The organism is Thermatribacter velox (assembly GCF_038396615.1).
GTDB classification, from domain to species: Bacteria; Atribacterota; Atribacteria; order Atribacterales; family Thermatribacteraceae; genus Thermatribacter; species Thermatribacter velox.
The window spans coordinates 1,497,209-1,554,504 of sequence record NZ_CP121689.1 but is presented as its reverse complement, the minus strand read 5'-3'; the positions used below and the strand labels follow the sequence as shown (position 1 = coordinate 1,554,504).

At 44.0% G+C, this 57,296-nt stretch carries 57 protein-coding genes and 1 riboswitch (2 of these 58 running past the window's edge); of the genes, 41 read left to right on the top strand and 16 right to left on the bottom strand.

Annotated features, from left to right (window positions below; genetic code table 11):
• From QBE54_RS07785 to QBE54_RS07765, 5 genes are all read right to left on the bottom strand, one after another.
• Window positions 1–685: the 5' portion of a carbohydrate ABC transporter permease gene (locus tag QBE54_RS07785; protein WP_369017631.1), read on the bottom strand. Its footprint begins 188 nt before the window's first position; the window shows 685 of its 873 coding nt (coding positions 1–685); it begins with the start codon at window positions 683–685; the stop codon falls past the left edge of the window.
• Between the two features lie 74 nt (window positions 686–759).
• Window positions 760–2,022 (bottom strand): ABC transporter substrate-binding protein, encoded by a 1,263-nt coding sequence (locus QBE54_RS07780; RefSeq protein ID WP_369017630.1) that lies wholly within the window; start codon window positions 2,020–2,022, stop codon window positions 760–762.
• 279 nt (window positions 2,023–2,301) lie between these two features.
• Window positions 2,302–5,340, bottom strand: a complete 3,039-nt coding sequence (locus tag QBE54_RS07775) for an HD domain-containing phosphohydrolase (protein ID WP_369017629.1) — start codon at window positions 5,338–5,340, stop codon at window positions 2,302–2,304.
• 46 nt (window positions 5,341–5,386) lie between these two features.
• Window positions 5,387–6,550, bottom strand: a complete 1,164-nt coding sequence (locus tag QBE54_RS07770) for an MFS transporter (RefSeq protein WP_369017628.1) — start codon at window positions 6,548–6,550, stop codon at window positions 5,387–5,389.
• Entirely contained in the window at window positions 6,528–7,673 is a 1,146-nt protein-coding gene (locus tag QBE54_RS07765; RefSeq protein ID WP_369017627.1) for an MFS transporter, read from the bottom strand. The genes QBE54_RS07770 and QBE54_RS07765 overlap by 23 nt, the downstream gene beginning before the upstream one ends.
• A 122-nt stretch (window positions 7,674–7,795) precedes the next feature.
• Between QBE54_RS07765 and QBE54_RS07760 the strand changes: the two genes are divergently transcribed.
• A complete protein-coding gene (locus tag QBE54_RS07760; protein WP_369017626.1) occupies window positions 7,796–8,869 on the top strand; it encodes a mannose-1-phosphate guanylyltransferase in 1,074 nt (357 codons plus the stop codon).
• 70 nt (window positions 8,870–8,939) lie between these two features.
• On the opposite strand, the gene QBE54_RS07755 is transcribed toward QBE54_RS07760, so the two are convergent.
• Window positions 8,940–9,401, bottom strand: coding sequence for a flavodoxin family protein (locus tag QBE54_RS07755; protein ID WP_369017625.1), 462 nt, complete (start codon window positions 9,399–9,401; stop codon window positions 8,940–8,942).
• Window positions 9,402–9,616: 215 nt separating this feature from the next.
• On the opposite strand from QBE54_RS07755, the gene QBE54_RS07750 reads away from it, so the two are divergent.
• Together QBE54_RS07750 and QBE54_RS07745 are read left to right on the top strand one after the other, a co-directional pair.
• Window positions 9,617–10,930, top strand: a complete 1,314-nt coding sequence (locus tag QBE54_RS07750; RefSeq protein ID WP_369017624.1) for a class II D-tagatose-bisphosphate aldolase, non-catalytic subunit — start codon at window positions 9,617–9,619, stop codon at window positions 10,928–10,930.
• Between the two features lie 20 nt (window positions 10,931–10,950).
• Window positions 10,951–11,889 carry a sugar kinase gene (locus tag QBE54_RS07745; RefSeq protein ID WP_369017623.1) on the top strand — a complete coding sequence of 313 codons (939 nt, stop codon included), beginning with the start codon at window positions 10,951–10,953 and terminating at the stop codon, window positions 11,887–11,889.
• A 38-nt stretch (window positions 11,890–11,927) separates the two neighbouring features.
• On the opposite strand, the gene QBE54_RS07740 is transcribed toward QBE54_RS07745, so the two are convergent.
• Window positions 11,928–12,542, bottom strand: a complete 615-nt coding sequence (locus QBE54_RS07740) for an ATP-binding protein (RefSeq protein WP_369017622.1) — start codon at window positions 12,540–12,542, stop codon at window positions 11,928–11,930.
• Window positions 12,543–12,712: 170 nt separating this feature from the next.
• Here QBE54_RS07740 and QBE54_RS07735 point away from each other — a divergent pair, with 170 nt between their 5' ends.
• The 5 genes from QBE54_RS07735 to QBE54_RS07715 all read left to right on the top strand — a co-directional run bounded on the left by QBE54_RS07735 (window position 12,713) and on the right by QBE54_RS07715 (window position 14,923).
• Window positions 12,713–13,096, top strand: a complete 384-nt coding sequence (locus tag QBE54_RS07735) for a PadR family transcriptional regulator (RefSeq protein ID WP_369017621.1) — start codon at window positions 12,713–12,715, stop codon at window positions 13,094–13,096.
• Window positions 13,093–13,590 (top strand): permease, encoded by a 498-nt coding sequence (locus tag QBE54_RS07730; RefSeq protein WP_369017620.1) that lies wholly within the window; start codon window positions 13,093–13,095, stop codon window positions 13,588–13,590. Before QBE54_RS07735 ends, QBE54_RS07730 begins: the two co-directional genes overlap by 4 nt.
• Window positions 13,591–13,596: 6 nt before the next feature.
• On the top strand, window positions 13,597–14,145 hold the full coding sequence (locus tag QBE54_RS07725; protein ID WP_369017619.1) for a permease: 549 nt from the start codon (window positions 13,597–13,599) through the stop codon (window positions 14,143–14,145).
• 111 nt (window positions 14,146–14,256) lie between these two features.
• Window positions 14,257–14,694 carry a UPF0236 family transposase-like protein gene (locus QBE54_RS07720; protein ID WP_369017618.1) on the top strand — a complete coding sequence of 146 codons (438 nt, stop codon included), beginning with the start codon at window positions 14,257–14,259 and terminating at the stop codon, window positions 14,692–14,694.
• 22 nt (window positions 14,695–14,716) lie between these two features.
• Complete coding sequence (locus QBE54_RS07715) at window positions 14,717–14,923, top strand: hypothetical protein (protein WP_369017617.1); 207 nt, start codon at window positions 14,717–14,719, stop codon at window positions 14,921–14,923.
• Window positions 14,924–15,175: 252 nt separating this feature from the next.
• Here QBE54_RS07715 and QBE54_RS07710 read toward each other — a convergent pair whose 3' ends face one another.
• A complete protein-coding gene (locus QBE54_RS07710) occupies window positions 15,176–16,414 on the bottom strand; it encodes a transposase (protein WP_369017616.1) in 1,239 nt (412 codons plus the stop codon).
• A 182-nt stretch (window positions 16,415–16,596) separates the two neighbouring features.
• Here QBE54_RS07710 and QBE54_RS07705 point away from each other — a divergent pair, with 182 nt between their 5' ends.
• From QBE54_RS07705 to nagA, 8 genes are all read left to right on the top strand, one after another.
• Complete coding sequence (locus QBE54_RS07705; protein WP_369017615.1) at window positions 16,597–17,508, top strand: sugar phosphate isomerase/epimerase family protein; 912 nt, start codon at window positions 16,597–16,599, stop codon at window positions 17,506–17,508.
• A 31-nt stretch (window positions 17,509–17,539) separates the two neighbouring features.
• Window positions 17,540–18,841: an ABC transporter substrate-binding protein gene (locus QBE54_RS07700; protein ID WP_369017614.1), complete on the top strand. Its 1,302-nt coding sequence runs from the start codon at window positions 17,540–17,542 to the stop codon at window positions 18,839–18,841.
• Between the two features lie 98 nt (window positions 18,842–18,939).
• The gene (locus tag QBE54_RS07695; RefSeq protein ID WP_369017613.1) at window positions 18,940–19,845 is read left to right on the top strand and encodes a carbohydrate ABC transporter permease; all 906 of its coding nucleotides are present in this window, start codon (window positions 18,940–18,942) and stop codon (window positions 19,843–19,845) included.
• 33 nt (window positions 19,846–19,878) lie between these two features.
• Entirely contained in the window at window positions 19,879–20,724 is an 846-nt protein-coding gene (locus tag QBE54_RS07690) for a carbohydrate ABC transporter permease (RefSeq protein ID WP_369017612.1), read from the top strand.
• 43 nt (window positions 20,725–20,767) lie between these two features.
• On the top strand, window positions 20,768–21,508 hold the full coding sequence (locus tag QBE54_RS07685; protein ID WP_369017611.1) for a sugar isomerase domain-containing protein: 741 nt from the start codon (window positions 20,768–20,770) through the stop codon (window positions 21,506–21,508).
• A 13-nt stretch (window positions 21,509–21,521) separates the two neighbouring features.
• Complete coding sequence (locus QBE54_RS07680; RefSeq protein WP_369017610.1) at window positions 21,522–22,994, top strand: xylulokinase; 1,473 nt, start codon at window positions 21,522–21,524, stop codon at window positions 22,992–22,994.
• Window positions 22,995–23,059: 65 nt separating this feature from the next.
• Window positions 23,060–23,758 (top strand): GntR family transcriptional regulator, encoded by a 699-nt coding sequence (locus tag QBE54_RS07675; RefSeq protein ID WP_369019417.1) that lies wholly within the window; start codon window positions 23,060–23,062, stop codon window positions 23,756–23,758.
• 26 nt (window positions 23,759–23,784) lie between these two features.
• Complete coding sequence (gene nagA, locus QBE54_RS07670) at window positions 23,785–24,930, top strand: N-acetylglucosamine-6-phosphate deacetylase (protein ID WP_369017609.1); 1,146 nt, start codon at window positions 23,785–23,787, stop codon at window positions 24,928–24,930.
• Window positions 24,931–25,000: 70 nt separating this feature from the next.
• Here the strand turns inward: nagA and QBE54_RS07665 are convergent, their stop codons facing one another.
• The 6 genes from QBE54_RS07665 to QBE54_RS07640 form a co-directional block, all read right to left on the bottom strand.
• Window positions 25,001–26,035 (bottom strand): hypothetical protein, encoded by a 1,035-nt coding sequence (locus QBE54_RS07665; RefSeq protein ID WP_369017608.1) that lies wholly within the window; start codon window positions 26,033–26,035, stop codon window positions 25,001–25,003.
• Window positions 26,036–26,064: 29 nt separating this feature from the next.
• Window positions 26,065–26,904: a carbohydrate ABC transporter permease gene (locus QBE54_RS07660; protein ID WP_369017607.1), complete on the bottom strand. Its 840-nt coding sequence runs from the start codon at window positions 26,902–26,904 to the stop codon at window positions 26,065–26,067.
• A complete protein-coding gene (locus tag QBE54_RS07655) occupies window positions 26,905–28,029 on the bottom strand; it encodes a uroporphyrinogen decarboxylase family protein (protein WP_369017606.1) in 1,125 nt (374 codons plus the stop codon).
• A 17-nt stretch (window positions 28,030–28,046) separates the two neighbouring features.
• Window positions 28,047–28,634 carry a carbohydrate ABC transporter permease gene (locus tag QBE54_RS07650; protein ID WP_369017605.1) on the bottom strand — a complete coding sequence of 196 codons (588 nt, stop codon included), beginning with the start codon at window positions 28,632–28,634 and terminating at the stop codon, window positions 28,047–28,049.
• A gap of 380 nt (window positions 28,635–29,014) precedes the next feature.
• The gene (locus QBE54_RS07645) at window positions 29,015–30,346 is read right to left on the bottom strand and encodes an ABC transporter substrate-binding protein (protein ID WP_369017604.1); all 1,332 of its coding nucleotides are present in this window, start codon (window positions 30,344–30,346) and stop codon (window positions 29,015–29,017) included.
• Between the two features lie 48 nt (window positions 30,347–30,394).
• Complete coding sequence (locus QBE54_RS07640; protein ID WP_369017603.1) at window positions 30,395–31,150, bottom strand: sugar isomerase domain-containing protein; 756 nt, start codon at window positions 31,148–31,150, stop codon at window positions 30,395–30,397.
• A 103-nt stretch (window positions 31,151–31,253) separates the two neighbouring features.
• On the opposite strand from QBE54_RS07640, the gene QBE54_RS07635 reads away from it, so the two are divergent.
• The 14 genes from QBE54_RS07635 to QBE54_RS07570 all read left to right on the top strand — a co-directional run bounded on the left by QBE54_RS07635 (window position 31,254) and on the right by QBE54_RS07570 (window position 43,757).
• Window positions 31,254–32,105, top strand: coding sequence for a PIG-L deacetylase family protein (locus QBE54_RS07635; RefSeq protein WP_369017602.1), 852 nt, complete (start codon window positions 31,254–31,256; stop codon window positions 32,103–32,105).
• Window positions 32,106–32,158: 53 nt separating this feature from the next.
• Window positions 32,159–32,953, top strand: coding sequence for a GntR family transcriptional regulator (locus QBE54_RS07630; protein WP_369017601.1), 795 nt, complete (start codon window positions 32,159–32,161; stop codon window positions 32,951–32,953).
• A 35-nt stretch (window positions 32,954–32,988) separates the two neighbouring features.
• Window positions 32,989–33,909: a 6-phosphogluconolactonase gene (locus QBE54_RS07625; RefSeq protein WP_369017600.1), complete on the top strand. Its 921-nt coding sequence runs from the start codon at window positions 32,989–32,991 to the stop codon at window positions 33,907–33,909.
• Window positions 33,910–34,011: 102 nt separating this feature from the next.
• Window positions 34,012–35,265: an extracellular solute-binding protein gene (locus QBE54_RS07620; RefSeq protein ID WP_369017599.1), complete on the top strand. Its 1,254-nt coding sequence runs from the start codon at window positions 34,012–34,014 to the stop codon at window positions 35,263–35,265.
• A 49-nt stretch (window positions 35,266–35,314) separates the two neighbouring features.
• A complete protein-coding gene (locus tag QBE54_RS07615; RefSeq protein ID WP_369017598.1) occupies window positions 35,315–36,214 on the top strand; it encodes a carbohydrate ABC transporter permease in 900 nt (299 codons plus the stop codon).
• Window positions 36,215–36,224: 10 nt separating this feature from the next.
• A complete protein-coding gene (locus tag QBE54_RS07610) occupies window positions 36,225–37,076 on the top strand; it encodes a carbohydrate ABC transporter permease (RefSeq protein ID WP_369017597.1) in 852 nt (283 codons plus the stop codon).
• 93 nt (window positions 37,077–37,169) lie between these two features.
• Window positions 37,170–37,279, top strand: a riboswitch (TPP riboswitch).
• 68 nt (window positions 37,280–37,347) lie between these two features.
• A complete protein-coding gene (gene thiW / locus QBE54_RS07605) occupies window positions 37,348–37,860 on the top strand; it encodes an energy coupling factor transporter S component ThiW (RefSeq protein ID WP_369017596.1) in 513 nt (170 codons plus the stop codon).
• Window positions 37,854–39,086, top strand: a complete 1,233-nt coding sequence (gene cytX, locus QBE54_RS07600; RefSeq protein ID WP_369017595.1) for a putative hydroxymethylpyrimidine transporter CytX — start codon at window positions 37,854–37,856, stop codon at window positions 39,084–39,086. The genes thiW and cytX overlap by 7 nt, the downstream gene beginning before the upstream one ends.
• A gap of 3 nt (window positions 39,087–39,089) precedes the next feature.
• Window positions 39,090–39,893 carry a hydroxyethylthiazole kinase gene (thiM, locus tag QBE54_RS07595; RefSeq protein WP_369017594.1) on the top strand — a complete coding sequence of 268 codons (804 nt, stop codon included), beginning with the start codon at window positions 39,090–39,092 and terminating at the stop codon, window positions 39,891–39,893.
• On the top strand, window positions 39,890–40,519 hold the full coding sequence (thiE, locus tag QBE54_RS07590; RefSeq protein WP_369017593.1) for a thiamine phosphate synthase: 630 nt from the start codon (window positions 39,890–39,892) through the stop codon (window positions 40,517–40,519). Before thiM ends, thiE begins: the two co-directional genes overlap by 4 nt.
• Window positions 40,516–41,535 carry a thiamine-phosphate kinase gene (thiL, locus tag QBE54_RS07585; RefSeq protein ID WP_369017592.1) on the top strand — a complete coding sequence of 340 codons (1,020 nt, stop codon included), beginning with the start codon at window positions 40,516–40,518 and terminating at the stop codon, window positions 41,533–41,535. The genes thiE and thiL overlap by 4 nt, the downstream gene beginning before the upstream one ends.
• Before the next feature lie 4 nt (window positions 41,536–41,539).
• Window positions 41,540–42,370 (top strand): bifunctional hydroxymethylpyrimidine kinase/phosphomethylpyrimidine kinase, encoded by an 831-nt coding sequence (thiD, locus tag QBE54_RS07580; RefSeq protein WP_369017591.1) that lies wholly within the window; start codon window positions 41,540–41,542, stop codon window positions 42,368–42,370.
• On the top strand, window positions 42,367–43,104 hold the full coding sequence (locus QBE54_RS07575; RefSeq protein WP_369017590.1) for a DUF72 domain-containing protein: 738 nt from the start codon (window positions 42,367–42,369) through the stop codon (window positions 43,102–43,104). The genes thiD and QBE54_RS07575 overlap by 4 nt, the downstream gene beginning before the upstream one ends.
• Window positions 43,105–43,175: 71 nt before the next feature.
• Window positions 43,176–43,757 carry an RNA ligase partner protein gene (locus tag QBE54_RS07570; protein WP_369017589.1) on the top strand — a complete coding sequence of 194 codons (582 nt, stop codon included), beginning with the start codon at window positions 43,176–43,178 and terminating at the stop codon, window positions 43,755–43,757.
• Here the strand turns inward: QBE54_RS07570 and QBE54_RS07565 are convergent.
• Window positions 43,731–44,819 (bottom strand): RNA ligase, encoded by a 1,089-nt coding sequence (locus tag QBE54_RS07565; protein ID WP_369017588.1) that lies wholly within the window; start codon window positions 44,817–44,819, stop codon window positions 43,731–43,733. The genes QBE54_RS07570 and QBE54_RS07565 overlap by 27 nt on opposite strands.
• A 136-nt stretch (window positions 44,820–44,955) precedes the next feature.
• On the opposite strand from QBE54_RS07565, the gene QBE54_RS07560 reads away from it, so the two are divergent.
• The 10 genes from QBE54_RS07560 (at window position 44,956) to QBE54_RS07515 (ending at window position 56,727) form a co-directional block, all read left to right on the top strand.
• Window positions 44,956–45,981: a LacI family DNA-binding transcriptional regulator gene (locus QBE54_RS07560; protein ID WP_369017587.1), complete on the top strand. Its 1,026-nt coding sequence runs from the start codon at window positions 44,956–44,958 to the stop codon at window positions 45,979–45,981.
• Between the two features lie 113 nt (window positions 45,982–46,094).
• On the top strand, window positions 46,095–47,393 hold the full coding sequence (locus tag QBE54_RS07555; RefSeq protein ID WP_369017586.1) for an extracellular solute-binding protein: 1,299 nt from the start codon (window positions 46,095–46,097) through the stop codon (window positions 47,391–47,393).
• Window positions 47,394–47,472: 79 nt separating this feature from the next.
• Window positions 47,473–48,348, top strand: coding sequence for a carbohydrate ABC transporter permease (locus QBE54_RS07550; protein ID WP_369017585.1), 876 nt, complete (start codon window positions 47,473–47,475; stop codon window positions 48,346–48,348).
• Window positions 48,349–48,548: 200 nt separating this feature from the next.
• A complete protein-coding gene (locus QBE54_RS07545) occupies window positions 48,549–49,184 on the top strand; it encodes a carbohydrate ABC transporter permease (protein ID WP_369017584.1) in 636 nt (211 codons plus the stop codon).
• Between the two features lie 21 nt (window positions 49,185–49,205).
• Window positions 49,206–51,929: a glycosyl hydrolase-related protein gene (locus tag QBE54_RS07540; protein ID WP_369017583.1), complete on the top strand. Its 2,724-nt coding sequence runs from the start codon at window positions 49,206–49,208 to the stop codon at window positions 51,927–51,929.
• Window positions 51,926–52,828 (top strand): uroporphyrinogen decarboxylase family protein, encoded by a 903-nt coding sequence (locus tag QBE54_RS07535; RefSeq protein WP_369017582.1) that lies wholly within the window; start codon window positions 51,926–51,928, stop codon window positions 52,826–52,828. The genes QBE54_RS07540 and QBE54_RS07535 overlap by 4 nt, the downstream gene beginning before the upstream one ends.
• Window positions 52,800–53,033: a uroporphyrinogen decarboxylase family protein gene (locus QBE54_RS07530; RefSeq protein WP_369017581.1), complete on the top strand. Its 234-nt coding sequence runs from the start codon at window positions 52,800–52,802 to the stop codon at window positions 53,031–53,033. The genes QBE54_RS07535 and QBE54_RS07530 overlap by 29 nt, the downstream gene beginning before the upstream one ends.
• A 223-nt stretch (window positions 53,034–53,256) precedes the next feature.
• On the top strand, window positions 53,257–54,192 hold the full coding sequence (locus QBE54_RS07525; RefSeq protein WP_369017580.1) for a uroporphyrinogen decarboxylase family protein: 936 nt from the start codon (window positions 53,257–53,259) through the stop codon (window positions 54,190–54,192).
• A gap of 18 nt (window positions 54,193–54,210) precedes the next feature.
• Window positions 54,211–55,527, top strand: coding sequence for an alpha-galactosidase (melA, locus tag QBE54_RS07520; protein WP_369017579.1), 1,317 nt, complete (start codon window positions 54,211–54,213; stop codon window positions 55,525–55,527).
• A 57-nt stretch (window positions 55,528–55,584) separates the two neighbouring features.
• Window positions 55,585–56,727, top strand: coding sequence for an aldo/keto reductase (locus tag QBE54_RS07515; protein ID WP_369017578.1), 1,143 nt, complete (start codon window positions 55,585–55,587; stop codon window positions 56,725–56,727).
• A 29-nt stretch (window positions 56,728–56,756) separates the two neighbouring features.
• On the opposite strand, the gene QBE54_RS07510 is transcribed toward QBE54_RS07515, so the two are convergent.
• Window positions 56,757–57,149: an OsmC family protein gene (locus tag QBE54_RS07510; RefSeq protein ID WP_369017577.1), complete on the bottom strand. Its 393-nt coding sequence runs from the start codon at window positions 57,147–57,149 to the stop codon at window positions 56,757–56,759.
• A 69-nt stretch (window positions 57,150–57,218) separates the two neighbouring features.
• On the opposite strand from QBE54_RS07510, the gene QBE54_RS07505 reads away from it, so the two are divergent.
• Window positions 57,219–57,296: the 5' portion of a hypothetical protein gene (locus tag QBE54_RS07505; RefSeq protein ID WP_369017576.1), read on the top strand. Its footprint extends 525 nt past the window's final position; only the first 78 of its 603 coding nucleotides appear in the window; its start codon is at window positions 57,219–57,221; the stop codon falls past the right edge of the window.

Here is a 57,296-nt window from a genome sequence, read left to right as displayed (position 1 = left end):
TGCTGAAGTCTGAAATGGTCATGACTATCGAAAAAAGCGTTATCACGAGCAAGGGAGGTTTCAGGAGGGGAAGGGTTATTGCCCAAAACTTTTTGAGGGGGCTTGCTCCGTCCACCTCCGCTGCTTCGTAAATTTCTTTGGGAATGCCTACCAGCCCTCCCAGAAGGCCTATAGCGAAAAAGGGAACACCTCGCCAGGTGTTTACCAGGATCACTGAAAATCTTGCCCAGAAGGGCGAAGCCAGCCATGGTATCTTAGAGAGACCCAGATGGGTCAGTATCCAGTTAAGCGACCCGTAAAGAGGGTCCAATATCCATAGCCATCCCAGGATACCAAAAACCGAGGGTATAACCCAGGGCAAAAGAACGATGGCTCTTATCCATTTGTTCTTAAATTGGGGTTGAAAAAGGAGAAGAGCCACACCAAGGCCTATAAGCAACTTAAGGACCACCGATGCAAAGGTGAACAGGATGGAGTTGTAAACTGTGGTCCAGAAAACGTCGCTTTGCCAGAGAAAGCGAAAGTTTTCTATGCCGATAAACTTACCTGGCCTATCAATACGGGTGTCGGTGAAACAAAGGTAGAGAGACATCACAAGAGGCAAAGCCACCATGCTCAGAACAATTGCTAAAGCAGGGAGCAAAAAGGTGTAAGCAACTAACCCTTCTCTTTGTCGAATTTTCATGGCTTTACTTGAGTAAACCAGCAGATAGGGGTATCCCTATCTGCTGGTTTGTAAACACAAGGCTCATTTTCTTCTTATTTGAGCCATATTTCTTCAAGTTGTTTTTCCGCCCACTGAATTGCTTCCTCTACAGTCATCTGTTCAGTTACCGCATAGGCAAACATATCCGGGATTATGTAGGAATCGTAGGTGAGCTGGGCTTTTCCACCAGCTGGAGCAGGCCAGAGGGCCAGATGATAGAAGTCGCCAACTTTAAATACCACGTCAATGTCAGGATAATTTTTCCAAGAATTCAGATCTTCAAAGGGGGTCAGGTCCTTGAAAAGAGGCATGTTGTAGCCTCCGCTGGCTTCCACCCAGCCTTTGAAGTTTGCTTTTTCCAAGAGGAACAAAAGAAATTCTTTGGCTAGTTCTTGGTTTGGAGACCATTTGGTGACACCGTAGGCATACAGGCTGGTGGTTGAATAGCGCCCCTGAGTGCCCCGGGGTGGCAACACCAGACCTAGATTTTCAAAGATTTGTGGAAATTCATTCCTTGCAGCTACCACGACACTCAGAGAATTGATTATGTAGGAACCAACTTCGGAAAGAATCCATCGGTTGTTTCCTGCGCCGTCCCAGGACAGGACGTCTTGAGGCATGTATTTGAAAAGATTTTTCACGTAATTGATTGCTTCTTTTGTCTGGTCAGAGTTAATGGTTACCTTACCGTTTTGGTCTACGGCATGAGCACCAAAAGCAGCCAGGACCTGGAAAAGCCAGTCATTAGAGTCGCCGCAGTGACTTATTGGTAAGCCGACGGGGTGTCCGATCTGGTATAGTTTTTCTGCTGCGCTTAACAGGTCTTCCCAGGTATCTGGTGGCTGTACCCCGGCCTCTTTAAAGTAATCTTTCCGGTAAACACCGGGTGATGGCGTGTAATAGCAGGGTACAGAGTACCAGTCATTTCCAATTTTTGAAGCTTCTTCTGCGGCTGGCTGGTAAGGTCCGTATTTTTCCTCGATTTCGACCAGGACATCATTTAGGGGAATGAGATGATCTTTGTAGAGAGCCGTGGAATAGTTCATTAAAAGAACGATATCGTGGCCAGCCCCGGAGGTCGCTTCAGCTGCAAGCTTCGAGGAAACATCGTTTAAAGAAACGGTATCAACCCTTACGGTTATTCCTTTCTGTTGGCCAAATTCCTGGGCTAATTTTTCCAGGAATTCGTCTGAACTTGCTACAAAGTGTGCCCAGGTCAGAATCGTTAATTCTCTGGACTGAGCAAAGACCGAATTCACGGTAAAAGCCGTGACCAGCAAAACCAGTAGACCCAAAAGCAAAACCTTTTTGATCATGCTAAACCCCCCTCTTTTTATTTAATGAAGTCATCTCTTTTTGCAACTTTCTGAGATGACCGGAATACACCCTGGTTTGCTTCGGACGCGGTTTATTCATCACAATGTGATTATAAATTATCACTTAATAATGATATTGCTTTTTGGACTTTCTGTCAACAGAGCGGTTGCTTTTATCCATAAATGTGGCGAAAGCTAAATGGAATTGCTGACTAAGCGAGATTGGACGTAAAATAAAGTGCCTCGTTCAAAAAAGTCTTGAGGACCGGGTGAACGGCTTTACGATATTTCTTCTTGGCTTGCTTGGCCAGAATCCTCTTCAAGGATCTTCACCAAGACCTCAACCACCCGGGGATCAAATTGAGTGCCAGAACACCTTTTGAGTTCCTCGATAGCCTCTTCCTGTTGCATAGCTTTTTTGTAAGGACGTCCCTGAATCATCACATCATAGGCATCTACCACTGCCAGTATGCGAGCTATCAGGGGGATTTGTTCGCCCTTGAGCCCCTGGGGATAGCCCTTGCCGTCCCAGCGCTCGTGATGAGCCAGAATGGCTTCGGCAATAGGCAGAATGTCGGGTGAAGACTGGGCAATGCGGTAACCGACCTCGGGATGCTTTTTGACTATTTTCCACTCTTCAGCTGTAAGGGGTCCTGGTTTGTTAAGAATATGGAGTGGTATGGCGATTTTGCCCAGGTCGTGCAGGCGGGCAAGGAGTTCCAGACTGGTCAACTCGTCTTCTTTAAGCCCCAGTTTCCGGCCTATTCGGGATACCAGGCGAGCAATGCGGCTGGCGTGTTTCTGCGTTTCCTGGGTGGTTTCCTGGAGCGATTGTTCCAGAGAGGCAATGATTGCCGAGCGAGCGCTGCGGTTTTCGGTCAGTTTTCGGCGGTGCATCCGCTCCACGGCCTGGTTAATAACCCGATCCAGGGGTTGTTTAGAGCTGGTTTTTATCGACCAACCGTAACTTACACTCAGAGGCATTTTTTCCTGGCTTTCCTGGTTGCAACGCAGGCTGATTTCCTGGGCCAACTTCAAAATTTTTTCTTCCCGGGTACGAGGTAGAATGACCATGAATTCATCTCCGCTCCAGCGCCCAACCAGTGCTTCCTGAGGGCAGGTTTCACGGAGGGCTCGGGCGAGGTTCTGCAACATGCGGTTGCCCTCTTTTTGTCCCAGCGCGTCGTTGATGAGCTTCAATCCATTGATGTCAAAAAGCAGAATACCCAGAGGAAATTCCTGGTTTTCTTCCAGACGTTTTATCTCTTCTTCCAGGAAAGTGCGGTTATAAAGACCGGTCAGGGGGTCATGAGAAAAAAGGTAGTGAATTCTCTCTTCGTATTGTTTCCGTTCCGTAATGTCTTGAATGAATCCTTCAAGGTAAAGCAATTCTCCTTTTTCCCAGATTCCACCTCCGAATTCTTCCACGAAGCGGTATTCGCCCTGGCGGTTACGCAATCTGTATATGGCATGAAAAGACTTGCGCTCTTTCAGGGCTTCGTTGATGGTCTTTCGAAGCGGCTCCAGGTCTTCGGGGTGGCATAGCTCGGCGTAGGACAATCTTCCACTCAGAAATTCTTCTTTGGGATAACCAGTGATTTTTTCGATATGGTCGTTGAGGTACACCATGGTCCAGGCTTCGTCGTTGAGGCAAAGATACACAATGCCCGGCATGTTGTCAGCGAGAAGCTGATACCGCCTTTGCACTTCCTGCAAGGCTTTCTGGTTCTCTATTTTGTGCATGGCAAAGCCAAGGTCTGTTAGAAGTTCTTTCAGAAGGTCCAGCAGTTCTTCGTCTCGGGCATATGCTGTAGGCACTGCAGTCAGTAGAATCCCATATATCTGGTTTTTGAAAGCAATTTTGCCTGCGATAAGCGAATGGTTTTCTTTCACGCTAAGGAGTTTGGTTTCTCCCGCGTCCAGGGTAGGGGTTACAATTAAAGTGCTGTTTTGAGCAAGGAGGAAGTCTATATGCCCTGAAATCCACTCTTGCACGGTTCTTTTGTGCGGCTTTTCCTGCCTTCTTCGGGCATTGCAGAAGGCAAAATCAACAATTTCCTGGTTTTTGTCAAAGAGCGCTATCAGGGCACTTTGCATGCTCATGGTTTCCACCAGCCGGTAGCAGGCTTTTTCGATTAGTCGCTGCGGGTCTTCTTCCTGGGTAATGAGCTGGTTAACGTTGCGAATAGCCAGGAGCATTCTTTTGAGATACGCTTCACGTTGCTCAGCCAGTTTACGCTCGGTTATATCGTCAAAGACCACGCAGTAGCGTTCCCTGGTATTCCAAGGAGAATAGATGTGACAGCGGTAATATCTGCCGGTTGGGGAGTGATACAGTTCAAAAGATTGGGGAATACCGGTCAAAATGGCTTTTTCGTGTTTCTTGAACCATTCTTCTTCCATTCCCGGCCAGAGTTCGCGGGCGGTTTTTCCTCGTATTGCTTCAAGCTTCAACCCCAGCATTTTTTCGTATGCCTCGTTGACATAAACAATCCGGAAGTCCACCAGACGGCCTTCCTGGTTGAACACCGGCTCGTGGATGACAAAGGCGTTGATCATGCTTTTCAAGAGCCATTCCAATTCCCGGCTTTTCTGGAGCAGTTCTTCTTGCTCCTTTTTGTAACCAGTAATATCCCGGGCGATACCTTCGATGGCAATTCGGTTTCCCTCTGAGTCGTATACGGGAATGTTCAGTTGCTCGACCCAGAAAATTTCTCCGCTTTTACGTTGCCAGCGCAGAGTCAATGGTTTCCCAAAACCTTTTCCTTCCTGAAGCAACTTCGTGAGGACCTGGCGGTCTTCGGGGTGAATGAACGCGAAGAACAGTTCGGGGTTCCGGTAGCACTCTTCAGGTGTGTAACCGGTTACTGCGGTTACTGAGGGACTAACGTATTCAAAGCCAGGCTGGGGAAATAGGCGATAGCGGTAAAAAATGTAGAGGGTGTTCTTATCAATCAAGTTCTGAAAGAAAGTGATGTGTTCTGCTTCTCGGGGTAACTCGCTTAAAAGAAGGCATAGCTCATTGTGGTGTTGACTCACGAATGCCTGGAACAGGCGACCTGGAGGGTCGAAAAACCAGTCAAAGGCACCGCACGGGGTGTGTTGTTTCACCTTTTCCCAGAAAAGAGGATTGAAGAGCGGATTGGATTGCGACGTAACAAGTAAGTCGCTCAGTTTACAACCTTTCAACTGGTTGCCAGGTAGAGAAAATAATCTTTCAATTGACGGGTCCAGATCTTGGATCTGGTAATCATTCTCTTCCAGCCGGCAAAGATGCAGGCAAACCGAAAATGAATAGTTCTTTCCTGGTGAAACCACGGTTTCCCTCTTTTTTTATTTATTATAGCATTGTGACGTGTTGTATTTAGCTCTTTTTGGATGGTCTGGCTAATACAAAGAGCGCAAAAGCCAGGATGGGAAAAATGGAAGAAAGCAGTATAGTACGGGGAAAATGGTTGCCATTCAAAGCCAGGAAGCTCGCAAAGACCACCGGTCCCACTGCGCCACCCAGGTTGATGAAAGTTTCCAGCCAACCCATGGCCTCGGCTTGACGTGGTCTGGGTACCAGTTCCCGAATGGAAAAGAGGGCACCAATGTAGAAAAAGACAAAGCTCATACTCATTATGGTCTGAGGTAAAAGCGCTGTCCAGCCTCGTAAAAAGGGGAAAATATAGAAGGGGACAATACTCATGCTGTAGCCCAGAAGGGCTATTGAAAACGACCGCTCCGGGAAGCGAGAGCAGATGCGGCTGGCTATGGGGAAAAGGAGTATTTGAAAAAAGTTGGCCAGCCCAATGATGGTACCGCTTGAGGTGGCACTCTGGTTGGTGCTTTGCCAGAAAAGAGGCAGGAAAAAGAGTGCTCCCATAACGGCTGTAGCCCGCAGCATGGCTGATAAGTAATGGGCAAGAACGCGCTTTTCAAAAAGCCATTTTAGACCCGGGAATTCCCCTGAGGAGGGATGTACTGTATCTACTTTCCTGATAAATTTGACGGCTGGAATGGTGGTACCCAAGGCGAGAAATGCTGAAAAATAAAAATTCCAGGCGACGCTGAAATCCATCAAAATACCACTTGCCATGCAGCCCACCGAAAAACCAATACTTCTTGCAATACTCAAAAAAGTGAGCGAGCGTTCCCGGAGCTGAGAATCTTCCAGGTTGACTATCAGTTCGTTGAGGACTGGTGCCTGAACCACTATTGAGACGCCAAGCAGGAAACGCATTAGGGCAAGCAACCAGAAGCTGCCAGTGAAGGGAGTCAGAAGAACGAGTATACCCTGTCCCAGCATTCCAAGTACCAGGATGAGCTTTCTTTTTCCAGTGCGGTCAACCAGCTTGCCCAAAAGCGGCGCTCCGACCATGGAGCCTGCGGTGAGGATGCCCAGCAATATTCCAGTTTGCTGAGGTGAAAAATTCAGTTTTTGCGCAAAAAGCGAGAAGAGAGTTGAGTTGGTTGCGAAGTTAAAAGAACTTACAAAGCCAATCAGAGCAAAGGTTATAATTTCAAGATTGTGAGACCTGGACATAGGGGCTGAATTTTCCAAAAAAATCTTTGAATATGGAGATGACGAGCGCAAAAACAAGGGAAGCAACGCCCATGCTGTAGAGCACAAACTGGGGGTGGTTGCCAAAGACTGAAGAGTATCCCAGGTGGAGCAGATACCCGAATGACCAGGCAAAGCCCATGGATACCGATGAAGCCAGGGGTAAGTGATTGGGAAGCAGGTGATGGGCTTCCTGAACATTGCTGCTCATGCTCAAAAAGCCAAAAGCGTCAGCCAGGAAGTAAAAAGCGAAGATAAGTAGGGGGTTTCTGGTAGTTGCAAAGAGCAAAATAGAAGTGCCCATTCCCAGAAAAGAGATCCAGTTCACCCACCAGTTGCCAATTTTGTGGCGCAGGCAATTACCGGTGAGGTTGCTCAAGATACCCAGCACCACTCCTCCTGAAAGGAGGCTTCCTCCCACCACTAACTTAAAACCCAGACTGGATACCCAGATAGGGGTGAAGGTATGCAACCCTGACATAAAGAGGGTGCGTAACCCCACCATGAACCAGATGGGAAAGAGGAGACGAAAATATTTCAGGTTCAATCCTTCCCGGGACACTAATACCTGAAAATGCTTTTCTCTTTTGAAGAGAATGGCGAAAAGAATCATGGTTACCAGCCAGACAGAAAGACTGAAAGGAACGAGGGCCAGGGAGCCCCGGGTGGAGACCAACCAGGTTATGAAAATCGGGCCCACAGCTCCCCCGGTTATGCCTCCAGATATGAAAAAGGCAACGCCATTTTGGCGGTTGCTGGTACCTGCCCAGGAGGTTCCCAGGGGATGGAAAAGAGCATTGGCGATAAAGATGAGGAGAAAAGAAAGAATACTCAGAGTAAGAGATATGTGTAGAGCGAAAAGCACTGGTGCCAGGGTAAGGGTAGAAAGAGCTGTCAGCAAAAGCAACTTCTGGTTGGGAAATTTATGCAGGGCCTGCGCAAAGAGGAGCTGACACAGCGAAGAAAGTAAAGAGGTAGCGGCTATAAATACGGCTATTTCCCGGGGGGTGAGCCGGTAAACCTCTATTAGGTAAGGACTCAGGGCCTGCAGAAAGGAACTGAAAAAATCCACTGTGAAATGAAAAAAAGCAAAAACCAGACCCATTCACTTCACCTTCTTTGCCACTTAGACAAAAAGTGTAACACGGGATAGCCGTTATGAAAAGCACCTCGGGGCTTGTTTCTTTGCACTTATTTGGTAAAATATAGTCAAAGGAGGTGATGGTGGTGCCCAAAGCACTCATCATGGCAGGAGGGAAAGGAGAAAGACTCTGGCCACTCAGCCGTAAATCTCGACCCAAGCAGTTTGCACGTTTTTTTGAGAAGACTTTTTTCCAGCTCACTGTTGAGCGCATTGCACCATTGGTTGGCATGGAAAACATATGTGTAGTGACGCCCGAAGAGTATATTCCTGAGATTCGCAGAGAGGTCCCCCATCTCCTTGAAAAAAACATTTTTGTTGAACCTATGGGAAAAAATACCGCTCCCTGCATTGGCCTTTCCGCATTGTACCTTGCGAAGGAAAATCCTGAAGAAGTGATGGTGGTGCTCCCTGCAGACCACCTGATTGAGAAAGAAGAGGAATTTCGCCGGGTGGTGCAATTTGCCTTCGAGCTGGCTGAAGAAGATAGACTGGTTACTCTGGGGATAAAACCTTCCCATCCTCATACTGGTTATGGTTACATTCATTTTGATGGAGAGTACAGGACAAAAGACGGCCTCAAGGCCTATAAGGTTTTGGAGTTTACCGAAAAGCCTGACTTGGAAACTGCTCGGCGATTCGTTGCCGAGGGTACCTACCTCTGGAATAGTGGTATGTTTGTCTGGAAAAGTAGGGTGATACTTGACGAAATAAAGCAGTATATGCCGGACCTCTGGCAAGGTTTGCAGGAAATTGCCCGTTATCTGGGTACAGCAAAAGAAGAAAACGTTAAAAGAGAGGTATTTTCTGGTTTGAAGAGCGTTTCCATTGACTATGGAGTTATGGAAAAGACCCAGCGGGCTGTGGTTATACCCGCGGACCTTGGCTGGAGTGATGTTGGCTCCTGGGCAGCGCTTGCTGAGCTGCTTGAAAAAGACGAAAATGGCAACCTGACTTTTAGCAAGCATTTGCCCATTGATAGCAGGGGTTGTGCTGTTTTCTCCAAAAAACCTGTGGTTACCCTGGGAACTTGTGACCTGGTGATCGTTGAGGACGAAGATGTCATCTTTGTGATGCCCCGCGAAAAACACCAGGAAGTGAGAAAGGTACTTGAAAAGCTTGAGGAAAGTGAAGATGAAGACTTCAGAAGGCTGCTTTAGGCCTTCTGAAGTTCCTGGTGCCGAGCCGAAAAGCTTATCTTGAATTGGCTTTGGGAAAACCGAAATTCTTCTAAGAACTTTTTATTTTTTCCGCAACTTCCCGGGCGAATTTTTTAGCTTCTTCCAGGTCTTTTTGGTTGGGCCTTCCCCTGTTGATGCCTCCAATTAGTTTAAGAGGTCCATAGGTGTCGTATCCTCGACAGGCGAAGCTACCCACAACGTTGAAGCCTTTTTCTTCAAGGAGTTTTGAAAGGTGCTGATTAAAGCTTTTTCTGCCCATTCCGCTGGTTGAAAAGACCAGGGCATTTTTCCCCTGAACTTGAGGAAGTTTCTGAATGAAATCTACGATTTTGCGATGGTGTTTGCCAAAGAAAATCCCGGAACCAAAGCCGAGAAGGTCATACTGGAGAAGCTCCTGGGGAGTTACCTCATCAGGAGTTTTCAACTCTGCTTTCAGAGTTTCGGCAATGGCTCGGGCTATTTTTTCTGTGTTACCGTGATGCAAAGAAAAGTATATTATCAGCGCCTTCATCTTTTCATCCACCTCTTAAAAATTATTTTACCTTTTGGTGGGAACCAATTTAGTTTTTGCTGAATATAATCGAGTAAACTCAGGAGAGCATAGTTTACCTCAGGCTCCCTCCTCAAAGAAAGATGCTCTCCTGAGTTTTTTGTTTTCCGCTATAATTAGGGAAAAATAACAGCGTCTGAAGAGGTCCATTTCTCAGATGAGGAGGGAGCAGGGGATTGGCTGGTGCAGAGTTTTTTAAATCCATGATTGAGCTACGCAAAAAGGGAGAGAAGGTTGGTATTTGTTCGGTGTGCAGCGCTCATCCTCAGGTTATTGAGGCTACTCTTGAGTTTTCCCGAAAGGCGAATTTGCCGGCTTTGATTGAGTCCACTTCCAATCAGGTGAACCAATTCGGTGGATATACCGGTATGAAGCCTCGAAATTTTAGGGATTTTGTGTATCGCCTGGCTCAAAAGGTGAATTTCCCGCTTGAGAATATTATCTTAGGCGGCGATCACTTAGGCCCCAATCCCTTTAGAGAGCGACCATCTGAAGAAGCAATGGCTCTCGGTTGCCAGATGGTTGAAGAATATGTGAGAGCAGGTTTTACCAAAATTCACCTGGATGCCAGCATGTATCTTGGTGATGATCAGAGAACTCCTGGTGAACCCCTGGATATAGAGATAGTTGCTGAGCGCACAGCAACCCTTGCTGAAGCTGCCGAGAGAGCGTTCTGGGAGAAGGGAAGTGGAGAAAAGCCCTGGTACGTTATTGGGAGTGAAGTGCCCATGCCGGGAGGTTCTTTTGAGCTGGAAGGTCCTCCTGAGGTTACCTCGCCTGCTCACTTTCGCCAGACAGTGGAAGCAACCCGCGAGGCTTTTTTGCAAAAAGGCCTTGCTGAAGCCTGGGAAAGGGTTATTGCAGTGGTGGTACAGCCAGGGGTAGAGTTTGATGATTCCCGAGTTTTTGTTTATTCCAGAGAAAAGGCTCAAGAGTTGAGCCGGGCTCTCACCAGGTATCCCGACCTCTGTTTCGAGGGTCATTCTACGGACTACCAACCCCCTCGAGCACTTCGGGAAATGGTTGAAGACGGAGTCGCCATTTTGAAAGTTGGTCCAGCTCTTACTTTTTCCGCTCGGGAAGCGATTTTTATGCTGGCTAATATGGAGAAAGAACTCTTACCTCTTTATCGAGAGTGGCAACCTTCTGAGCTTTTTGGGGTAGTGGAGCAAGTTATGCTCAAACATCCCAAGTACTGGGAAAAGTACTATCAGGGTGATGAAGGCCGGTTGCGTTTTGCGATGAAATATAGTTTCTTCGATCGGGTGCGCTACTACTGGGCTTATCCGGAGGTGCAAGAAGCGCTGAAGCGTTTGTTTTCCAATCTGCGCTCTGTGGAACTGCCTCTTGCTCTGCTCAGTCAGTTTTTCCCACTTCAATATCGCAAGGTTCGTGACGGTTTACTGAGTAAAGACCCTGAGGACCTGGTAAAAGACTGGATTGGCATGACCCTTGAGGATTATTTTTATGCTGTTTCACCCCAAAAATAAATAGAATGGAGGGAAAAATGGTGCCAGAAATTATTTCCTTAGGCGAGGCTTTGGTGGAAATCATGCGTCATGAAGTGGGAGTGGGCTTTGACCGGCCGGATTTTTTCGTTGGGCCTTTCCCAAGTGGTGCTCCAGCTATCTTTGCTGATTGCGCTGCCCGCCTTGGAGCCAGAGTTGGTTTTATAGGGACGGTGGGGAATGACGATTTTGGCAAGGTGATTCTTGACCGCCTGGAAAAAGACGGTGTGGACCTTCGTTACTGTTACATTGACTCGCATCTTACCACTGGTGTGGCTTTTGTGGCCTATTTTGAAGACGGTTCCCGAAAGTTTATCTATCACATTGGCAACGCAGCAAGCGGAGTTATAGAGGAGGAGCGCATCAAAGAAGATTACTTTGAGGGAGCTTCTTTCCTTCACATCAATGGTTCGGCTCTTTCCATGAATGAGGCCTGGAGGAAGGCAATTTATCGGGCTGTTTCTGTGGCCCGTGAGCGGGGAGTAAAGATAAGCCTGGACCCCAACTTGCGTCCGGAAATACTGGGTGTGGACAAAGTGCGTGATATCTGTCGTCCGGTAGTTGAAGCAGCTTCGTTTGTTTTTCCAAGCGGTGAAGAAGCCATGATGTTGACCGGCAAGGTTACTCCCGACGAAGCCTGTCGTTTCTTGGTGGAAAGTGGAGTGGAGTATGTAGTTTTGAAAAGGGGAGATAAAGGCAGTACCGTTTATGTTAAGGGAAGGAGTTTTGAAGTTCCGGCTTTCAAGGTGGACGAGGTTGACCCCACAGGCGCTGGTGATTGTTTTGATGCCGCTTTTCTGGTGGGCATGCTGCGCGGGTTTGATCTGGAAAAATGTGCTCGTTTTGCCAACGCGGTGGGTGCTCTGGCGGTAACTCGCAAAGGGCCCATGGAAGGAGCGCCGTTTTTTGAGGATGCGATGAGTTTTATGGAACGCAGTTAACGCAAGCTTGAGAGGGCCGGCAACGCGGCCGGCCCCTTTTAGTTATTTTCTCCAATTCTCACCATTTTCGTGGTAAGCCGTATTTCTCGACCACTTGCATTCAGAGCTTCCTGAACGAGGTAGAGAAGTCCTCGGCAACAGGGAACTTCCATGTAGACCACTTCCACTTCTTCGATCTGGGGATTGTTGTGCAGGATGTGTTTTAGTTTTTCCAGGTATTCTTCCCCGCGCTGGTCAAGCTTAGGACAGGCAATTACGGTTCTCGTTGTTGGTTCGTTTTGTACAAAAAGCATCGGATTTTCGAAGGCGCAGCAGTCGGCGGCTATGCGCAGTTTCGTTTTTTGGGGAAAGGAGACAAATGGTGCAACCAAAGCAAGCTGCAAGGGCCAGTCGGGTTTCTTTTGTGAAAAAGCAAAAGCAGGACAGGAGAGATTATCCTCTTTTTCTTTGGGAGGAGCAACTTCCTTTTCAATCAGACGTATTGCTCCCTGAGGGCATTCTCCAATGCAAGCACCTAGTCCGTCACAGTGATTTTCGTTGACCAGCTGGGCTTTGCCATTCACCAGCTGAATGACTCCCTCTACACATGCGGTGACACACTTTCCGCAACCATTGCATTTTTCCTGGTCTATCTGGATGACTTTTCTTTTCACGGCACTCACCTCATTTAGGTATTATAATACCAAAATACTTTAATTGGAATAGCCAGGGATGTGATTCTAAGGTTTGGTTTAAAAAAATTTTGGGTACATCTTGAGAGGAAAGAAATGGCGTATTATAATTTACTCATCTATATGAATAAGTCATATAAGGAGGTTTTGTGATGTGCAGAAGCCACCATCACGAACACTGTGAGTGCCCAGGTTTTAGGATGGGCAGGTTTTTGCAGCCCTGTCTTCTGCTTTTGCTGGCTCGTCGCAGAGCCCACGGCTATGAGCTGATTGAAGAATTACAAAAGCTGTGGTTCGAGGGGGAGAACCTGGACCCCGGATTGGTTTATAGGACCCTGCGCCGTTTAGAAGAAGATGGTTTCGTTCAATCAGAGTGGGTAACTGAAGGACCTGGTCCGGCCAAGAGAGTGTATATTTTAACCGAGGATGGCAAAATTGCCCTCCACTCCTGGGCGAAATACATAGAAACTCAAATTCCACGACTTCAAAGTTTTCTCGCTCACTACCGGGGACTTGAAAAGGAGTCAACAAAATGAAGGTGGATGTTTCAACTTTAGTTCTTTACGGTGTAGCTTTGAGTTGGTTGCTGATTTCTTTTCAAAAAGACAAGGCCAGGACCATCCTTGCCCTGAAAAAGGCCTGGAAGAGCTTTGCTGGCATTTTACCTCCATTTTTAACTGTGATTTTCCTCATTTCTTTGGTGATCGTTTTTCTGCCTGAGCGGAGCATAGCCGCTTTTCTGGGAGAGCAAAGTGGTTTTCCTGGTTATCTAATAGCTTCTCTGGTTGGTGCCATAACGCTTATTCCAGGATTTGTGGCTTTCCCCATGGCTAAGATGCTTCTTGACCAAGGAGCAGGAATAGCGCAGATGGCAGTCTTTATTTCCACGCTCATGATGGTGGGGGTGGTCACTGCACCTCTTGAAGCGCGCTATTTCCGGCTTCGAGCAACGTTATGGCGCAACCTTCTGGCATACTTTTATTCTTTCCTGGTTGGGTACGTGGTCTGGATAGCGGTGAAGGGATGGTGAAAAGCAATGAAGAGTCAATTTAGAGAATACAGGAGCGCTTTGGTGATGCTGGGTGTATCGTTGGTGATTCTCCTTGTGCAGCCGGCAAGTGGGAAAGAGGTTTTCCGACTGACCTTTAAAAATACCCTTTTTATGTTGGGCGTGGTTCCGCCCATTTTCCTCATGGTGGGACTTTTTGATGTCTGGGTTCCCAAGGAGAAAGTCGTGAAAAGATTGGGAGAGCACTCTGGTTTTCTGGGCATGTTTTTATGTCTTGCCCTGGGGATTTTTGCGGCTGGCCCTCTATACGCTGCTTTTCCAGTTGCCGAAGTATTACTGCGTAAAGGGACCAGCTTGCGCAACGTGTGGATATTCTTGGGTGCCTGGTCAACCATGAAAATACCCATGTTTCTCTTTGAGGCCCAGAGCCTGGGTTATCGCTTTGCCCTTTCTCGTTATGCTATGTCCTTTCTGGGCGTTTTCTTGATTGCTTTTTTGCTGGAATGGCTGGTTTCTCAAAGAGAGAAAGGGTGTATTCTGGAAGGATATCTGTCTTCTGCACTCAGAACGGATTAGCCATAATTCATTGCTTCTGGTTTTGAGGCTTGCATTCAGCTTACACAGGGGTTCTCAATTTTCTGTAGTGTTTCCATTCTGGATTGGATTTCTCTCCTTGAGGAGCTTATAATGAGAAAGCTCCATGACGAATTCAGCTTTTACTATTTGAGAGGTAATTTTTCCGCTTGGAGCAGATTCTGGAGAGCTTCCTGGATAAAGCAGGGACTGAACATCCTTCCCAAAGCAGTGTTTGTCTTAGACCGCTTCCACCTTGCAAAGCGCATAAAAGGAACCCTGCACCATAACCCTCAGCTAGAGAAGAAACTCTGGAAAGCCATACAAGAAGGTTCCTGGGATGAAGTTGCCGATGTCCTGCTTAATGGGTACTCAGAAACTACTGACCCCAAAAAGCAAAGGGAGATCAAAGAACTTCTCCATTATCTCCAGCAAAGCTTTCAGGGTATCCTTGCTTTCAAACACTATCAAAAGCTAAAGCTCAGAATTAGTGCTCGAGGTCATGTGAGTCACGTACTCTCTGCTCGTCTCTCCCAGCGTCCTATGCAATGAGAATAAGAAAGGAGCAGATCCTATGAGCTATCTCCGGGCTATGAAGTTCAACCAGCAATCAGTGAGGAGTTTCTACCTGAGAACCCATAAACAAAAACTCCCTGCTTTCACTGTATCTTCCGAAAACCATCCAGAGAGAAAAGGAAAGAGGAAAGGAGGTGTTGCACGAAGTCTACGGGAATATACCGGTTATGAGAAAAGCAGTGAGTTCTCTACGTTTAACCCTTAAGGCTTTGTCTCAAGAGATCTCCTGGGTTTCTGTGATATAGAGGAAAGGAGATAGTCATATCAACGCCATACCTTCTGGATGGATGCGAGGTTTAAGAGGAAAGAAGAAAACCATGTTCCAAGTACAATCGGAAAAGAAGAAGATTTCAGAAAATGTACCTACAATAAGTTGACGCTATCCTTTTATGGTTGACTCCAGTGATGCCTCACCTAAAAATCTTGATGAAATGGATTCGTTGCCTCATTTAAAATTCTATACCAAATTCACCTCCTCAGGGTGAGGAATGGAATCATTTTTCAAGGTAACCATCTCGATCCATTGGTTCTGGATTTTGACGATCTGTCGTTTGAGTTCGGCTGGATTGAGTTCTTCATATTGGTCTTTTAAGGATTGCTTGATGGAGTCATCAATCGATGAGGCGTCAAGAACTCGCATCAGTGGGGTTTTGGCTTCATCATAGTGTTTTTTGACTTTACTATTCACTCGCTCTTTGAAAACCAGTTTGGTAACCGGTTGGAAGAAGTTAGTATAGAGACGAAGAAGGGAATAGAGTTGGTTGAGAAGGAGGAGTTCGTCTTCGGTCTCATAGCGAAGATAGCCAACCGTTTTTCTCACCATGGTCCAGTTCTTTTGTTCGACATAACAGTTATCATTCTTTTTGGAAGGTCGAGACCGGGTGAAGGTGATCTGTTCTTTTTGACAGTACCGAATGAGTTGGTTATTGATGAATTCTCCTCCATCGTCGGAATCGATTCCTAAAAGAGGAAAGGGAAGCCTTGCTCGGATCTGTTCTAAGGCTTCAAAGACCCATTTCTGAGCTTTGTTTTTGACCGCTTGAGTTTCGTTCCAGCCGGTTAAGACATCGGTCACATCAAGAGTTTGGCAGAAATCCCCACTGGGGTTTCCGCCATCGTGGGCAACCAGATCCATTTCACAGAATCCTGGTCTTTTCTCATCCCAATCAGCAAAAGTTCGAACTGGAATCTGGTGTTTGAGAAGCGTTCCGGGCTTGGTGTAGGACCGAAAGGTGAAGGTGAGCTTTCGTTTTTCCTTTTGGAGAAGCCGATCGACGGTCGCTGGAGAAATAGAAAGAAGTTTGGCTTTGACCTCTTGGGAAAGAACCAGTTCCTCATGCTTTTCCAGTTTTTTGATCATCCAAGGAAGTGAGGGAACGAGTCTTTTCCCGCAGGGGCAATCAAAGATGAGCCAGATCTTTTTTAAAGAAGAAAGGACTTCCTCATCATAGATCTTTTTTCGGTTCCTTTTTACCTTGGTGATGGATCCAATGACTCGATACTTTTTGCCGTTTCGTCCGGTGAGATAGACTTTCCGTCCATGATGAGAAAGGAGCCAGGAGGCATACGTCCGGGTGTATCCAGTGAGATGGACGAGTTCATCCAAGATCTTTCTTTTTTCTTTCTTAGTGGCTTTTTGATACTCGGGTGCCATTTTCTTAATGATTTCCCTTCTGGTATTCATGGTGAGCTCCATTTCGTTACCTCCTGTTTTAAAAAAATCACCCGGAGGTAGAATGGTTTATATCAGGATTTTTAGTTGAGATAACGATAGGAGTTCATCAAGATTTTAGATGATTCAACTCGATCTGTTGACTTAATGTGTTTTTAATGGTATAAAGATGTATATACTTGTAATGTATTAAGGGGGATGAAAAGATGAAACTGTCTTTCGAAATATGGCCCAACTATCCTTACCAGATGGGTATAGTTGGGGTTGTTACTAATTCGTGGGGAGACAAGCCTCTTGATTGGTGTGTTGAAAGGGTGGCTTCTTATGGTTACGAAGGCGTCGACTTTATAGACAGAAGTTTCATAGATCTTTCAGATAAAGAGTTGGGGGAGACAATTGAAAAGGTGTTAAGGGTGGTTGATTCTAAGGGTATTAAAGTTGCTTCAGTTGGGTCCCATCATCTTGCAATCACTCCCTGGAAGTATTTGATAAAAGGACAAATAGCCAATGTCAAGAAAGCAATAGACATCGCCGCTCGTATAGGCGCTCCTACTGTGGTGAGTTATATTGACGGGTATTACAATCCTCCGACGTATATCATGATTTCAAGGAAAGAGGCTAAGCAAATTTTTGTGGATATGGTTAAAGAATGTGCTGAGTACGCAGGGGAAAGAGGTTTGGATTTTAGTGTTGAGCCACACCAAGAAACCTTGATAAATCTCCCGGATATTACTTTGGAGTTGATTGAAGCGATAGGATTGGATAACGTCAAGGTAACTATAGATTTTGGGGGTTTATATCTAGGCATTAAGCCTCACATGCCTGTTAAAGAAGCAATTGCTGCTTTTGGGAAACTTATTAATCACGTCCATGCGAAAGATATAGCAGGCACTATAGGTAGGTGGAATATGTGTTGGTTCGGAGGTGGCATAGTTAATTTTAAGGAATGTGCTGAAGCGTTGAAGGAGGTGGGATATAGTGGTTTTATAAGCGTAGAATGGGAAGGATGGTTTAAGGGTGGAATTGAGGGTGTTGGCGATCTTAATCAGGGTGGGCTTGCTGACTTTGACAGGGTTGCGCAGGAAGCAAAGGATTTTTTGGAAGTTTATTTTAAATAACGAAACTTCCTTTAAGGAGGTTAATTTTACAATGAGAAAAGGGTTTTACGTGATAGTTCTCTCTATGGTTTTGATGTTGGTTTTTGCTGCTTTTGCTTTAGCTAAGACCGAGGTAGTTTTATGGCATATGGAGCAACCTCCTCATCGTGTAGAACAATTTCAAAGAACGATCGACGCTTTTAATAAGGCCAATCCTGATATCAGTGTACGTCAGGTAGTTTTAGATTGGATGGAAGCTTATACCAAGGTAATGGCAGCTATTGCTGCAAGACAGCAGCCAGACCTGATGTTTACAATTCCAGACTTTACTACTGCAGTGAAGTCCTCGGGAGCTGTACAGCCGGTTGATGATATTTTTTCGTATTTGGGAGAAAGGTATGATTTTATAGATGCTGCAGTTGAGCCTTACAACTATGATGGTCACCTTTGGGCCGTTCCCGCGTACGGTATGGTTCATATGTTGTGGTACAGGAAAGATATTTTTAAAGAAACAGGACTTGATCCCGCAACACCTCCGAAAAGTTGGGAAGACTTGTTAAATTATGCTAAAAAAATTGCTGAAGCCAAAAATATATATGGAATAGGAGTTCCCGCTAGTAAGCATATGTATACAGATCAAGCTATATATACTTTTATGATTACCAATAAGGCAGAAGATTTGTTTGATGAAGAAGGGAATCTGATTTTTAACAACCCACGCACAGTTGAAACATATGCTTTTTACAAAAAATTGTACGAACTCTCACCCCCAGATGCCTCTTCATGGACTTGGGCAGAACCCCAGTTGGCTTTCAATACAGGCAAAATGGCTGTGGCTATAGAAAAGGGTCAGTTTTTACTTCCGTTTGAAAAAGAGTCTGGAGTATCTGGAGAAAATTTGGGTTGTGCAATAGTGCCTATACCTGAAGATGGACAGAGGGGTTCCATATATTACTCAAATGGAATAATGGTTTTGACTTCCGATAACAAAAAGCATGAAGCCATTAAAAAGTTCTTGGATTATTTGTTCAATCCAGAAGTTAATGGGGAATGGCTTGCTGGGATGGAACCAGGGCTTTTCTTACCGGTAACAACTAATACCTTACAATCCGAGTCTTTTTGGTCGCATCCCGTGATTTCTCAGTATCGTTCTCACGTTGAGTTAATGATCGAACAGTCCAAGTATGGTAAACTTTTTGGCTTTACAAAGGGCAGAGTGAATCCTAACATTGGAAGAATATCAGGACAGAATATTCTGGCTCAAGTTGTACAAAAAGTTTGTCTCGAAGGAGTGGATCCAGCTAAAGCAGTGGAATGGGGTCAAGAAGAAATGTTAAAAGCTCTCAGAAAATAGCTTGATTGTTCGTTTATGTCCCAGACGGATTGCTACGTTGTTAACAAGTTGTGATCCGTCTGGGACGAATTAAGACTCGTTTGAGGCGGTGAGAAACGGTGTTCAAAAAATGGAACCCTAAAAGTAGCAACGCGATATTTGGGCTTTTACTTATCGCTCCTCTTCTCGTTTGGTTGCTCGTAACAATTGGTTATCCATTGTTTTTGTGTGTAAAACTTAGCTTCTTGAACGTGGAATTTATAGGTGAAAAAGGTGTTTTTGTGGGTCTTAAAAATTATATCAATGTGGTTCTTGATGCATCGTTGTGGCATGCTTTTCGCAAAAGTTTATTTTGGGTGATTGGAAACGTTGCTCTTCAAACAATATTAGGTTTTTTTGCGGCTTTGATTCTTAACCTAAAAATTAGGTCAGTAAGTTTTATGAGAACGTGGATTGTCTTGCCCTGGATTCTCCCAACGGTTGTTTTGGCTATAATGTGGCGGTGGATGTTAAGCGGGACATTTGGAGTTATCAACTATTTATTGGAGAAGCTTGGCGTAATTTCTCAACCCATTAATTACCTGGGGTCTATTAATGAGGCTATGCCAGCTTTGATCTTCATTAATTCATGGAGATGGTTTCCGTTTATTACTGTTCTTTTGCTAGCTGCACTTCAGTCAGTTCCTCAGCAAGAATATGAGGCTGCGGCAGTAGATGGTGCTAACAGTCTTCAGTCCTTTTTTTATGTTACGCTTCCTAATTTGAAGCCTGTTATGACTGTATTGGGTATATTGGGTCCGCTGTTAACTTTTAACGTCTTTGACGTTGTATGGTTACTTACTCAAGGGGGGCCTTCAAGGGCCACTTATACTGTGCCGGTTTTAATATATGAAAGAGGATTTAAAGCTTTTGCATTGAGCGAAGCGGCTACTATTTCGGTTATAGCTTTTGTCTTTCTTGCGATGTTTGTTGTCGTTTATTTGCTTTTAACTAAGATGAGCGTAAGTGAGTATGCGAGAGAATAGGCTTATTATGGCGCTGGGCGGTGAATTTCTTCTATGGCGAGATATTTAAGGGGTTCAGATTATGCAGTCTTTGCGGTTAAGGTTATTCTTCTCGTTTTTCTTTTTGTAATTGTGTTGTTCCCTTTTTACTGGATACTTGTCTCCTCTTTCAAACCGACTGATGAGCTTATAAGAGCTATTCCCACATTCATACCAGAGACTTTCACTGTTGAACATTACAAAAATCTGCTGAGAGTTGCCGAGTACCCTAGTTACCTTTACAATAGCATTGTAGTCGGTCTTTTAACCACTTTGTTATCAACTTTTCTCGTGTTCTTAGGGGGATATAGTATATATAGATGTGAATATCCTGGTAAAAACATTATCTCGAGTTTCGTTATTGCTAGTTATGCTGTTCCTACTACTTTATTAACGGTACCTCTATATCTCATATTTGCTGGGCTTGGACTTATAAACAACTTGTTGAGCTTAGTTTTAATAAATGTTACTTTGGTGAGTCCTCTTGGTGTGTGGTTGTTAAAAGCTTTTCTATCAAGTATTCCAAGAGAGGTTGAGGAAGCAGCTTTAGTTGATGGAGCAGGGAGACTGAGGATAATGTTTCAATTGGTTTTACCATTAATAGCGCCAGGTATAGGGGCGGTAGCTATTTTTTGCTTTATTACTTCTTGGACGGAGTTTCTCTTTGCGAATATCTTCATGCTGGACGAATTCAAAAAAACTTTACCTGTAGGTATTGCAAGATTTATCACTCAATACAATGTGGATTGGGGACTTCTGATGGCTGGAGCTGTTTTAACGGCAATACCACCTGTGATATTGTTCGCCCTGTTTGGTAAGAGTTTTGTCAGGGGTTTGACAGCAGGCGCTACCAAATATTAGTTCTACGATGGATCCAAGTTTTGGTTAAGGAGGAGTGTTTCCAGTGAATAAAGAATCAATTCTCTATTTTGAAAGGGTTAAAGAAATGATGGATAGAGTTTTAAGTGAAGAAAGTACTAATGTAAAACAAGCTGCTTCGATACTTGCGAAAACCATTCAGGAAGGTGGGTTGATTCATATATTTGGAACAGGCCATTCTCATATTTTTGCTGAAGAGGCTTTTTTCAGAGCAGGTGGGCTTGCCTGTATTAATCCAATGCTTGAGCCAAGTTTGATGCTTCACGCTGGTGCTGCAAAGTCCTCTTTACTGGAAAACAAGCCTGGCATTGCTGAGGTAATATTTGAACACTTTCAACCAACTCCCCCAGACTCTATGATTATCTTTTCCAATTCTGGCGTCAATTATGTTCCACTTCAAATGGCCTCCATAGCCAGGGAAAGGGGCATACCGTTGATAGGTATTGGCAGTAAGGCTTATTCGCAGTATTTGGCTGAAAAAAGAAACTGTAAAAGCATCTCTGAGTATTGTGACGTCTTTATCGATAATAAGGGAGAAATAGGGGATGCTTGCATTGAAATCTCGGGGTTACCCCAAAAAATTGCTCCCACTTCAACAGTTATCGGTACTTTTGTTTTGAACTTGTTGCTTGTCGAAAGTATTGCAAAGTTGTTAAAAGAATCTAATGTGGTACCTCCTGTTTTCGTAAGTGGTAATCTTCCTGGGGGGAAGGAGAAAAATCGAGAATTGATTGAACATTATCGCAGGCTAGTGAAGATGTTGTAGGGAGGTAAAGTTCTTGAAAGAATATGTCTTGACGGTTGATGTAGGAACAACCAATCTTAAATGCATTATCTTTGACAAAAATGGTAAGCAAATTGCTAAAGAAACTCTTCCCAATGTCACCGAATACCCTAAACCCCTTTTTGCTGAACAAAATCCAGAACAGTGGATTTTTAATTTGAAGAAAATCACTGATAAATTATCTACTCTTTACCCCCAAGAGATGGAATCTCTTACTTGTGTTGCTTTAACGGGCCAAATGCATGGGCCAGTGCTTATAAATGTTGACAGTCTTCAGGTTTTGTATCCTTGCATGATATGGTCCGATATAAGGGCTGTAGAGGAAGTTAAAGTACTTAAAGATAAATTTGGAGAAGCTTATTTCCTGAATAAAATGGGCAATTTGCCCCAGGAAGCTTTTACTTTACCGAAAATGCTCTGGTTAAAGAACCATGAACCATTCTTGTTTAAAAGAGCAATAAAATTGGTTTTCCCAAAAGATTACCTAGCTTATGTACTTTGTGGAGATGTTTCCACGGATTATTCTGATGCCTCAGGCTCCCTCTTATATGACATATACAAGAAGAACTGGGATAAAGATTTACTGAAAGAACTTGGGTTTAGATTGGATATATTACCAGATGTAGTCGATAGTAGCTGCATAGTGGGTGCTGTTTCTCGAGAGGCCGCCGGAGAGTTTCATCTACCTTCTGGGTTACCTGTCATTAAAGGGGCCGGTGATCTTGCGGCTACCGCTCTGTCGACAGGAGCTGGGGTAGAAGAAAACGTTTCTTTGTGTGTTGGTACGGCTGGACAGTTGCTCTTTTGCTCGGACAAAATACGTAAGGAGGTGTTAGGCAAGCTATACGTATTTTTGCACTGTATTCCAGATAAGTACTTTTATCTTGGTACAGTTCCGACAGGAGGCTCGGCCCTGGGCTGGTTCCTTTCTTCCTTTTGGGGTGGTGACCCGGATTTGTTTTGGCAAAAAGTTGGAGAGATTAAGAAAATCAATACGGATAGAGGACTAGTGTTCTATCCATTTTTGATGGGTACCGGAACCCCTTATTTTAATTACCAGGCCAAAGCAGCATTTTTGGGCTTGCAGGTTAATCATAAAATGGAGGACGTTGTGCTTGCGATTTTGGAAGGCATAGCTTTTGCGCTTAAAGATTCGCTGGAAGAAGCGTTAACGACCTTCAGAAAAGTTGAGAGGGTGATTTTAAGTGGAGGTCTTGCTCGTTTAAATATTTGGCCTAAGATAGTCAGCAATGTTTTCAACCTGCCTACATATTTAGTCCCTTACGTGGATACTGCTTCGGTTGGGGCTTGTTTGTTGGGTATGGAAGCGATGGGTCTTTCCCGGGAAACTTTATTTAAGGCTGAAGACTTTGAGGGTTGTCAGTTTCTTCCAGAAGAAAGATACGCAGAGTACTATTTAAGGTTGTATTCTTTTTACAAATCTAAAATGGTTTCGGTATTGAGTTGATGACAATGGGAAATTGGACAATAGACAAAAACTCACCTATTCCATTACATACACAGTTGAAGAATATGGTCAAAACGCTTATCGAAAGCGGTCGTTATAAGCCGGGGGATAAATTTTACTCAGAAGGAGAACTTGCTGCGCTATGTGGTGTCAGCAGGATGACCGTTCGGAAGGCCATGGATGAGCTTTCCAGGGAGGGTCTTATTTTAAGGATACCTGGTAAGGGGACTTTTGTGGGAAGGAGAAAATTAGTTGAGAAGCTTACTGAACTTGTGGGTTTTACTCAGGATATGGAGTCAAAAGGTTATGTTCCTTCCAGCCGTATTGTAGAGAAAAAAGTTATTTCTCCTCCTGAAAAGATAAGAAGTCTTTTACAGCTGAAAAAGGGAGAAAAAGTTTTGTTTTTAAAAAGAATACGTTACGCTTCTGGTGAAGCTGTTGCTTTGCAGGTTGCGTATATCCCATTAAAGCTTTTCCCAGGCATAGAAAAACTTGATTTGGAGAGAGAATCTCTTTACGCTGTTTTCAAGAAATTTGGCAGGCCTCCGGTCTGGGCAAGACAAGATATGGAGCCCACACTTATAAAAGAGGAAGAACATGTTAGGCTTTTAAAGGCTTCGAGTGGAAGCGTAGGAATGATTAGCGAGAGATTGACCTATGATTTGGAGGATAATCCAATAGAATTCACTACAACCCTTTTCAGGGGTGAGAATTATAGATTTACGGTGAATTTGATTAATCCGGAATTTGCAAGCAGAGCTTGAGCTTTTTGTATGTTGAGGGTTAAAAGGTGAAAAAAGAAAGCTTTATAGCAAAAGGCCAATTGGTTACTCCTTATGGAGTGTTTAAGGGATCCTTGTTAATTAAAGGGGACATTATAGAGGATGTCCATATTGGGGACGTTTTTAGTAAGGAGTGCGAAGGTGTTTTTGACTTTGGTGATGCTTATCTCTTCCCGGGGCTCATAGATCTTCATATTCATGGCGCAGTGGGAGAAGACTTTATGGATGGTTCTCCCGAGGGAATTGAGAGGATAACTACCTTTCTCCTTCAGCATGGAGTAACTCGCTTTTTAGCAACTACTTTAACAGAAAGCAAGGAGAGGACTGAGAGGGCTATCGAAGCCATAGTATCTTGCAAAAAACTTTTCCCTTCTATTTTGGGCATCCACCTTGAGGGCCCTTATCTATCCCCTGAAAGAAGGGGTGCCCAGAATGCCTCCTTCTTGCGCAAACCAGATTTGAATGAAATAAAGGAATTTATTGCACTCGGCGAAGGCCTTATAAAGAGGGTCACCATCGCCCCAGAACTTGATAATGCTCTTGATATAGTTGAATACCTGGCTTCTCAGGACATCCTGGTCTCCCTTGGTCATAGTACGGCCGATTACCGAATAAGCTTCCAGGCCTTCCTGAAAGGAGCTCGCCTGGTAACCCATCTTTTCAACGGTATGGATCCTCTCCATCACCGTTCTCCCAATCTTCTTGCTTTTGCTCTGGGTTTTGAGGGGATATGCGTGGAAATGATTGCTGACCTGATACATGTATCACCTGAAATAATGAAAATTGCTCTTTTGTGTAAGCGCAATCGACTTATTTTGATTAGCGACGCCATTAGAGCAACTGGTTTGCAGGATGGAATGTATGAAATGGGTGGAGAAATGATGGAGATGAAAGACGGCATTGCCAGAATGGTTTCAACCGGGAGCTTAGCAGGAAGTACTCTTACTTTAGATCAGGCATTATATAATCTGAAACAGCTGTTTGATCTTTCTCTGCCAGAATTAGCACGAATGGCCAGCTTGTTACCAGCTAAACTCTTAAAAATCGATGATAGGTTGGGAAGCCTTGAAAAGAATAAAATTGCTGATATCGTGGTCTTTGATGAAAATTTTAGAGTGCAGGGGGTATTTTTAGCCGGAGAGAAAATTTTTTGACAACCAAGATAAAGAGTAGACCCCAGGGTTTGGACCTTGCTTTGAGCCTGGGGTCTTAGAGAGTACACCTTTAGTTGGCTAAGTATGATTTTGCCTTCTTAAATAAAACTCCAAGTTCTTCCTGTAAGATGTGGTCTAAAGCTATTAAATAGACTTTAAAAGATATCTCTTGCTGGGGTTTTAAAGTGAGCCCTTCACTAACATTGGAAAGTACTACATATGCATTGGCTCCTGGTTTCTCGGGATAAGATTTTCCCCAGGACCAAACTTCAGCTTTTGTGAAGAAATCTTGCGGACCCCAAAGTTTTATAAAAGCGACGTTTTCTTTGGAGTACAGGAAGGCTGCTAAGGGTAAAGAAAGTCGATCTTTGGTTAAAACTCGAAAGTATTTTTCTGCTTTGTTCCACTCGTTGATTTCACTTAAAGAGGCCAAAACTGTTCCTGGTTCGCCAAGCCAATTGTCTTCGCTTTCTAAAACTTCTACTTTTTCTATGGGCAGAAGCCAGCGACACTCGCCCATACTGTTTACAACAGTGAAATCTTTAAAATCTAAAGTTATTTCTTTTCGTTTTGAGGTATTGGTTATTTTTGTTGCTATTTCAGCTAAAGGGGAATCGTTTCTGACCCTTATCCAGCATTCGGTGAGAGTTTTTTTGAATATGTCCTTTCCCGAAAGGTAAACTTCCGCCAAATTTTCCGTATTTTGTTTTATTTCAAAAGAGAGATCAAAAGGCTGACGATCTCGCTCGTTCCAGGGAAGAGAAAGATAATATCCTCCAAATTCTACAGTGTGGAGTCCTTCAGGTAATACCATGGGAGATGGGTTTAACTCATTGTAGAGAAGGGGTATTTTTTCTCCTTGCTTTTTTAGAGCGTAAGATGCAATCACTCTACCTCGATTTGGTATGATGGTTACTTCTATAAGGTTATTTTCGATTTTTATAATTTCGGGATGGGTTTTTGTAGTGGCAAGCTCGGCTACTGGTAGAACGTAAATGTCTTTCAATATCTGTAAAGAAACCTTTGTGAGGGCTGAAGAGAAACCAACTACGCTTAATAAGAGAAAGATGCTTAAAAATATACTTAGTTTTGCAAAAAATTTCATAAACTCTCCCTCCTTTTGGTTTTTAAGGACTACTCTTTCACTGCTCCAGCAGTGAAGCCCTTTATAAAGTATCCGGATATAGGTAGAAATATGAGAAACACCGGAAGCATTATCAATACCGAACCCGCAAGGAGAGGACCCCATTCTATATATTGCTCTGCTGCAAAGGTGGCTAATCCCAATGGTCCTGTTTTCTTAAGGTTGCTACTTATTAACACCAGGGCAAACATGTACTCACCCCAGGCTGTTATAAAAGAATATGCACCTGCTGCAACCAAACCTGGAGCGGCGAGAGGCAAGACTATGCGAATAAATGTTGATGTCGAACTGGCTCCATCTATGCTTGCAGATTCTTCTATATCACGAGGGATATTGTCGAAAAAAGAGGTTAGAAGCCAGGTGCAAAAAGGTGCAGCGAGTGCAGAATACACTATTATTAGGGAAATAAAATTGTCGTAGAGATTTAGAAAGGCGAATATTTTATAAAGAGGTACCAGAAGTATTACTGTTGGAAAAACATACAAAAGAAGCAAAAAACGAGATATGATGCCCTTTTTTAGCCTTTTGTTGCGTGAGATACCATAAGCACTTATCGAGGCAATGGCTATTGTACATATTGTAGTTAGCGAAGAAATTACTAAGCTGTTGTATAAAAACCTTGGAAAATCACGGACTGGTGTTCTTGCAAACAAAAGGGTTTTGTAGTTTTTGAGGGTGGGATTTTTAGGCAGCAGAGTGGCTTTCGACATTATTTCTTTTAAAGGTTTAAAAGAAGATAAGAATATATAGAAGAAGGGCCAGATCATTAGCAGAATGATTATAGCTATTACTATGCCAGCGATTATTTTGTTTAAACCTTTTAAGTGCATTTATTCCCTTTCCTCCTGGTACTTGCCAACTTCCAGTGCATAGTCAAACATTTCTAAAATGTTTTCTGGTGGTGTGTCTGGTTGAATGTTGTGGGCTGGGCTCATAACATATCCTCCATTTTTGCCAAGTAACTTGATTCTGCGTTCTACTTCGAGTCTGACTTCTTCTTTCGAGCCTGGAAGGGCAGATTGAATATCAATACCTCCCCAAAAGCAAAGCTTATCTCCATATTTTTCCTTGATTTTTTGATGGTTCATTCCATGGGCTAAAGGTTGGAGTGGATGCAGTATTTCTACTCCAGCATCGATCAGCTGTGGTATCAAGGGTTCAATAGCTCCACAGGAGTGTAGAAATATTTTTGCTTCGGTACGGCTCTTTATGAAGGAGAATAAATTTTTGTGACGTGGTTTTACGACTTCCTGGTATAGCTTTGGTGAGAGGAGCGGAGCTTTTTGTGTTCCCAGGTCATCACCAAGCATAATGACCTGGATATAGTCTCCTGCTTGTTTGAGAAATTCGTCAAAGAATTGAATTTTAAACTCCAATAGAGTGTCTAGTAGACGTTCCGCGTATTTTCTGTTTTGGATGAGGTCTACTAAGAAATTTTCCATGCCACGTAAGTACCAAGCTGGCTCAAATAAGGCTGGACTTAACGGATCGCCAATAATGGCATAATCTGTATGGCGATGTAGGTATTCACATCTTTCTCTTAAACCAGAAAAAAGCTCTTTTTGCCTTGGCTCCGGCCAATCAAATTTTTCTATCTCCTCAAGCGTACCTTCTTTTAGAGGATGTTCAACTATGTCATAATAAAATCCATTTGAGGCAAGTCTCCAGCGTATACCCCATTCGTCTATGTATTCTTCTTCAAAAGTCTCTTGATTAGGTAAAGTAGGTCTTACGTATCTTGTATCAATGTGCAATCTAATGAGTATTTCCTCCGGAGGCTCAATAAGTTGCAAGGGTTTTACAATTATTTTCAGATCTTCTTTGATACCGAGCAGGTTGCACAATTTTTTGGCAGCAAACAGAGTTAAACCAGTTATACTGCTTCCCAAATCCAGTGGTACTCTGTCTGGGAGCTTTTTACTGATGGCTGACTTTAGTCTTTCGCAGCTTTTCACTATTCCTTCTCCTTTCTTTAGTCGCCTTTTGGGGCAAGGAGCTTAAGGTATAGTACCCCTATTATTAAAAGTAGAAACACGATAAAAACTGATATGGCAGAAGCTTCCCCAAGACGGAATACCTTAAAGGCTGTTCTATAAATCAAGACTGGTAAAGTCTGTGTAGCGTTTCCTGGCCCTCCTTGAGTCGTTAACCAGATTAGGTCAAAGGTATTGAAATTCCAAGCGAATGCCAGGAAACCAACGAACCATATCATTGATCCCAGTAAGGGGAAAGTTATGTAACGAAACTGCTGGAAGCTTCTTGCTCCATCTACTGCTGCTGCTTCGAAAACACTTTCTGGGATGCTTTGTAGTGCTGCCAGGATTAACAGGGTTCCAAAGGGCATGAATTTCCATGAATTAAGAAGTATTAAAAAGGGCATGGCTGTAGAAGAGTTACCAAGAAAGTGAACGGGTTTTTGGATGATTTTGGCAAAAAGGAGGAACTCATTAATTATGCCAATTCTTGGAAGTAGCATCCAGCGCATGCAAATTGCGATTGCTACCGAGGGAACTATCCAGGGTAGCATAATTAGCGATCTGGCCAGATTTATTCCTTTCATCCTTCTATTTAAGAGCAAAGCGATTCCCATAGGGATTGATAGCTGAATTACGAGGTTGCCGATGGCCCAGACAAAACTTCTGGTTAACGAGTTAATAAATACTTGATTTTCTAATAGTCCCGCGAAATTTTTTAAACCGACGTAATTTCCCGAAGCTTCACCAAAAGAAATATCTTGAAAAGCCAAAAGAAAGGCTGATATGCATGGGTAGGCAAAAACGAAAATCAAAAGAGCCAAAAGAGGTAATAGTGGTAAATATTGCCGCAATCCTCTTGAGGACTTTTTTCCCAATTTGTTTCCCCCTCGTTGCTGCCCCTGTCGGCACTAAGTGCCGACAGGGGCAGATGCCATGTAAATATTTACACAAATATTAATTTTAATTACTGAGATACTGGCACAGAATATTTTTCCATTTCCTGGTGACCCCAAGCTACTGCTTCTTCAACACTCATTTGCCCGCTGACTACCTTATTTACCACTTCTGCTAGTACGTCGGCACCTGTGATATCTCCTATGCCCAGATTGACCCATTTACCATATTCGAAGCCATAAAGGGTTGCATATTCTTGCAGTGCCTCGAAGGCTACTTTGTGGATATTTTCGAATCTCTTTACTATGGGGTTTTCCCAGTATTCCTTGGCTTGGGAAGCAGCGACTGTGGTTGGGAAGAAACCACCCGGCTCCTGTTCCGCGGTTAAGATAGCATTGATTTCGGGGCGCATCATGAACTTTATGAAGTTTTTGATTGCGTTCATGTGTTTTTCACCATTTTTAAGGGTGTCTTTGTAAATATGAATTTCGTTTGGATACGTTATGGTGCCGCGTTCTTTTCTATCTTTGAAGTAAGGAATATGGGCTGCGTCGTAATCGTTGCTATCGAATTCTTCATGGAATCTTTTCTGTACTGATGGGAAGTAGGGTGACATGGCTATGGTACCTGCAGCTATATTAAGTTCAATTTCTCCCCAGGACCAAGCTTCTGCCCCAGGGGGAGCGTATTGGAAAAATTCTTTGTATAGTTTTAGGGCTTCTATAGTTTTTGGGTTGTTAAAAATAACTCTGCCGTTTTCATCAAAGAACCTTGCTCCAGCACTTGCAAGGAAAATGTAAGCTTGCTCATCAGTCATAAGATTTTTTGCTCCACCTATTCCTATACCGTATACTTCTTCCTCAGAAGCTTCGGTGATTTTTTTGGCATATTCTAAAGCTTCGTCCCAAGTTTTTGGAGGTTCCTTGGTACCCAGATACTCTTCAAAGAAGCTGGGGCGATATGTGAGAAGCATTACCATAGTAAATATGGGCACACCCCAGTATTCTCCGTCGTGAGCGTATATATTCCTCTGGTTTGGGAAGAATTGGTATTTTTCATCGATTTCATTTACCAGGTCTGTTACCGGTGCTACTGCTCCTGCTTTATACATGGTAAGCAACAAATCAGGTATTGAGAATTGGAAATCGGGAAGTGTTCCTGCTTCCATCGCAGAAAGTGTTTTAACCCATGCATCACCCCACATGACAACTTCTTGGTTGATCTCCACATCAGGGTTTTCTTTTACAAACAGGTCTATCACTTTTTGAAAGGCAGCTACACGGTGTGCCGGGGCTTCGTGGTGCCAAAAAGTTATCTCAATTTTTTCCTGGGCGACAGAAGAAGCGGTGGTTACAAAAAGTAATCCCATTAGGCATAGCACAACCAATAAACTTTTTTTCATTGTGTTAACCCTCCTTTTTGTCCGGCATTTAGCCGGATTATAATCTTTTTACAGGTTTTTGATACGATGATAATATTCTTCCTGGTAACGAGCGTTTGCTTCGTCTCCTCCGACTCTGTTGGCGCTCATCCAGACGGGCGGCTTGAAACCTTTACTAAGCATGTACTTACAAGCTTCTATTTCGATTCTTCGTACTATGTATGAGTCAGTCACCTGGGATATAGGTGCTATGGGACGATCAAAGCCTTCGAGTTCAATAACAGCGTCTCCTACAGGATTGTAATCATCAATGAACAGGTCTACAATGTCCATCAGATTTTTCTTACTTGGATGGCGAGTATAGTGGTCGAGGGGGATTTCTTTTTGCCAGGGAGAACCGCCCACTCCTATAGTGTAGGCGCCTTTTGCTTTGCATTCTAAAGCGGCATCGATTGTAGCAGCGTTGACTCCGATGTTGTTGAAAATGATTGCTACATCTCCTGGGCCAACCTTGTAATAGTCAATTACTCTGTTCATATAGCCGGGACATCTTTCAATGCGCATACCATGAAGTGCACCGCTTGCTCCGTAAAGTGCTCCAATTGGTATTATAAGATTTACTGGTACAAGTCCACCTGCACGGTAAAACATGTCGTATGCTGGAAGACAGGTGTGACCTCCGGTACCGACAACATGAACAAGTTTCCCTGCCATGATTGCATCGCCTATGGCTTGACCCGCTTTTTTAAAGTTTTCTGCTTGTTCTTTTTCGATTTTTTGCAGGAAATCAATACAAATATCCAGGAATGATTTTTGATTAGACATAAAACTCCTCCTTTCATATTTTAATATTTAAGCATAGGATATAATAGGTTATAATAGTTGTCAACAACTTTATAGTAAATCACAATAAATCGGAGGGAGAAAAATGAAAGGAGTTTTCTTTTACGATCTCTGGAAAAGAGAAAAGTCACAGAACATTGAAACAATCTTTCCTTCCTGGTCTGATGGAGAGGTTATTGTTATATTTTCACCACATGATGATGATGCTTTACTGGGAGCTGGATACTTGTTACAGGTAGTTAGAGAATTTGGTGCTCAAGTGTATGTGGTGATTGCTTGCAATGGTTGTGGAGGTTATACCACTCTTGATGAAAAAGAGAGAATTGTGGAAATTAGAAAGGAAGAAACAATTAGGGCTTACGCTAAGGTTGGTGTTGGTATGGAGCATATAATAAGATTAGATTTTCCTGATTTCAGCCTTAGGCCTAATCTCGGTTGGAAGATGCCCTGGGGTGGATTTGGGACATTTGAAAAGACCATTAGAATTCTTAGGGAGCTGAAAACTACTAGACTATTGTTGCCTAATCCCTATAGGGAACATGCTGACCATGAGGCTACTTACCTGATGGGAGCTTGGGATGGTCCACAGGCTGGTGATCCTATTATGCCCGATTATGGAAAGCTCGAGTTTCCCATTAAGAGCTATCTTGAGTATTCAGTATGGGGAAAATTTTCTCCTTTTCACGCTCTTTGTGCAGGGCAAGACCCCGCTATCAGTGCTAATAAAGCTATCGTTGTGTCCAAAGAGCTGGAGGACAAGGTGGTCGAGGCCCTTTCTGAATACAGAAGTCAGGCTGCAATTATTTCTGACCTGGTAAGCCAAAGATTAAAGAAGAAAGTGGAGGAAAACTTCTTTGTTGAACTTTTTCTTTCTTTCGAGGCCAGGCCTAAATTTGACTTTAAGCCTTATTTAGAGTTAATTAGAAACATAAAGTAAGGTATATCGTAGGGAGTTTATTAGAATATTAGATTGGAATAAGGAGTGTTTTTATGTCTCTTGATATAAGAAAGTCCTCTCCTATACCGTTGCATGTGCAACTTAAGAGATTAATTTTGGAAATGATCGAGAGGGGGGATATTAAGCCGGGTGATAGGATTTACTCTGAATCTGAGTTGTGCGAAAAGTTTGGTATAAGTCGGATTACTGTCAGGAGGGCGATTGAAGACCTGGCGCGGGAGGGTTATCTACAGAAGGTACCGGGGAAGGGAACTTTTGTTTCGAAATCTAAGATTGTTGAAAAACTTGGCCATTTGGTTACTTTCACCGAGGATATGTTGTCTCGTGGGCTGAAGCCAGGGAGTAAATTGCTAAGACGTTCTCTTGTAGAAGCTAACTCACAAATAGCGAAGCATCTTAGACTTACTGAAGAAAATAGTCGTGTAATATTTGTAGAACAATTACTGTTTGCTGATGATCAACCCATTTGTTTGAGAAAGGTGTTTCTGCCATTCAATCTTTTTAAAGACTTTCTTGGGACCAGTGTTGCAGAACTTGAAGAAAAAGACCTGTGTTATATATTGAATACTTTCATTTCTAAACCTGTTGTTTGGGCAAGACAGACATTAGAATCGGTTCTAATCGAAAAGGAAGAAGCTGCACTTTTGAAAGTTCCTGAAGGGTTCCCGGGTCTTTTCTGTACACGGATAACCTTTGATGAAACGGATTCTCCTATCGAGTATGTTGAATTTTTGTATCGGGCTGACCGCTACAAGTTTGTTGTGAACTTGGTCCGACCTGGTTTTTCGAAGAATCATCATTTGTCATCCAATAATGTTGTATATTAGTCCACAATGTTGGTATGCTGAGGAGGTGCTTTTGGTTGACCATTTTCCGTTACTCTTTAGCCAAGTTTATCCCCTTTCAGGATCGGGAAGAATGTGAGCGAGTTAGAAAAATAACCAAAGAAGAAATCACCAAGCATCCCAACCCTGACTTCAAAATCCGCATCATCGAGAACAAAGAAGATTTCTATTTCCAGTTCGCTCTGGACATCGTCACTCGCATTGTGGAGGCTCGTGAAAAAAATCAAAAGCTGGTACTCATTCTACCAGTTGGCCCCATGCCTCAGTACCCCATTGCTACAGAGATGATTAACAGGTTGCGCATTCCCATGGACCACGTGTACACCTTCAACATGGATGAGTACGCTGACGAGGAAGGCAACACGGCTCCTCCCACCTGGCCAGGTTCTTTCCAGAAAGCCATGTGGGACGGTTTCTTTTCAAAGATTGACCCCAAACTCCGTCCTCCCGAAAGAAACATTCACTTCCCAACCAAAGAAGTTCTGAATGACTACGCCAAAATGATTGCTGACCTGGGTGGTGCAGACTGCTGCTATGGCGGTGTAGGCTGGTGTGGTCACATTGCCTTCTGGGAAGCACATCTTGGTTTTGAATTTGGCGATGACCTGGAAGCTTTTAAGCAGGCTGGACCCCGCATCGTGGAGCTGCATCCTATGACCATCATGCAGAATGCATTGCATTCTTTCAGTGGAGACTGGTCCTGGGTACCACCCAAAGCAGCCACCATTGGTCCTGCTCAGATTGTGCAGGCTAAAGACCGCAGCTTCTGGCTGGATGGCTATATCGGTGGAGGAGTGAGCTGGCAGCGCTTCATAGCCCGTCTTGCTGCTCACGGAAGGGTGAACACCCTGGTGCCTGCCTCTATCCTGCAGACTCTGCCAGGAACCTACACCATGCTTGGTGGGGTGGCTGATAACGTAGAGATACACATGTCCTGAGAAAACAGTTCAGGCATTGAGGAGGTGAGGTACAACCTGGAAAATTTTTGCTGCTTCTGTTTTGTGTAAGCAAAAACCATTAACAACTTAGGAGGGACAGAGATGAAAAAACTAACTGTATGTTTGGTTGTGGTAGCTTGTGTGTTGTTTGTTTTAAGTGTGCCAGCTTTGGGCAAGGTTGCCATAAGCGGTCTTTTCATGAAACAGGCGGGTTACCAGGAAAGTGATATTCGTGCTATGACTGACGAGTTTCTGAAACAGAACCCGGATATTGAAGTGAATCTTTCTTTTGTCGCTTATGAGGAGCTCCACGACAAAATTGTGGTGGCTGCAGCCAGCGGGGCGGGAACCTACGATGTTATTCTTCTTGATTGTATCTGGCCTGCCGAATTTGCGGAGGCGGGTTGGCTTCTGGATGTAACCGATCGGCTCTCTGAGGAAGACCGCGCTGATATCTTCCCGGAAGTGCTTTCTTCAGTTACCTACAAGGGGAGACTATACGGTATGCCCTGGCTGAACGACTGGGAGTACTTCTTTTACAACAAAAAGATGCTCGAAGATGTGGGAGCAAATCCTCCCACCTACTGGCCTGAAGTGATAGATATTTCTAAAAAACTAAAAGAAGCCGGAATTGTTACCTATCCCATCATCGATGCCTGGGGACAGGGTGAAGCAGTGGTTATTCAGTGGTTGCAGTACGCGGTTGGTATGGGTGGTAAGCTCTTTGACGAAAATGGCAACCCGATTATGAACCAGGGAGCTCCACTCAAAGCTCTGGAGTTCATGGTTGACAATATGAAAGCTGGTTACTTTAATCCTGCTTGCGTCGAATCTTTCTATGAAGAAGTGCGCCGGGTATTTTCTTCAGGTCAGGCTGCTTTTGGACTTAACTGGACTTACATGTACAATCTGGCTAACGACCCCCAGGAATCACAGATTGCGGGTAACGCTGTTTTAACGCTTATTCCAGGATTTCCTGAAGGAAGAAGGAGTGCTACCTGCAATGGTGGAATGGGTTTGAGCATCATGAAGACCAGCAAATACCCTGATGAAGCCTGGAAATACGTAACCTACCTTGCCAGCAGGGAAGTGCAGAAAAAATATAGCCAGAATGCTCTTCCCATTTGGAAATCGCTTTACGATGATCCGGAACTAATTGCTCAGCAGCCTGAACTCATCAAGGTGGCCAAGGAACAGATTCGCTATGTTTTCGACCGTCCTCAAGTTCCCTGGTACTCGCAATTTTCCCTGATTATGAGCGAAGAATTGCAGGCAGCGCTTACTGGTGCTAAGACACCGCAACAGGCCATGGATGATGCGGTGTCCAGAGCTAAGGAAGTTATGAAACGCTACTAAAACATAGGGCGGGATACCCCGCCCTATGTTTTTATGGAGGAAGAGATGGATGAGGAGCTCAAGAAGCTTTAGAAGAAAAGAGGCTTACTTTGCTTGGTTGCTGATTCTTCCCGCTTTTGTTTTCATAGGCATCATTATTTTCTATCCCATGGCACTTTCTTTTTACATGAGCCTTTTCCAGATAGATCTTACCAGACGGGCAATGGGTACTCCTTTTGTGGGATTGCGTAATTACCTTGAGATCCTGAAGAGCTCTTACTTCTGGGAGTCCATGGGCAGAACTGCCTATTTTACAGTGGTTTCCATCGCCTTGGAAATGGTGGCTGGTTTTCTGATTGCTCTGCTTTTAAACGAAAAATTCAGAGGTAGAGGAATGTTAAGAAGTCTCCTGCTTTTGCCCTGGGCTTTGCCCATAACTGTGGATGCTATCATGTGGAAGTGGATTTTCAATGCGAACTACGGTGCATTTAATGCCTTGCTCACCCAGATAGGCATTCTGGATTCCTATCGACCCTGGTTGACCAACCCCTGGAGTGCCATGCACTGCGTTATTATCGCTGATGTTTGGAAAGTAACCCCACTGGTTGCGCTTCTTTTGCTTGCGGGTCTTCAAACCATACCCCGTGAGTTGTATGAAGCAGCAGTGGTTGATGGAGCTACTTGGAGATCTTACCTGTTCCGCATACTCATCCCTTTGTTGACTCCCACTTTTCTGGTGGTTCTGGTTTTACGGACTCTGGACGCTTTTAGGGTGTTTGATATTATTTACATCATGACTCAGGGAGGACCTGCCAATGCCACCAAGGTCATTTCTTTTCTCACCTATCAGGAAGCTTTTAAATTCTTGCACTTTGGAAGAGGTGCCGCACTGGCCTATATAATTACCCTGGTGGTGGCGCTTTTAGCACTTATGTATACAAGGACTATGCGCAGGCAAATCGAGTATTGAGGTGGGCCAAATGGGGATTAAAAGACAAAAGAAAGTGCGTTCTCTTATAATAGGCATATTTGCGGTGTTGCTGACTCTGGTGCTTATTGCACCACCTCTGTGGCTCTTTATATCCAGCATTGCCGATTTGCAGGAACTTTTGCGGGTGCCTTTGCGCTGGATTCCTGAGCGTCCTTCACTAGAGCGCTACGTTAAAATACTTTTTTCACAGGGGCCAGAGAGCGAATTTCGCAGAATCATGTGGAACAGCTTCTTCGTGGCTCTTTTTGTAACTATGATTTGTGTTGCTCTGGGTTCTCTCGCTGCCTATGCTTTCTCACGTTTGCGCTTTCCAGGCAAAGAAAAAATTCTTTTTGTGCTTCTTTTTTCCTATATGCTGCCCCCGATAGCGGTGATTATTCCTCTCTATCAGATTTTCAGTAGATACCGGATGCTGGATACCCGTCAGGCATTGATTCTCGTTTATTCAGCGATTCTGGTTCCTTTTGTTATCTGGTTGATGCGCACTTATTTTGATACCATACCCAGAGATCTTGAAGATGCTGCCAAAATAGACGGGTGCTCCCATCTGGGAACCCTTTTCCGGGTCATTTTCCCGCTTTCCTTACCGGGAATTGTGGCAACACTACTCTTTGCGTTTTTAATGTCCTGGGAAGAGTTTTTTATTGCTTTAATTTTAACTTCCACCCCTCAGGCCAAAACCGTGCCGGTTGCTATCGCCGAGTTTTCAGGACGGCATTCCATTGATTTTGGGATGATGTCTACCGGGGGAATTCTGGCAGCCCTTCCTCCCATTTTGATTGCGTTTCTGTTTCAGCGCTATATCATTGGAGGACTGCTCTCGGGTGCGGTTAAAGGGTAGAGCTGGCTTTACTTTTTACTGGGTGATGCAACTTAAAGTACTGTTCGGGATTTAAAAAGTGGTGTATAATGTATAAAGCAAAGTGAATAGAGGTTAAAGCCGGGGGAGCTCCATAATGCGGGGCTGAGAGGAGAGCGCAAGCTCTCGACCCTTAGAACCTGATCTGGTTAATGCCAGCGGAGGGAGTTGGCTAAACCAAGCTAAAAAGCCACCTGTCTTCCTGGCAGGTGGCTTTTTTTATGGAACCAAATTTGTGGGGAGGGAAGTTACAATGCGTTCTATACATCTTCGTTCGCTAATTTACACTGCGTTGTTTGCAGGTTGTGCAGTGTTGGTTTCTGGCATTCACTTTCCAGTTGGTCCCACCAAGGTCTTTCCCTTTCAGCACACGGTAAACGTTCTGGCAGGGATTGTTCTTGGCCCCTGGTATGGAGCGCTGGCGGCTTTTCTTGCTGGGATTATCCGCATCTCAATTGGCACAGGCACCATTTTCGCCATACCGGGGGGTATTCCAGGAGCACTGGTGGTAGGTCTTATGTATCGAGTTTTCAAAAGTGATTGGGTAGCCCTTACTGAACCCATTGGTACTGGGCCGATCGGGGCCACTTTAAGTGCGTTGATTGTTGCCCCTTTGATTGGCAAAACTGGGACCTGGCTGTTTTTCCAGTCCGCTTTTCTGGCCAGCAGCATTCCAGGAAGCATCATCGGCCTCGTGCTCGTTAAGTCCTTGCGCAAAGTTGTAAACCTTGATGTATGCTACGAAGGGAGTGTTAAAAAATGCTGAATGGTGTGCAACCCATCCCTAAGGAAAGTCGTAAATTACGGGGTATCGACTTCTTCTTGCTCTGGGCTGGGGCAGCGATTGCTATCTCTGAAGTGTGGGCAGGCGGCATGCTTGCCCCCCTTGGCTTTTGGGCCGGGTTATGGGCGGTTTTGTTGGGCCATGTAATTGGCAACACACCGCTTGCTCTGGGAGGAGTCCTGGGGAGTGACCTGGGTATTCCAGCCATGGTTTCAGTGCGTCTGGCTTTTGGAAGGTGGGGTTCATATTTGGCTTCGGTTTTGAATATCATTCAGCTTCTGGGCTGGACGGCAGTGATGGTCATCATCTGTGCCCAGTCATGTGAAGTCATAGCCAGCACGCTTTTTGGCTACAGTAACCTGAAATTGTGGATGATTATAGCTGGTTTGGGAAGTACTTTATGGGCAATGGTGGGTAGCCGCTTCTGGCAGTGGATGCAGAGGATTGCGGTGGTAGCCCTGGGTGTTTTATGTCTTTTTATGACTTACAGCGTGTTCCGGGAAATTTCCTGGGAAGAGCTCCTCAGGATACGAGGAAGTGGTGGGCTTCCTTTTGGCGCAGGTTTAGATTTAGTCATTGCTATGCCCATTTCCTGGCTTCCCCTGGTTGCTGATTATTCGCGTTTTGCCAGGGACACCCGTTCTTCTTTCTGGGGTACCTGGTGGGGGTATTTCATGGTGAGTTCCTGGATGTATTTCCTGGGTCTTTCCTCAGCGCTGGTAACTGGAAAAAGCGACCCCATACCCGCTATGCTAGCTTTGGGTTTTGGCCTGATAGCATTTTACATCGTTCTTTTTTCTACCTTTACCACCACTTTTCTGGATATTTACTCAGCTGCAGTTTCTTTTTTAAACATCCGGCCTCGGGTGAAGGAGCGTCTGGCTACGCTGGTTTTTGGTGTTGCAGGCACTGTGCTGGCGCTCTTTTTCCCCATGGATAGATACGAAAGTTTCCTTTTTTTAATTGGTGCTGTCTTTGTGCCTCTTTTCGGGGTGGTTATATTCGACTATTTCTTTTACCGAAAACGGAATGTTGACATTGCCGAACTATATGAGCGGTGTCCTTTACTGGTCTGGCAGGGAGTGGTTTCCTGGGCGGTGGGGCTTTTGCTGTATGAAATTTTGCTTTATAAGTTACCAGCTCTGGGTGCTTCGGTTCCCAGTTTTGTGGTTTCTGGCTGTTTGTATCTTGCTTTGCGGAGGAAATGAACTATGGAGAAGACTTTTGGAGAGATTCTGGAAAGAGTGAGAAGTAAAAGACCCCTGGTGCATCACATAACCAACATTGTGGTGGCTAATGACAATGCAAATTGTATGCTGGCAGTGGGGGCGCTTCCAGTAATGGCTTATGCCCGGGAAGAGGTTGAGGAAATGGTGGCTCAGGCTCAAGCTCTGGTCATCAACTTGGGGACACTCACCGGGGAAGTTGTGGAGAGCGCCATCCTTGCTGCCCGAAAGGCTAATGAAGTTGGGATACCAGTCATTCTTGATCCAGTAGGTGCAGGAGCTACTTCTTTTCGCACCCAAAGCGCGTTGCAAGTGCTTGAAACAGCAAAAGTATCTGTTTTGAGAGGGAATCGGGCAGAGATTGCCTCTCTTTTGGGAATGCGAGCTCTGGTAAGGGGAGTGGAGTCAGGAGAAGTGGAAGAAAGCCCTTGCGCCATTGTTGAGAAGGCCAGCCTGCGTTTTGGGACTGTGGTAGCGATTACCGGTGAAGTGGACTGGGTGAGCGATGGAAAGCGAGTGATTCGTGTTTTCAACGGTCATCCTTTGCTTACCAAAGTTACCGGGACTGGATGTATGGCAACTTCGCTTTGTGGCGCTTTTTGCGGTGTAGAAAAAGACTTTTTAATGGCTACTGCGGCTGCTCTCTCTTTTCTGGGAGTGTGTGCGGAAAAGGCAGCACCTTTTTCTCTGGGTCCAGCAAGCTTTAGGAACCATCTTTTTGATATGATGTATAAAGTGGATGGGGATACTTTTGCCCGTATGGCGCGTTTCGAGGTGGAAAGCTTATGAGAGACTTTTCTCTTTACGTCATACTGGATAAGGCCGTGCAGCGAGGTCGTTCACACCTTGAAGTTGCTCGGGAAGCAATCCGTGGTGGGGCAACGGTCATTCAACTGCGAGAGAAAAATCTTCCTACCCGCCCCATTTTTGAGGAAGCTCTCAAACTGCGCCAGCTGACCAGAGAGCTGGGCGCGCTTTTTATTGTTAATGACCGCCTGGATGTAGCGCTGGCTGTCTCTTCGGATGGGGTGCACCTTGGTGAGGAGGACCTTCCAGTTGATGTGGCCAGGAAGTTGGCTTCGAATATCATCATTGGCTGCTCCTGCGATACCGTGGAAAGGGCCAGAGAACTTGAGCGCCTGGGCGCTGATTACCTGGGTGTGGGAACGGTTTTCCCCACTGCGACCAAAAAAGACGCCGGTGAGCCCATTGGCCTTTCCCGGTTAAAGGAAATCAAGCAGGCAGTGCGTATCCCGGTGATTGCCATTGGGGGTATTAACCTTTCCAACCTGGATGCGGTTTTGGAAACTGGCGTGGATGGAGTAGCTGTGGTTTCGGCGATTGTGGGAGCAGAGTCGGTGTTTGAGGCAGCTTCTCTTTTCAGAAAAAAGATTGATGCCTGGAGAAAACCATGAGTTATCTGGGAGAAATTGGAGAATTCGGTTTTATCGAGAGGATAAAAGCGACCTTCTCGACTTCTTCTCCTTTGCTCTTGCAGGGTATTGGCGATGACTGTGCGGTTTTTAAAGGAAGAGAGGGTTGGCATACCCTGGTTACTTGTGATGCTCAGGTTGAGGATGTGCATTTCAAGACGGGTCTTTTCCCTCCCTTTTTGCTTGGCAGGCGCATTCTGGCAGTTAATGTGAGTGATATCGCGGCCATGGGTGGGCTGCCCCGCTTTGCTCTGCTTTCCTTTGCGTTGCGTCCGGAACTTGAAGAGAAGTGGCTTTCTGAAGTACTGCGGGGTATCAAAGAAGAAGCGGAGCGTTTTGGAGTGGAAGTTATTGGTGGCAATCTCTCGAGCATTGCAAGTTCTTTGGTTTTTGACGTTACCCTGATTGGAGAGGTGGAGAGTAAATACCCCTTGCTTTTGCGCAAAAACGCTCGGGTTGGCGACCGTGTCCTGATTACGGGTTACCCGGGGGAGGCAGCCTGTGGGCTCCAGATAATCCTTGAGGGGAGTCAGGAAGAAATAGTCCGCTTTGAAAGGCTTTGCAGGCGTTGCTTTGCACCTTCGCCCCGCCTTGAGGAAGGGAGAGTTATTGCTGAAAGCGGTTACCCTTGTGCGCTTATCGATGTTTCCGATGGTCTTTTGCAGGATCTTTCTCACTTACTTGATGCAAGCCAGGTAGGAGTAGTGATTCACCTTGAGGATTTGCCTCTTTCTGGCGAGGTGCAGGAATTTGCGCGTGAGAAGGGGATAGATCCTTTTCTGCCGATCCTTTCGGGTGGAGAAGATTTTGAGCTTTTGTTTACCGCTCCTCCCTGGCTTGCCGAGGAACTGCAAAGGGAAATTCAGCGCAGGACTGGTACTCCGGTCTGGGTTATTGGTGAAGTGGTTGAGGAGAGAGGTTTGCGACTGTATCGGGAAGGGAAAGAGGTCTCCATTGATCGCAGGGGCTGGAATCACTTTGGAAGGGGGAGGGCCTGAAGCGGTGAAAAGAGCTTTGAGTATCGCTGGTTCGGATTCAGGTGGAGGAGCAGGTATTCAAGCGGATCTGAAAACCTTCTGCGCTTTTGGAGTGTACGGTATGACGGCCATTACCGCGGTGACCGCTCAAAACACGCAGCGGGTGGAAGCAATACAAGCACTCTCGCCTCAGATGGTGGCTGCTCAAATCCGCTGTGTTGTTGAAGACATTGGCGTGGATGCAGTTAAGACGGGGATGCTCTTTAGTAGCGACATCATCGAAGTGGTAGCTGCGGAACTTGCTCGCTTCCAAATCAAAAATTTGGTCGTGGACCCGGTAATGGTGGCTAAAAGCGGGGCACGCTTACTGCGGGAAGATGCCATCCAGAGTCTTATGACAAGGCTTTTGCCCCTTGCTTTGTTGGTGACTCCCAACCTTCCCGAAGCACTTATTCTGGCTGGTATGGAAAAAATAGAAGGTCTTGAGGAAATGCAGGAAGCAGCCCGAAGAATTCGTGAAAAGGGGGTCAGGGCGGTGCTCATTAAGGGGGGACATCTTCCCGGAGAAGAGACCCTGGATCTCTTTTTCGATGGAGAGCAGTTTCATCTTTTTCGTGGTAAACGCATCAGCACCAGAAACACTCATGGCACAGGATGCACTTATTCTGCAGCCATTTGCGCTCTTTTAGCCCTGGGTTATAATTTGCCTGAGGCAGTAGGGGAGGCCAGAAGGTACATGGAACTGGTGATTACTCATTCTTTACCTTTGGGAGGAGGTTTTGGACCTACCAATCACCTGGCTCCGCTTTTTATAAAAGCCGAAATAAATCCCCAGGAGGGTGGAAAGCTCTGGTGAGTGGAGTGTTCAGGGTTGGTACTTCGGGTTGGACCTATGAGCACTGGAGAGGTCTGTTTTATCCTCCAGAGCTTCCTCAGCGAGAGTGGTTCGCTTATTATACTGGCGTTTTTGACACCGTGGAAGTCAATTCCAGCTTCTACCACCTTCCCCGTCCCTCAACGGTAGAGCGCTGGTACCAGTTAGCTCCACCTGGTTTTCTTTTTGCGGTGAAGGGTAGTCGTTACATCACTCACCTTAAGAGATTGCAGGGAGTAGAAGAAGCTCTAAATCGCTTTTTTGAAATATGTTCTCTCTTTGGGGAGAAACTTGGTCCCATTCTTTTCCAGTTTCCTCCCCGAATGACCTTTCAGCGGGATGTTTTCGCTGCTTTTCTGGAACTTCTTGAAAAAGAGAAGCATCTCTATGCTTTTGAGTTTCGCAATCCTTCTTTTTTCTGCGATGAAGTTTTTGAAATGTTGCAGAAACACAATTTCTGTCTCTGTTTTGCCGATACTCCCCGTTACCCTTATCAGGAAGTGTTGACGGCTTCTTTTGTGTATTTACGGCTCCACGGAAGCCAGAGCCTTTATACTCATTGTTACAGTGAAGAGGAGTTGCAGGTATGGGCCGAGAAGATAGAAAATTGGCTTACAGAGCGTGATGTGTATTGTTATTTCGATAACGACTACCAGGGATATGCCATTTCCAACGCTTTGCGGTTGAGGGAGCTGGTTTTGGGGAAGGGGGAGTAGATCTTTCAGGAATAGAAAGCTGGATGTGAGGTAAAATAGTAAAGAATAAGCCTTTATGGAGGTTTTGTAAGTTGCAGGACGCAATTGTGCTTGATACCAGCGTGTTTACCAACCCAGACACTTTTCCCCAGTTTGGCGAAAACCCTGAGCAAGCTGTAGAGAATTTTATTCAGCTGGCAAGCCGCTCGCCGCTTCAGTTTTTCATGCCCCTTTCGGTGTACCAGGAATTACAAAAAGTGGTGGATTTTGAGCTGGTTTCCGGCAAGCTGGAGCTGGTGGTTAAGATTCGTTCTCCCCGCCGCTTCATGCTGATGATACCTGCTGAAATTCTCTACCAGTTTATAGAGGAGTTGCGAGAGCGCATCAACAAGGGTTTACGTATTGCAGAACAGGCATTGACCACCCGGGATATTTCCGAAGAAGAACTAATTAGAAGATTACGTGCCCGCTACCGAGAAGCTCTGCGTCAGGGAATCATAGATAGCAAGGAGGATATGGATGTTATTCTGCTGGCTTTTGAGCTTGACGCTGTGCTGGTGAGTGCTGACCAGGGCATCAGCACCTGGGCTGACAAGCTGGGCATAAAACTGCTTGAAGCAGGTAGCTTGCGCTCTTTGATGGAGAGCTCAATCGAACACCGCCTGACCCCTTAAGAGGTTGGCAAGCAAAGAAGTGGAACGCAGGAATACCTTGTCGAAAGTGAGCACCCAGAAGCCGTTTTCCCTGATTAGTGAGCGTTTTTTGACCCTTATGGTCGATGAAGCGCGGTTCAAAAGCTGAAGTAAAGCTTCGGCTCGTTCTGGATTGTGGAAACGGCAGGAAAAAGTGTGGTATATCCTTCTTTGCCTTTTAAACTTATTGAGAGCATCTTCAAAACCCTCAAGCAACGCTTTGCCCGCTTCATAAAAGAGACGGTCGTCGCACTTCTTTCCCAGTTCGTCGAGTGAAATAATAAGTCGGCTCAGACGATTTATGTAGAAATGGGGCGGTAGCTCCTCAAGGAGTTCTGAGGAAACTTCAATGTCGTGGAGATTAGCAAAGGGAGTGACGAACTTTAACCTTTTTCCCCCATCAAGTGATTTTAGAACTATGCCCTCTCTTTTTTCCTCGTTTAACCGATTTAAAAGCTCATAGAGCCTTTTGATTTCCTGGGGTTCAAATACACCATAATTCTCTACCGCAGGGAGCTGGTAGGCCTTGATGATTTCCCATTTCTCAAGGGGTGGTAAGAAATTACCTTTTTCATCGATAATGTCAAACACGAAAGCCCTCACATCCTCTTTCACGTAAGGAGGATGCGCTTCTATGTAGGGGTTTTCCGGCCCAGCGATTTCAGCACAGATAACCCACTGGGGATGGTCGTTGAAAAATTGTGTGGGAAGAAGGTCAGGAATGCGGTCGGTTGTAAAAGGACAGATGAGCCCAGAGCGAGTAAAAGCCAACATTTTACCAGAGACTTTAGCGATTCTTGCATTGTAGCCGTCAACTTTTTCTTCAACGAGGAAGGGACCCTTGAAGTGGCGGGGCACTCCACTGGCTATTCGCATGATTCGTGCTATACGAGGATAAGAAGGAATAACCCGCTCCTCGATTACTACTGTGCCTCGAGGAATGTCTTTCCATTCTTCGAGGAATGGGAAATACTTTATATCCTCAAAATTTGCTTCTTGGATTGCTCCTTCTTTAAGCGCGTCGAGGATTTTTGCTTTTTCCACGGGGGATATTATATCACGTCTTGATGGTTGTATTTGACCGTTTTTTGGCTTCAGGTATTAGTGAAAAAATTTTTAGCGTTTGCCGGTTGACAAATATTTGTGAGAACGTTACCATAATCCTGGAAGGAGGAAGTGGATGGCAAAAAAAGAAATAGTAACCATAAAAGACGTGGCCAGGGAAGCTGGAGTGTCGGTAGCAACCGCGAGCAGAGCTCTTGGTGGTTATGGTTATGTGAGTAAAGAAGCAAAGTCCAGAGTTCTGGAAGCGGCCAGAAAGCTTGGTTACAACCATAACCTGGTTGCCAAAAGCTTGCGTACTCGAAAAACTTATACCTTAGGGTATCTTTTGCCAGATATTGCCAATCCCTTTTATGCAGGTATTGCGCGAGGGATTCAAGATGTGGCTTTTGAGCAAGGTTACAGTGTAATCATCTGCAATAATGATAACGATATCACAAAGACCGAGCGTTTTTTGAAAATGTTTATTCGCAACCGGGTAGAAGGAATCATTTACTCAGCACCCTTTAACCAGGCTTTGAAGGAAATGGCTGAAACTGCCATTGCTAATGGTATTCCAGTGGTGAATTGCTATGGTTCAACCCGGGTTGCTGCACTGGATACGGTGACTGGAGACGCTGAGGGAGGCTGCTATAAAGCGGTCAGACACCTGCTCGAGCTCGGTCATCGCAAAATAGGCTTTCTGAAAGTAAGGGGGAGCGGGATTAGCAAACGGCGCTTTGCTGGTTGCAAGAGGGCATTGGAAGAGGCTGGAGTGGAGATATTTCCAGAGTTGGTTGTGGAGGTGAGTGATTACTCACAGGCAAGTGGCTATCTGGGCGCTAAAATGCTTTTTGCAAGAAAAGAACTTCCTACTGCAGTTTTTGCCTTTAGTGAGCAGCTGGCGATAGGTGTTTTGAAAGCAGCTCGGGAGAATTCCATTTCTATTCCAGAAAGGCTTTCGCTGATTGGGGTAGATGATGTTATTGGGGAAGTACTTGAACCCCCCTTAACCAGTGTGAAAATTCCCACTTATGAAGCAGGGAAGGCAGCAGCTACGCTGCTATTAGAGCGGATTGAGAAGCAGATTGAAGAAAATTCGAGGGAGGTGGTTCTTGAGGAGAAGTTGATAGTTAGAGAGTCGACAAAAGCACCTGAGCGGTAAAGGATTTTTCTTAGAAAGGAGGTGTCTTAATTAAAAGTGGGGTTGTCGCAGGAGAAAGAGTGAGTATTTTTCGGGTTTTCTCCAAAAAACGTTTTGTAAGGAGGTTTAGAAAGATGAGGAGAATATTGATAGTGCTGGGTGTTATAAGTGTGATGCTTTTAGTGAGCTGGGGCATGTTTGCGTGTGCCCAGACGGAAATAACTATATGGTGCCATGGTTTTGACCCACACCGCAGAGGCTTCGAGAGAGTTGCTTCTATGTTTATGGAAAAAAATCCTGATATAAAGGTTACGGTAGAACCTCAAGCTGATATTGCAACTAAGATTAAATCAGCCCTTGCTGCTGGAGAAGCAAGCGATATATTTACCCCTCGTGGAGAAGACATTATGGAGATGGTCTATACTAAATCGATTCTCCCGTTCCCTGAAGATATCTTTACAGTGGAAGAATTAAAAGAAAAATGTTGGCCAGAGTATTATCTTCAGGCTCCTTTTGATAAAGTTTATGCATTTGGAATTCCTGATCCACTTGGTGACGCTGGAATAGTGATAAATTTGGATATGCTTGTAGAAGCGGGTCTTGAAAAAGTAGATAGATTTACATCGATGGAACAGATGTTGGAATACGCAGAGAAACTCACTAAAAGAGATTCTCGAGGCAATGTTGAGATAGCAGGGTTTAGTGCACGTGAGTATAATAACCAAGTTTACTTCTGGGATTTTATAGCTGAACAAGGGGGAAAGTTTTACGATAATGATACGGGTCTATTTAACTATCAGACCGAGGAAGCAAGAAAGGCTTTGCAATTTTTCTATGATATATACTACACTTACAGATTTGACAGCGTAGATTTACCTGCTAGTTTTGATGCCTTGGCTCAAGAGTTGGCTGCTATGGCGTTTATGTGGGGAGAGTATATACCTTTTTCTAAAATGACGTATCCAGAACTTAACTTTGGTTTTGCTATAAAGCCTCCGTTCTTTGGTGCCACCGAGCCAATAGTGACTCATGTAGATACTTGGAACGTTGCTGTTTGGAGTGGGACCAAGCACAAAGATGTCGCTTTTAAATTCGTTGCTTACATGACGACCCCTGAAGCGCAGCTTGCTTTTTTAGAAGAAAATCCAGGCATATCGCCGTTAAAGGAGCTGGCAAAACCTGAATATTTCCAAGATGAGCTTCGCTCTTGGTTGCTTCCACTGTTAGATCTTTTACCCAAAGCAAAGTTTTGGGGGCCCTTTGGAAATGACAGCATCATCAAAGATTCTTTGCAGCGTCTCATGAGTTCTGTTATTTACCAAGAGATGACCGTTGAGGAAGCATTAGAGGAAATGACAAAGCAGTGTAACGAAGCTATAACCAATTTTAGAAAAAAGTACCCAGAAGCTCCAAAAGCAAAAATTGAGTGGTAAGAAGAGGTTTATAGTGGTAACGAGGAAAGTATATACTTTTCTCGTTACCACTTTTTTCTTGGAAGGGGGGAGCGTGCATTTGAAAACAAAATATTTTCCTTTGGTTGTGCTTGTACCAGTTACAGCGTGGTTTATGGTTTTTTTCTTTTACCCAGCTATAAATTCTTTTAGAATTAGTATGTATGAGTGGAATGTTATTGATCCCGCCGGTAGCCCTTTTGTTTGTCTAGCTAATTATAAAGAACTTTTTAGGGATAAAACTTTCCTTGTTTCTATTAAGAATACATTTATTTTTGTTGCAATTAGAATTTTTCTGGGTATCCCTATTGGTCTTTTTGTGGCGGTGCTTCTTGAGAGAATAAATAAACTTCGGAACCTCTTTTTAGGTTTGATATTTGCTCCTTACGTAGCAAGCATTACTTCTATGAGTATTTTGTTTCGCTGGCTTTTACAGCCGAAATTCGGAATGGTAAATCAGGTTTTAGAATTGCTAGGTCTACCTACGCAGAGATTTCTCTCTCACCCAGGTCAGACTATCGTGGCAGCTTCTTTGGTGGATATTTGGCAGAGCCTCGGTTATAGCGCTGTACTTTTCCTTGCCGGTTTGCTTGAAATACCAAAAGACTTTGAGGAAGCGGCGCGCATTGATGGGGCAAACGAATGGCGGGTTTTTTTTAGAATTAAGTTGCCCCTTTTGGCGAATGTAACTCTCTTTGTATTTGTTACTACTTTAATTGGTGCATTTCAAGTATTTGAAAGAGTTGCTATGTTAGCAGCTCCTAGTATGAATGACGTTAGGCCCAGTAATTATGTCATGTCGTTTTTTATTTATAGATATGCTATTCACCATATGAGACTGGGATACGCGTGTGCTGCAGCGGTAATCATGTTTGCCGTTATTTTTGTTTTTACGCTTATACAGCTGAAAGTCTTAAGAAGGAGATGGGAATATTGAAGAGGAGGTTTTTTTATAAAAAGCGTTTAGGATTGGTGATCAGTTATATTCTAGTTGCTGTGGTAACAATTATTTCTTTTTTACCTGTTCTATGGCTTTTTACTTCCTCTTTCAAGCCGGCAAGGGAAATAGTAAAAGTACCCTCGACCTTTCTACCAGAAAAAGCGACATTGCGAACGTATAAGTATCTTTTTAAGAATATGCGGTTTGGAAGGTATTTTATTAATTCGTTATTTGTTGCTGGAGGAATTACTTGTTTGGTGGTTTTTACCAGTTCGCTTGCTGGTTACGTCTTTGCCAAATTTAAGTTTAAGTTTAAGGAGGTTTTGTTCACTGTTTTGATAAGCACTATGATGATTCCTTTTGTAACGATAATGCTCCCTTTGTATGTAATGGTTAGTGATTTTGGCTGGGTAAACAGTTTTAAGGGTCTTATTATACCAATGTGCCTCAGTGCTTTCGGTATTTTTCTTATGAGGCAATTCATTGAAAATATTCCTACGGATCTTATCGAGGCTGCACGTATTGACGGTGCTTCAGAGTGGTGGATATATTTTATGGTCATTTGGCCCCTCTCTCTACCTGCTATTTCGGCTCTTGGTATTTTTACCTTCATGTGGTCTTGGAACAATCTCTTGTGGCCTCTTCTTGTTGTTAGCAAGAAAGAGATGTATGTTGTTACTTTAGCTCTTGCTTCTCTTCAATGGGAAACAGGGATAAGATACGACGTAGTTATTACTGGTACAGCGCTATCCATTTTGCCCATCTTGGTAGTTTATGCGTTCTTTAGCAAATCTTTTATAAGGGGTCTTTCTTTTACTGGCTTGAAATACTAAAGAGCCTTGGGGGGTTTGGCAATGAAGCGAAAGCCCACGATTCATATTGTTTCTCATACTCACTGGGATCCAGAGTGGTATTCCCCTTTTAGGGAATATCAGATGCGTCTTGTTCCTCTCGTTGATAAGCTTTTGAAGATTTTGGAGGGGAATGATAGATATTTGTATTTTATGTTTGATGGTCAAGTGAGTGCATTGCTTAATTATTTAGAGCTGAAACCAGAAAATCGTCCACGCATAGAAAACCTGATTAAAAAGGGCAAGCTTTTAGTAGGCCCTTTTTATATTTTACCTGATGAATACATGGTCAGTCCTGAAGGGATTGTTAGAAACATCCTATGGGGTGTTAATGAAGCTAAGAAGTTTGGTGGATTTATGCCTATTGCTTACCTTTGTGACATGGCCGGACACCCTTCCCAAATGCCTCAGGTTCTGAATCTGTTTGGGTTAGATGTTATGGTTGCTTGGCGTGGTGTAATGGGATCTCTAGGAATTACGAAGAGTGAGTTTATTTGGAAGGGTCCTGATGGAAAAAGCAAAGTTCTTTTCTTGGTCATGCCGTTTGCTTATGTAAATTTTGGTAGGCTTCCTGAAGATTGGGAAGCCATTGTAAAGATAGCTGCTGACAACATTGTGATGTTGTCTAAGTTTGCTTCCACGTCGAATTATCTGTTTATGGAAGGCCACGATCATCAAGAACCAAGAGAAGACATTCCAGAAATTATTGACTTTTTAAACAAACGGCTTCCGGATTATCGTTTCATTCATTCTAACCTTGTGAAATACGCGGATTCAATTAGGGAAGAATTATCCACCGATATTGAAGAATATGAAGGCGAGCTGAGGGCAACTCAAACTTCTTTTGTTTTACCTGGAGTTCTTTCTAGTAGGATTCCGCTTAAAAAAGAAATCCGTGCTGCAGAAGTCTATTTGGAGCGCCTTGCGGAACCATTGTGCTCTTTGGTGGACATGATGGGCATTGATTGTTACCCTAAAGAATTCTTGGATCTTGCTTGGAGGATTCAATTTAATAACCAATTTCACGATGTTATATACGGTGCGCATGTAGATGAAGTTACTGATGATGCTTTGGTAAGAGCACATCAAGTTTTTCAGATTGCTAAAAGAGTTGCTTATGCTGCTGGTTATTCTTTGGCTAACCTATATTCTCGAGATTTTGAAAATAATGTAGCAATAGTTAACCCAACTCCTTATGCTCTTTCAGGTGTTTTTGATTTTTGTGTGCACTTTGGCATAGACGAGTCGGCAAGAGATTATGTATTTGTTGATGAATCTGGAAATTTAATTCCTTTCGCGATCGCAGAGATTAGTAAAATTAAAAACTACCTTTCTAAAAGGAAACTGATGGATTACTGTTGGAAAGGTGAAGAGATTGTAAAAGCTTGTATTTCTGCTTATATAGATTATATCCCCCCCTTTGGGTGTAAGATTATTGGTGTGGAAAAAGTAGAAAATTCTAAAATTGGTACGCCTCTGGAAGAGCGAAAAAAGGAATTGAGCAACTTTCTAAATATTTTGCCTTCTTTGCCTACAAAAGTTGAAGACCCAGTCGTGAGTGGCATCGATTTCATGGAAAATTCCTCTTTAAGACTTCTTTTCAAAAATGGTTCGGTTTTCTTGGAAGACAAAAGAAGTGGAAAGGTTTATCCAAAATTTGGCTTTATAGAAGATTCAGGAGATAGAGGCGATCATTATATGTTTTCGCCTCCTGAAGGCAACGCTATTGTTACTTCGCACTTTGGACAGATTGAAAAGGTATTTTGTTCTCCCTTAAAAACTACTTTTAAAATTGAGCATTTATTGAAAATTCCCAAAGCCATTGATCCAAGTCGAGTAAGGCGAACATCGGAAACTGTTGAGCAAAAGATAAAAGTTTTTTACACATTGCGCGCTGGTGCAGAATTTGTAGAAATAAAGGTGTGTTTTAAAAATGAAGCCGCTGATCATCGTTTGAGAATAGGTTTTGAAGTGGGAGAAAAAATTGTTTCTTCAGAAGCTGAGGTTTTCTTTGATGTTGTTAATAGAAAAATTTTAGAAAAAATGGATGATGCATTTTGGCCTGAAAAATCTTCTTCGACTAAGCCTAAAGACCGTTTTGTGTTTGTGGGGGATCAAGAAGGAGGACTGCTTTTTGTTGACCAAGGTTGGCTTAAGGAATACGAAATTTCTGAAGATGGCTTCTTTTATCTCACGCTTCTTAGATGTATTGGTTTTTTGAGTGTGGATTCTGTCCCTGAAAGGAGTAACGCTTTTACTGCGCCAGAACTTTCTACACCAAATGCGCAGTATTTGGAAGACTTCTTTGAAGCGGAATTTGTAGTTTTTCCCCTTATTGAACACTGGAGCAAGCTTTCCTCCTACGGTTTCGTTGATCATTTTGTGAAACCTCTTTTCTTTGAGTTTTCTGGAAGACATGTTGGAAAGCTAAATTCTGGAATGGGATTAATCGCTTTTAACGACGAGAAAATTTTGATGTCAGCTTTCAAGAAAAAAGAAAATGGGAGCGGATGGATACTTAGGTTATGGAATCCTGATAAAGTAGTTCGTTCAGTTGAACTTCATCTATCCCCAATTTTGAAGATAAATAAAGCTTTCATTGTGAATGCTTTAGAGGAGAGGATTGCATCAGTTGATGTTGAGGAGGGTAATGTGTTGTTGTTAGAGTTCAAACCAAAGGGAATTTTGAATGTCGAGTTGTGTAGGGAAGAAGGGAAAAGTTCATGATGCTTACACCTCAGAGAGAAAGGATGAGGAAAACATTAAAAGGGGAAATTCCAGATAAAATTCCTCATGGGGAAGTCATGATCGACGATTTTCTTGTAGAGAGATTGACAGGAACTGAAATGCCTTTTGCTCGTAAAAACTCTAATATTCACTGGGCTTTTGACCGGTTGAGCGAGACAGAATTTCAAGCACACTTAAAAGCTCGAGAATTGCTTGGTTGCGACTTTTTGGTTGTGTTTCCTCTTCAAAAGTTGAACGAAATTAGCAAAAGAGATGGCTATCCAGTTGTAAGGGATTTGTGGGGCAGAGTGCTTATTCTTTCGCCTTATACCTTTGAGACCATTTATCATCCTTTAACAAATATAGACGATCTGAGAAAATATCGATTTCCAAAGCCAGAAGAGTTTTCTTGGGATAATATTGAACTTTGGTTGAATGACTCTCCCTTTTTCGTTGCGTGTCAGATTGATGTAGGTTTTTCAATGTTTGCCGAACTTATCGGATATGAACGTCTAATGTTTTATATAAAGGATAATAAGAAAGAAGTGGTAAATTTTGCTACCCGTTTTTACGATTTTGCCAAAGAAATGGCGCAAAAGGCCATCGAAAAAGGTGCGGAGTGTATATGGTTAGCCGATGATTTTGCTCATAATAATGGCACATTTATAGCGCCTCAAGATTTATACGAGATTGATTTTCGATTTATGAAGACGCTTGTGGATGAAGTGCATAAGAAAGGGTCTTTGGTTAACCTGCATGCTTGTGGACGGGTAAGTACGGTAATTGATATTTTAGTAGAATTAGGCATTGACTCTTTGCACGGTTTGCAACCAGCTGCTGGTAATGATATTTTCCTTATTAAGGAAAGGTATGGCAAAAAAAATTACTCTTATTGGTAACTTAGATTTGAACCAACTTTTGCCTTTTGGGAAACCATATGAAATTAGTATTAAAGTTAAAGAATTAGTAGAAAAAATAGGTCAGGGTGGGAGATATATTCTTTCGAGTTGCAATTCGTTAACTTCAGCAGTGCCTGTAGAGAACGCCTTAACGGCTCATCTTGTTTGTGAAAGGTTTGGTGTGTATGCGAAGCCTAAGTCATAAGGAAAGATATCTTGGGGCTTTGTTTCGCAAAGAAATAGATTGTGTACCTTGCGCCCCTGAACTCTTTTTTCTTGTGCCAGCAAGGCTTACCGGATTAAAATTTTACGAAGTGAGCCCCGGGAGTTTCTTTCTACCAAAATTTCATAAAGTACCTCTTTGGAAAGCCCAGCTTGGGTGTGCAAAATTTTTTGATGTGTGTGGGTGGATAACTGTTTTCCCAAAGATGATTAGTAATGATTTAGAAGAGGAAGCGAATGTTATTTATCGGAATGAGGAGGTTGTCGAAATACACCTTTTTAAGTCAACTAACAAAATGGTTTTTCGTGAGGTTTTTGTTGCTCCACGGGACGATGCTCCTTGGTTGTTAGAACGCCCTGTCAAGGCATTTGAAGACTGGATAGAATACAAAAAATTTCTTTTTCCTCCTTCTTTTGAAATAGTTGCGGAAGAGATAGAAGAAGCTTATAAGGAAACTGGAGATGCTGGAATTGTGTCATTGGCAATTAGCGGTCTTTTTTTTGATCTTCTTATTTCATCTCGTGAAGGAGGATTAGAAAAAGTTTTTGAAGATCTCTTTGAGCATCCTTCTTTTTTTAAAAGACTTCATCGTGAGTTTATAGATCATACCAAAGAAAAGATGAAAGCTATTTGTAAAGTTACTAAAAAATTCGACGAGTTCTTTGTAGGTTGTTCTTATTCTGCGATACCCATTATTAATCCAAAGTTGTACCGGGAATGGGAAATTCCCTTTTTGAGAGAAATCACTGAATTTGCTCATATGTTTGGGAAACCGTTGCATCTCCACCAGCATGGTCGTGTGATGGGAATAATTGAAGATATTGCAGAAGCGGGTGTAGATTTGCTTTGTCCACTTGAGAGTCCTCCTCTTGGAGATGTGGATCTTGGATTGGTGAAGAGAAGGTTTGGAGATAGGTTAGCTTTGAAAGGAAATGTTCGCACACGAGTTTTATGCGAAGGTACACTGGGAGAGATTGAGGCAGAGGTTAAAGATTGCATTTATAAGGCTGCTAGTGGAGGAGGTTTTGTGTTGGGCACTGGAGATCAAGTTCATCGTGATACGCCTTTCGAGAATATCGTTTTTATGAGAGAATTATGTAAAAGATATGGTAGTTATCCTATTTCCGTCACTTCAGGATAACTCCTGGAAGATAAGCCTATGAAAATCACTTTTATTGGCGCTGGAAGCTTGATCTTTACTCAGAGATTGCTCATGGATCTTGTTTCTTTCCCTTTTCCGAAAGAAGAAATTGAGGTAGCGCTGGTTGATATTGATACTAAGCGCTTGAGCTATATTGAGAGAATTGCACGTCGCCTGTTTAGAGAAAACGGCCTTGGCGAGAATCAGATTTTTGCTACCACCGAGAGGAGAGAAGCACTTCCGGGTACGGATTATGTGTTTATCTCTATTCTGGTGGGTGGTATTGAGGTTATTCAAAAAGATATCGAAATACCGCTTAAATATGGTGTAGACCAGTGTATTGGAGATACCATAGGACCGGGTGGGGTATTCAGAGCTTTAAGGACCACACCAGTGATTCTGGATATATGCCGGGACATAGAAGAGTTGTGCTCTGAAGCAGTGATTCTCAACTACACTAATCCCATGTCGATTTTATGCTGGGTGGTAAAGGAGAAATTCCCCGAGCTTGCTTTTTACGGCCTGTGCCATAGTGTCCAGCATACTGCCAGACAACTTGCTTCTTACCTCGGAGTACCCTTTGAAGAGATTGAATACTGGGTAGCCGGGATAAACCACCAGGCATGGTTTTTAGAATTGCGCCATAAAGGAGAAGACCTGTATCCCCGCTTAAGGAAAGCTGCTGATAGAATGGAGCTCTGGGTTCAGGATACCACCCGGTTTGAGATGTTTAAACATCTTGGGTATTTTGTTACCGAAAGTAGCGGACATAATTCAGAATATAATCCCTGGTTTCGCAAGAGGAAAGATCTTTTGGAAAAATTTACTCCGGGTGGAGGATGGAATGGAGAAACCGGCTTTATATTGAAACTCTATGGCACAGATAGGGAAAGGTATGAAGAAGAACTGGAAGCAATTGCCAGTGGAGAGAAGGAGATTGATGTTTCAGAAAGTGACGAGTACGGGATAAAGATAATCTATGCACTGGAGAGTGGAGAGACTTTCCGGGCAAACATTAATCTTCCCAACAAAGGATTAATTACTAATTTACCTGGGGAATGTATTGTGGAGGTACCTTGCTTTGTTGAAAGGCTGGGTATCAGACCTGCTTCTGTGGGTGATTTGCCCCTACAGCTTGCTGCTTTGAACCGAATGGTGGTTCAGAGTCAGGAAATGGCTGTAAAAGGCATTCTCGAAAAGAAAAGAGACTACATATATTATTCACTGTACTATGACCCCCTCACTTCGGCGGTGCTCTCACTCGATGAAATCAAAAGCATGGTTGATGAAATGTTTGAAGCTGAGAAAGAATATCTTCCCGATTACTGGTTCTGAATATTCCCTTGTCAGTGTTTTCTTTTTGAGAGATAATGCCCCAAAGGGGGATTGGGTATGGAGAAAAGAAAACTGGGCAGCACCGAGCTTGAACTTTCTCTTCTGGGTCTGGGTGGTTTTCACCTGGTAGAACTTCTTTTCGAGGACGCAGTGCGTCTTATCAACCTGTATCTGGACCTGGGAGGGAATTACCTTGAGACTGCCGAGCTTTATGGGCATGGGGATTCGGAAAAGAAAGTTGGTGAAGTTTTGAAAACCCGGAGAAAAGAGTGTGTGGTGGCCACCAAGTCAAGGAGTAGAAAAAAGGAGGAGATACTCCTTTCTATCGAAGGCAGTTTGAAAAGGTTAAACACTGACTGCCTGGACCTTTTCTTTATTCATGAACTCAACCGCTTTGAAACGCTTGAAGAAATTCTTGCTCCTGGTGGTGCACTGGAAGGGCTCGAGAAAGCCAGAAAGGACGGAAAAATTCGTTATCTCGCCTTTTCAAACCATGTGACACCAGAAGTTGCCGTGAAGGCACTGGAGAGTTATCCATTCGATGCGCTGATGATTCCCCTCAATTACTTTGACCGCTTCAATTTTCCAGGCTGGGAGGAGGAAGTTATTCCCCTCGCCCAAAGCAAAGGAGTGGGCATTCTGGCTATGAAGCCCTTTGCAGATGGTTTTCTGTGGCGTAATTTTGAGCAGGCTTTGCGCTACACTCTTTCTCTTCCAGTAAGCTGTGTGGTCCTGGGTGCTAATACTGAGGAGTATTTGAGAAAGGACATTGCCGTGGTGGAGAATTTCACTCCCATGAGCGAGAAAGAGAAAGAGAAAGAGGAAGAGGAATGGTTCCGTAGTGCACCGGAGCTTGGCAATTATGTGTGCCGTCAGTGTGGGGAATGTCTTCCCTGTCCCCAGGGCATCGATATCCCTCGGATTTTCCTACTCGAAGGTCAATACGACCGTCAGATGCAGGATGGAATAGTGCGTGACCCTGCTGAATATGCTCTCCGGGATCGGTTGCGTTTCTGGTTTGGCAACCAGGATTATGCACAGAAAGCATATTCGGAGCTTTCAAGAAACGTGCTTTCCTGCAACCAGTGTGGAGAGTGTGAGAAGCGTTGCCCCTATGGTATTGCTGTAGTAAGGAAACTCAACATTGCTCATGCCAAGCTTACTGACCAGAGACCTCCAGGTTATAACCGCATCTTTTAGAAACTGCTGCCAGATGGCAGCAGTTTCTACTAAAAAGCCAGCCTGGCTTCTATTTGTTCCACGCCCTGGCGCAGAGTGTTCATGACTGTGCAGGCTCTTTCTGCAGCTTTGAGAATTCTTTCGCGCTCTTGAGGCGTGAGATTACCTTCCATTTCCACTTCCATCTCGATTTTGGCAATTCTTGAAGGGGCATCAGCCAGCTCTCCTTTGATGCGAGCAGTTACCTTTTCAAGAGGGAAGTTTTTGGTTTTCGCATAAGCAAAGGCGGTGCCTGCAAAACAGCTCCCCAGCGCTGCCAGAATATATTCGGTGGGCCAGTGGCCGGTTTCACTTTCCGCACCACTGCTTTTGAAATGAATGGTTGCTTCGCCAATCCGGGCTTCAACCTTTCCTTTTTGGGCAGTGAGTTCTACATAGGCCATGTTTTTTTACCTCCTCAGCTTGAACTGTGTTAATATTTTTAAAAACATTTATTCCCTGGAGGTATTCCTATGGCAAAGAAATTGCTGGCATTGATTCTCCTTTTAGGGTTACTGCTTCTGCTTGCGGGTTGTGCTCAGGTTGAAGTA

Coding starts and splice junctions, on each gene's coding strand:
- QBE54_RS07610 (WP_369017597.1), top strand. CDS start 36,225: ATGGGGATTAAAAGACAAAAGAAAGTGCGTTCTCTTATAATAGGCATA.
- QBE54_RS07650 (WP_369017605.1), bottom strand. CDS start 28,634: ATGAAAGGAATAAATCTGGCCAGATCGCTAATTATGCTACCCTGGATA.
- QBE54_RS07615 (WP_369017598.1), top strand. CDS start 35,315: ATGAGGAGCTCAAGAAGCTTTAGAAGAAAAGAGGCTTACTTTGCTTGG.
- QBE54_RS07535 (WP_369017582.1), top strand. CDS start 51,926: ATGATGCTTACACCTCAGAGAGAAAGGATGAGGAAAACATTAAAAGGG.
- QBE54_RS07720 (WP_369017618.1), top strand. CDS start 14,257: ATGAGAAAGCTCCATGACGAATTCAGCTTTTACTATTTGAGAGGTAAT.
- QBE54_RS07635 (WP_369017602.1), top strand. CDS start 31,254: ATGAAAGGAGTTTTCTTTTACGATCTCTGGAAAAGAGAAAAGTCACAG.
- cytX (WP_369017595.1), top strand. CDS start 37,854: ATGCTGAATGGTGTGCAACCCATCCCTAAGGAAAGTCGTAAATTACGG.
- QBE54_RS07710 (WP_369017616.1), bottom strand. CDS start 16,414: ATGGAGCTCACCATGAATACCAGAAGGGAAATCATTAAGAAAATGGCA.
- QBE54_RS07525 (WP_369017580.1), top strand. CDS start 53,257: ATGATTAGTAATGATTTAGAAGAGGAAGCGAATGTTATTTATCGGAAT.
- thiL (WP_369017592.1), top strand. CDS start 40,516: ATGAGTTATCTGGGAGAAATTGGAGAATTCGGTTTTATCGAGAGGATA.
- QBE54_RS07560 (WP_369017587.1), top strand. CDS start 44,956: ATGGCAAAAAAAGAAATAGTAACCATAAAAGACGTGGCCAGGGAAGCT.
- QBE54_RS07700 (WP_369017614.1), top strand. CDS start 17,540: ATGAGAAAAGGGTTTTACGTGATAGTTCTCTCTATGGTTTTGATGTTG.
- QBE54_RS07640 (WP_369017603.1), bottom strand. CDS start 31,150: ATGTCTAATCAAAAATCATTCCTGGATATTTGTATTGATTTCCTGCAA.
- QBE54_RS07515 (WP_369017578.1), top strand. CDS start 55,585: ATGGAGAAAAGAAAACTGGGCAGCACCGAGCTTGAACTTTCTCTTCTG.
- QBE54_RS07675 (WP_369019417.1), top strand. CDS start 23,060: ATGGTCAAAACGCTTATCGAAAGCGGTCGTTATAAGCCGGGGGATAAA.
- QBE54_RS07755 (WP_369017625.1), bottom strand. CDS start 9,401: ATGAAGGCGCTGATAATATACTTTTCTTTGCATCACGGTAACACAGAA.
- QBE54_RS07630 (WP_369017601.1), top strand. CDS start 32,159: ATGTCTCTTGATATAAGAAAGTCCTCTCCTATACCGTTGCATGTGCAA.
- thiE (WP_369017593.1), top strand. CDS start 39,890: ATGAGAGACTTTTCTCTTTACGTCATACTGGATAAGGCCGTGCAGCGA.
- QBE54_RS07540 (WP_369017583.1), top strand. CDS start 49,206: ATGAAGCGAAAGCCCACGATTCATATTGTTTCTCATACTCACTGGGAT.
- QBE54_RS07555 (WP_369017586.1), top strand. CDS start 46,095: ATGAGGAGAATATTGATAGTGCTGGGTGTTATAAGTGTGATGCTTTTA.
- QBE54_RS07530 (WP_369017581.1), top strand. CDS start 52,800: ATGGCAAAAAAAATTACTCTTATTGGTAACTTAGATTTGAACCAACTT.
- QBE54_RS07735 (WP_369017621.1), top strand. CDS start 12,713: ATGTGCAGAAGCCACCATCACGAACACTGTGAGTGCCCAGGTTTTAGG.
- QBE54_RS07730 (WP_369017620.1), top strand. CDS start 13,093: ATGAAGGTGGATGTTTCAACTTTAGTTCTTTACGGTGTAGCTTTGAGT.
- QBE54_RS07715 (WP_369017617.1), top strand. CDS start 14,717: ATGAGCTATCTCCGGGCTATGAAGTTCAACCAGCAATCAGTGAGGAGT.
- QBE54_RS07725 (WP_369017619.1), top strand. CDS start 13,597: ATGAAGAGTCAATTTAGAGAATACAGGAGCGCTTTGGTGATGCTGGGT.
- QBE54_RS07780 (WP_369017630.1), bottom strand. CDS start 2,022: ATGATCAAAAAGGTTTTGCTTTTGGGTCTACTGGTTTTGCTGGTCACG.
- QBE54_RS07705 (WP_369017615.1), top strand. CDS start 16,597: ATGAAACTGTCTTTCGAAATATGGCCCAACTATCCTTACCAGATGGGT.
- QBE54_RS07545 (WP_369017584.1), top strand. CDS start 48,549: ATGCGGTTTGGAAGGTATTTTATTAATTCGTTATTTGTTGCTGGAGGA.
- QBE54_RS07645 (WP_369017604.1), bottom strand. CDS start 30,346: ATGAAAAAAAGTTTATTGGTTGTGCTATGCCTAATGGGATTACTTTTT.
- QBE54_RS07665 (WP_369017608.1), bottom strand. CDS start 26,035: ATGAAATTTTTTGCAAAACTAAGTATATTTTTAAGCATCTTTCTCTTA.
- QBE54_RS07765 (WP_369017627.1), bottom strand. CDS start 7,673: ATGGGTCTGGTTTTTGCTTTTTTTCATTTCACAGTGGATTTTTTCAGT.
- thiM (WP_369017594.1), top strand. CDS start 39,090: ATGGAGAAGACTTTTGGAGAGATTCTGGAAAGAGTGAGAAGTAAAAGA.
- QBE54_RS07510 (WP_369017577.1), bottom strand. CDS start 57,149: ATGGCCTATGTAGAACTCACTGCCCAAAAAGGAAAGGTTGAAGCCCGG.
- QBE54_RS07620 (WP_369017599.1), top strand. CDS start 34,012: ATGAAAAAACTAACTGTATGTTTGGTTGTGGTAGCTTGTGTGTTGTTT.
- QBE54_RS07660 (WP_369017607.1), bottom strand. CDS start 26,904: ATGCACTTAAAAGGTTTAAACAAAATAATCGCTGGCATAGTAATAGCT.
- QBE54_RS07690 (WP_369017612.1), top strand. CDS start 19,879: ATGGCGAGATATTTAAGGGGTTCAGATTATGCAGTCTTTGCGGTTAAG.
- QBE54_RS07770 (WP_369017628.1), bottom strand. CDS start 6,550: ATGTCCAGGTCTCACAATCTTGAAATTATAACCTTTGCTCTGATTGGC.
- thiW (WP_369017596.1), top strand. CDS start 37,348: ATGCGTTCTATACATCTTCGTTCGCTAATTTACACTGCGTTGTTTGCA.
- melA (WP_369017579.1), top strand. CDS start 54,211: ATGAAAATCACTTTTATTGGCGCTGGAAGCTTGATCTTTACTCAGAGA.